Here is a 53,422-nt window from a genome sequence, read left to right as displayed (position 1 = left end):
GCTCACGGCGCGCGCAGGATCACGAGCCGCGCTGCGCCATGCGCGCGCTCGGCGAGCGGAGCAAAGCCGGGCAGCGCCACCGCCTCGCCGGCGCCGCACTCGGCCGAGACCAGCGCGCCCGGGGCGATCCAGCCGGCGGCGGCGAGCGCCGGCAGGGCGCGGGCGAGCAGCCCCTTTCCGTAGGGCGGGTCGAGGAACACCAGGGCGCAGGGCGCGGGAGCGGGGGGCGGGCGGGTGGCGTCGGCGGCGAGCACGGTGCTGCGCGCCGACTCGCCGCAGACGGCGATGTTGGCGCGCAGCGCGGCGAGGGCGGCGCGGTGGGTCTCGAGGAAGGTGGCGTGGGCGGCGCCGCGCGACAGCGCCTCCAGCCCCAGCGCGCCGGTACCGGCGAAGGCGTCGAGCACCCGCGCCCCCTCGATCGCCTCGCGCCCGCCCCAGGGGGCGTGCCAGAGCATGTCGAACAGCGCCTGGCGCACGCGGTCGGCGGTGGGGCGGGTGGCCTCGCCGGGCGGGGCGGCCAGGCGGCGGCCGCGGTGGCGGCCGGCGATGATCCTCATGGCGCCGCCCCGGCGCCCCGGCCGGGGGCCGATGCCCGGGACATGCGGCGGCGCCTCATCCCGCCGCCGGGCGGCGGCGCGGCCGCGGCGGGGCGTCGAGGCCGAGCTGCTCGCGCAGCACCTTGGCCGGCACCTCCTCGACCGCGCCGCGCGGCAGATGGCCGAGCTGGAAGGGGCCGTAGGCGACGCGGATCAGCCGCGTCACGCCGAGGCCGAGATGCGCCATCACCCTGCGGATCTCGCGGTTCTTCCCCTCCTGCAGGCTCACCGTCAGCCAGGCGTTGCTGCCCTGGCGGGAGTCGAGCCCGGCCTCGATCGGGCCGTAGCGCACCCCTTCCACCGTCGCGCCGCGGGCGAGGGCGGCGAGCGCCCGCTCGTCCACCGCGCCGTGCACGCGCACGCGGTAGCGGCGGATCCAGCCATTGGCCGGCAGCTCCAGCCGCCGCGCCAGCCCGCCATCGTTGGTGAGCAGCAGCAGCCCCTCGGAGGTGAGGTCGAGCCGCCCGACCGAGACGAGGCGCGGCAGGCCGGGCGGCAGGCGCTCGAAGACGGTGGGGCGGCCCTCCGGGTCGCGGTGAGTGGTCACGAGGCCGGCGGGCTTGTGGTAGCGGAACAGGCGCGTGCGCTCGGGCGGCGCGACCGGCGTGCCGTCCACCGTCACCAGGTCGCCGGGGCGGACGAAGCTCGCGGGCGTCTCCACCACGCGGTTGTCGAGCCGGACGCGGCCCTCGGCGATCAGCCGCTCCGCGTCGCGGCGGCTGGCCACTCCGGCGCGGGCGAGCCATTTGGCGATGCGCTCGCCGCGCTCGGCCGGCGCCTCCCCGCCCATGGTCAGGCTCCGCCGTCCCGGCCCCGGGCGGCGCGCACGAAGGCCTCGAGGATCCGCATGTCGGCGGAGTCCACCGCGTATTCTGGGTGCCACTGCACGCCGAGGGCGAAGCGATAGGCGGGGTGCTCCACGCCCTCTACCACCCCGTCGGGGGCGGTGGCGTTCACCACCGCCCCCGCGCCGGGGGCGGCGACGGCCTGGTGATGGGCGCTGTTCACCGCCATGCGCGGCTTGCCGACGATGCGGGCGAGCAGCGTGCCGGGGGCGATCGCCACCTCGTGGCCCGGCTCGGTGCGCGGGTTGGGCTGCTCGTGCGCCAGGGCGCCCGGCACCGCGTCCGGGATGTGCTGGATCAGCGTGCCGCCGAAGGCGACGGCGAGGAGCTGCTGCCCGCCGCAGATGCCGAGCACGGGCATGTCGCGCCGCAGCGCGCCGCGCGTCACCGCCAACTCGAAATCGGTGCGGCCGGGCTTCAGCCGCACCGTGGGGTGGGGGGGTTCCTCGCCCCATAGGGCGGGGTCCACGTCGAAGGCGCCGCCGGCGACGAGCAGGCCGTCCACCGCGTCGAGATAGGCCTCGGCCAGCTCCGGATGGTGCGGCAGCGCCACCGGCAGCGCCCCGGCGGCGACCAGGCTGTCGAAGTAGTTCCGGCGGAGGGCGTACCAGGGCAGCTTCGAGTAGCCGCCCGGCTCCTCCGAATCGAGGGTGACGCCGATGACGGGGCGGGTGCGCATGGGCGCTTGCTAGACCCCGGCGCGGGGCGGCGGCAAGCTCGGGCCGCATGAGCCCGATGGAGATGGCGCTGGAGGAGGCGCGCGCCGCCGCCCGGCGCGGGGAGGTGCCGGTCGGCGCCGTGGTGACGGACGCCGCCGGCCGCGTGCTGGCGCGGGACGGCAACCGGGTGGAGGAGCGGCGCGACCCCTCGGCGCATGCGGAGATGCTGGCGCTGCGCGCCGCCGCGGCGGCGCTCGGGGAGAAGTGGCTCCCCGGCTGCACCCTGACGGTGACGCTGGAGCCCTGCCCGATGTGCGCCCAGGCGGCCTCCCTGTTCCGGGTGCGCCGGGTGGTGTTCGGCGCCTACGACCCCAAGGGCGGCGGGGTGGAGCATGGCGCGCGCGTCCTCGCCGCCGCCTCCTGCCACCACGTGCCGGAGGTGGTGGGGGGCGTGCGCGAGGGCGAGTGCGCGGCGCTGCTGCGCGGCTTCTTTGCGGCGCTGCGCCAGAACGGATCCCGTTCAGATGGCCTCCCCTGAATGGGGAAAATGCTCGCATGCCAAGAAGGCATCTGCCGCAGCCGGGGCGAACGGAGATGCTCCAGGTCCTGACCCGCGGGGACGGAAGCGCCGGAACGGCTTCGCGCTTTGCGGCCGCCCCCGGCCCCGCGCGCTCCGCCGGGGAGCGGCACTCAGCCGATCTGCAGCTCCTGCAGCGCCTTCTCGAGCTCCTGGAAGCTCGGCATGCAGTCGCTCGGCGCCATCTTGCGGCCGGTCTCGACCGCCACCTGCGGCGCGTTGCCGTGCAGGTGCGCGACCAGCACGGCGCGGATCACCTCGTAGTACTGCGCTTCCTCCTCCACCACGCCCTTGAGCCGCGCCGCGCAGGGTCCGACCATGCCGTAGGCCAGCAGCACGCCGAGGAAGGTGCCGACCAGCGCGCCGCCGATCATGCCGCCGAGCACCGCCGGCGGCTGGTCGATCGAGGCCATGGTCTTGATCACGCCGAGCACCGCGGCGACGATGCCGAGCGCGGGCAGCGCGTCGGCCACCGACTGCAGGGCGTGCGAGGGGTGCAGCTCCTCCTCGCGCAGCTTCTTCAGCTCCCGCGCCATCACGTCCTCGATCTGGTGCGGGTCGTCGGCGTTCATGCCGACCATGCGGAGATAGTCGCAGATCAGCGCCACCGCATGGTGGTCCTTGCCGATCTTCGGGAATTTGGCGAAGGCGGCGCTCTCCTCCGGGCGCTCTATGTGCGGCTCCAGCGCCATCGCGCCCTTGGTCTGCGCCAGGCGCACGAGCCAGTAGAGCAGGCTCAGCATGTCCACGTAGTCGGTCTTGCCGAAGCGCGATCCCTTCAGGATCTTGCCGAAGCCGGCCAGCGTGTGCTTCACCCCGCCGATGCTGTTGGCCATCAGGAAGGTGCCGATGGCGGCGCCGCCGATGATCAGCATCTCGAAGGGCAGGGCGTAGAGGATGATGCCGAACTTGCCGCCCGCCAGCACGTAGCCGCCGAAGACGCAGGCGAAGACGACGCCGAGGCCGAGCAGCGTGGTCATCGCGCCGCCGCCTCCTCGGGCACGCGCAGCAGGGTGATGGCGACCCGGCGGTTGGCCGCGGCGAAGGGCTGGTCGGGCAGCAGGGGCGCGCGCTCCGCGTAGCCGGCGACGGTGCGGATGCGCGCCTCGGCGATGCCGGTCTCGACCAGCAGGCGGCGCACCGCGTTGGCGCGGTCGGCCGAGAGCTCCCAGTTGCTCCGCTCGCCGCCGCGGAAGGGGGTGGCGTCGGTGTGTCCGGCGATGGCGAGGTCGTTGGGCAGCGCCGCCGCGATCTGCGCCACCTTCTGCAGCAGGGCCCGCGCGCGCTCGTTCGGCACGGCGCTGCCGGTGGCGAACATCGGCTGGCGCTCGGCGTCGAGAAGCTGGATGCGCAGGCCCTCGGGCACCACCTCGACCAGGAGCTGGCGCGCCAGCTCGGCCAGGGCGGGGTCGTCGCGCACCGCGGCACGGAGCTGCTCGGCCGCCTGCTCGAGGGCCAGGCGTTCCCGCCGCTCGAGCTCGTCGCGCAGCTCCGCCTCGGGCAGCGCCTCGGGGCGCGGCAGCGCCTCGCCGCCGGGGCCGGCGGCGTCGGCCTCCGGCGCCGCCTCCCGCGCATGCGCGGCGGGCTGGCCCGGGCCCGGGATCTGGCCCTGGCCCTGCCCCGGATTCGGCGCCTCCCCCTCCGCCTCCTCCTCGATGTCGAGGGCGACGGGCATCGGCCCGCGCTCCAGCCGGACGGCGCCGGCATCGGAGGCGAGCCCGCCCTGCGAGTTCAGCGTCCGCCCCCCGAAGGGCAGGCCGGAGCCGGTGCTGCGCTGGCCGAGCATGTTCGCCGGCGCGAAGAAGTCGGCGATGCCCCGCCGCTGGTCCTCCGTGGTCGCGTTCAGGAGCCACATCAGGAGGAAGAAGGCCATCATGGCCGTCACGAAATCGGCGTAGGCGACCTTCCAGGCGCCGCCGTGATGGCCGTGCCCGCCGCCCTCCTGCCGCTTCAGGACGATCGTCGTCCCGCCCTGCCTGCTTTTGCCTGCCATCGGCTCCGGTTCCCGTCGGGCGGGAGGATGCCTCGGCACCCCTTAAGCCTCGGCTAAGCGCGGGCGCCGCCGGAGCGGTCAGGCTGCCGCCGGCTTGGGCAGCGGGAAGGGTCGCCGGCGCGGCGACCAGCCCCCGTTCCGGCGGCGCGCCGGCGTGCTAGCCTGTCCCGCAATCCGGCCGGGCCGGCGCCGCCCACGTGGCACGCCGCTTGCTTTGAAGGACCCCGTGCGTGCCGGCACGACGGGGCGCGGGTGATTCGGGAGACGTCAGCGATGAGAGTGAGGCGACTGTTCCTCGCGGCCGGGCTTGCCGCCCTGCCCCTGCTCGCCGCCGGCACCGCGCCGGCCGCGGCGCAGGGGACGATCCGCATCGGCATGACCGCGGCCGACATCCCGCTCACCCACGGCCAGCCCGACCAGGGCTTCGAGGGCAACCGCTTCACCGGCATCCCGCTCTACGACAGCCTGACCGCCTGGGACCTCTCCTCGGCCGACAGGCCCTCGACGGTGATCCCCTCCCTCGCCACCGAATGGGCGGTGGACGAGGCCGACAAGACGCGCTGGATCTTCCGCCTGCGCCGCGACGTGCGGTTCCACGACGGCAGCCCGTTCAACGCCGATGCCGTGGTGTGGAACGTGCGCAAGGTGCTCGATCGCGAGGCGCCGCACTACGACCCGCGCCAGGTCGGCCTGACCACCAGCCGCATGCCGACGCTGCGCGGCGCCGAGAAGGTGGACGAGCACACGGTGGCGCTGATCACCAGCGAGCCGGACAGCCTGCTGCCGATCAACCTGACCAACCTGTTCATGGCGAGCCCGGCGCACTGGGAGCGCCTGCGCGCCCAGCACCCGACCGCGGAGGCGGCCTGGAACGCCTTCGCCGCCAACCCCTCCGGCACCGGGCCGTTCCGCCTCACCCGCTTCGTGCCGCGCGAGCGCGTCGAGTACGCGCGCAACGAGGCGTACTGGGGGGAGAAGGCGAAGGCGGAGCGCATCGTCCTGGTGCCGATCCCGGAGGCGAACGCGCGCACCGCCGCCCTGCTCTCCGGCCAGGTGGACTGGATCGAGGCGCCGGCGCCGGACGCCGTCCCGCAGCTCCGGGCGCGGGGCTTCGCCATCACCCACAACCTGCAGCCGCATGTCTGGCCCTGGCAGCCCTGCTTCGCCGAGGGCTCGCCGCTGCGCGACGTGCGGGTGCGCCGGGCGCTGAACCTCGCCATCGACCGCGAGGGGCTGAAGCAGCTCCTCGGCGGGATGATGGTGGCGCCGGTCGGCACCTACCAGCCCGGCCACCCCTGGTGGGGCAACCCCTCCTTCCAGATCCGCACCGACAAGGCGGAGGCGCGGCGCCTGCTGGCCGAGGCCGGCTACGGCCCGAACCGGCCGCTGAACCTGAAGGTGCAGATCTCCGCCTCCGGCTCCGGCCAGATGCAGCCCCTGCCGATGAACGAGTTCCTGCAGCAGGACCTGCGCGGCGTCGGCGTCAACGTCGAGTTCGACGTGGTGGACTGGAACACCCTGTTCACCAACTGGCGCCGCGGCTGCCAGGACCCTTCCGCGCGCGGCGCGAACATGATCAACGTCTCCTTCTCGGCCATGGACCCGTTCTTCGCGCTGATCCGCTTCTGGGACAGCAGGATGGCCCCGCCGGTCTCCAACAATTGGGGCCATTTCAGCGACCCCCGCTTCGACGAGATGATCCGCGAGGCGCGCAACACCTTCGACCCGGCGGCGCGCGACGCGGCGCTGGCGCGGCTGCACGCGGCGGGCGTGGACGAGGCGCTGTTCGTCTGGATCGCGCATGACGTGGCGCCGCGCGCGATGAGCCCGCGCATCCGCGGCTACGTGCAGCCGCAGTCCTGGTTCGTGGACCTGCGCCTGCCCTACATCCAGTGATCCCGGGGGGGCGGGCCTCGCCCCGCCCCTCCCCATGCCGGAGCGTTGAATGGCCTTCTACCTGCTGCGCCGCGTCCTCTACGCCATCCCCATCGCGCTCGCGGTGGGCTTCGTCTGCTTCATGCTGGTGCAGATCGCGCCCGGCGACCCGATCAACGCCATCGTGCCGCCGGACGCGCCGGCCGACGTGGTGGAGCAGGTGCGGCGCGACTACGGGCTCGACCAGCCGCTGCCGGTGCAGTTCGGCCTGTGGCTGTGGAAGGTGGCGCAGGGCGATCTCGGCCGCTCGCTCGCCACCGGGCGGCCGGTCTGGGCCGACCTCTCCTCGGCGATCGGCAACACGCTGCTGCTCGCCGCCGTCGCCTCCGCCATCGGCTTCACTCTCGGCTGCGTGCTGGGCGGGCTGGCCGGCACCTTCCGCGGCTCGGTCCTCGACCGCATCGCGGTCGGCGCGGCGGTGGCCGGCGTCTCGGTGCCGCACTACTGGCTCGGCATGGTGCTGGTGGTGATCTTCTCGGTGCAGCTCAACTGGCTGCCGGCCATGGGCGCGGGCCCGGGCGGCTCCGCCGACTGGGCGTGGGACTGGGCGCACATGCAGTACCTGGTCCTGCCGGCGGTGACCCTTTCCGTGATCCCGATGGGCATCGTCACCCGCACCGTGCGCGGCATCGTCGCCGAGATCATGAACCAGGAATTCGTGGTGGCGCTGCGCGGCAAGGGGCTGACGCGGCGCGGCGTGTTCCTGCACGTGGTCAAGAACGCGGCGCCGAACACGCTGGCGGTGATGGGGCTGCAGCTCGGCTACCTGATGGGCGGCTCGATCCTGGTGGAGACGGTGTTCTCCTGGCCGGGGACGGGCCTGTTGCTGAACAACGCCATCTTCCAGCGCGACCTGCCGGTGCTGCAGGGCACGATCCTGGTGCTCGCCATGTTCTTCGTGGCGCTGAACCTGATCGTGGACCTGATGCAGACCGCGCTCGACCCGCGCATCAAGCGGGCCTGAGGAGGCGAGGGCATGAGCACCACCACCGATCCCGCCGCCCGCCTTCCCGCCGCGACCGCCGCCGAGGCGGAGCTCGCGGTGCAGGCGCGCCAGGCGCCGGTCCGCTCCGAGGGCTACTGGGCGGGGGTGTGGAAGCGCCTGCGGCGCGACCCCGTCACCATCGTCTGCGCCTCGATCCTGCTGCTGATGCTGCTGGCGATCGTGTTCGCCCCGCTGCTCGCCCCCCACGATCCCTACCAGGGCAGCATGCTGCGGCGGCTGCGCCCGATCGGCACCGAGGGCCATCCCCTCGGCACCGACGAGCTCGGGCGGGACATCCTGACCCGCCTGCTCTACGGCGGGCGGCTCTCCTGGTACATGGGCATCACGCCGGTGGTGCTCGCCTTCTTCATCGGCACCTTCCTCGGCGTGATCGCCGGCTATGCCGGGGGGCGGGTGAACATGGCGATCATGCGCGTCACCGACGTGTTCTACGCCTTCCCCTCGGTGCTGCTCGCGGTGGCGATCTCCGGCGCGCTCGGGGCGGGCATCGGCAACGCGATCCTGGCGCTGACCCTGGTGTTCATCCCGCCCATCATCCGCGTCGCCGAAAGCGTGACGCAGGGCGTGCGCAACCTCGACTTCGTGGACGCGGCCCGGGCCTCCGGGGCGGGCGCCATCACCGTGGTCAGGGTGCACGTGCTCGGCAACGTGCTGGGGCCGATCTTCGTCTACGCCACCAGCCTGATCTCGGTCTCGATGATCATCGCCTCCGGCCTTTCCTTCCTCGGCCTCGGCACCCGGCCGCCGGAGCCGGAATGGGGGCTGATGCTCAACACGCTGCGCACCGCGATCTACGTGCAGCCCTGGGTGGCGGTGCTGCCGGGGGTGTGCATCTTCATCACCTCCCTCTGCTTCAACCTCCTCGCCGACGGGCTGCGCCAGGCGATGGACGTGAAGGGGTGAGGCGCGGCGCCGGGCGGCTCAGGGCGCGCCCGGCGCCCGCTCCGGCACGTCGAGGAAGCGCACCACCAGGTCGCGCAGGGTGACGATGCCGATCAGCCGGCGGTGCTCCATCACCAGCGCGTGCGTCAGCCCCAGCCGGTGCAGCAGGCGGATCGCGTAGCGCACATGCATCTCGGCGTCGAGGCTCGGCGCCGGCTTCGCCATCACCTCGTAGAGGTGGGTGCGCGCCGGCACGCGGTTCTGGTTGATCACCTCCCGCGCGATGTCGGAGACGAGCACGATGCCGTACTCGTCGCGCTCGTTGCGCCGCTCCACCACCAGGGAGCTGATGTTGCGCTCCCGCATCATGGCCAGCGCGTCCTTCACCGAGGTGAGGCCGTCCACCACCACCGGCGGCGCCGTCATCGCCTCGCGCACCGGTAGGTGGTACTGCGCGCCGCTCACAGCCGGTCCTCCACCTGCTTGGAGAGGAAGCGGATCTGCGATTCCAGCCCGACCGCGTCCTCGATCGGAAGCTGGAGGGCGATGCCCGAGCCCGGCTCGGTGTCGAAGCAGCCCGCCTTGGCGACCGCCTCCAGGATGCTGCGGCTGAGGTGCTCCTCGACCACCAGCAGCACGATGTCGCGCTGGCTGGCGAGATCGAGGCCGAAGAAGGTCTTCTGCGGCACCAGCCCCTCGCCGCGGGCGCTGGTGATCGTGGTCGCCCCGGTCGCGCCGGCATGGCGCGCCGCCTTCAGCACGGCGTCCAGCCGCTCGTCCTCGACCAGCACCAGCAGCAGCTTAAACCGCATGGGGTCCTCCCGTGCCCCGGCTCCGCGGGGTCCTGGACAGCAGGGCCGCATAGGCCAGCACGCTGGCCACCGGGGAGAGCAGGGCAAACAGAATAACGCCGAACCCGTCGGTCAAGGGGTCCCGCCCCGGAATCGCCGCCGCCACCCCGACGGCGAAGGCGGCGACCATCGGCACCGTGACCACCGAGGTGGCGAAGCCGCCGCAGTCGAAGGCGAGCGGCACCGCCTGGCGCGGCGCCAGCGCCACCAGGGCGGCGATCACTCCGACCAGCCCGGCCAGGCTCCAGGCCAGCGGGAAGCCGGTGACGATGCGCAGCGTGCCGAGCAGCAGGCCGAGTGCGACCCCACCCGCCACCACCAGGCGGAGCGGCCAGGGCCGCACCGCGCCGCCGGTCATCTCCCGCACCCGCTCGGCGATCGCGATCAGCGCCGGCTCGACCAGGGTGGTGGCGAAGCCGAGCGTGGCGACGAAGGCGTAGAGCCAGCCGAAGCGGTGCCAGGCCGCCGCCCCCTCTCCCGCGCCCCCGAGCGCCGCCAGCCGGTCGGAGAGGTGGCTGCCGATCGGCAGCAGCGACCATTCGAGGCCGAGGCGGAACAGCGCCAGGCCGAGGAGCAGGTAGGCGGCCCCGGTCAGCACCTCGCGCAGATGCGCCGGCCAGCGGCGCAGCACCGCGCCCTGGAAGACGAGGATCACGAGTGCGATCGGCGCCGCGTCGAGCAGCGTCGCCCAGGCGGTGTCGAGCAGGATGCCCATGCCGCCCTCAGCCCGCCAGCAGCGCGCCGAGCAGCACGGCGAGCATGGTCATCAGGCTGGCCAGCGCCACCAGCCCGAAGCCGTCCACCAGCGGCCGCCGGCCCCGGATGACGGAGGCGAGGCCGATGCCGAGGGCGGCGATCAGCGGGATGTTGATGGCGGAGGTGGCGGCGGCGCCGGCGTCGAAGGCGACGCCGAGCAACGGCGTCTCCGCGGCCAGGGCCAGCGCCGTGACCAGGGCGTAGCCGCCGAGCAGCAGCCATACCGCCGGCCAGCCGAGCACGATGCGCAGGCAGCCGAGCACCACCGCCAGCCCCACCGCCACCGAGGCGGCATAGCGCAGCACCAGGGCGTAGCGCGCCACGCCCTCCTCCCCGCCCGCGACCAGCCCGGCCGCCGCCGCCGCCTCTCCCGCCTGCAGGGTGACGGCGTGGAGCGCCGGCTCGGCCACCGTGCTGCCGAAGCCGATGGCGAAGGCGAAGGCCAGCAGCAGCAGCAGGTTGCCGCGGCGGGCGAAGGTGTCGGCCAGCCCCTCGCCGAGCGGGAACAGGCTCATCGAGAGCCCGCGCACGAAGAAGGTGAGGCCGAGCACGACCAGCACCGCGCCGCCGAGCTTCTGGGCAAGCTCGGGCGGCGCCTCCCGCAGCACCGCGCCCTGGAAGAACGCCACCACCGCCAGCAGCGGCGCGAGGTCGCGCGCATTCTCGAGCAGCACGCGGAGGAAGGCGGGAAGACGCTCCATCACGCTTCGTCCGATCGTCCCGCCCCGTTCCCTTGCCGCCCGCGACTCTTCTCTCTCTACTAGCGGGATGACGGGCTGGTAACCCCCGGTGGAGCGATAGTGATGCGGCTCTTGTGCGCGACGGACCTCTCCTCCCGCTCCGACCGCGCGGTGCGGCGCGCGGCGGCGCTGGCGCGGCAGCGCGGCGCGGAGCTCGTGCTGCTCTCGGCGGTGGACGACGACCAGCCCGAGGCGCTGGTCGAGAGCGAGCGGCGCCAGGTCGCGGCGCTGCTCGCCGAGCAGGCGCGCGCCATGCCGGAGATGCAAGGCCTCGCGCCGCGCATCCTGGTCGAGACCGGCGCAGCCTTCGCGGCCATCCTCCGCGCGGCGGAGGCCGAGGCGGCGGATCTCGTGGTGATGGGCGAGCACCGGCGGCGGCTGCTCGCGGACATCTTCACCGGCACCACCGTCGAGCGGGTGATGCGCCTCGGCCGGTGGCCGGTGCTGATGGTCAACCGTCCCGGCGAGCTGCCCTGGCGCCGCGCCCTCGCCGCGGTGGACCTCTCCGAACCCTCGGCCCACGCGCTGCGCACGGCGCGGGCGCTCGGCCTGCTGGAGGGGGTGGAGCTCACCGTGTTCCACGCCTTCCTGCAGCCCGGCCGCAACGACATGATCCTCGCCGACATTCCGGCCGAGCAGGTGAAGAGCCACCTCGCCGCCACGGCGGCCGAGGCGCGGGCCGAGGTGGCGCGCTTCCTGCGCGGCCTCGACCCCGGCTTCGCGCACCGCCTGCCGCCGATCGCGCTGGAGGAGGGCGCGCCGACCGAGGCGCTGCGGCGCGCCGCCGACCGCCTCTCGCCCGATCTCGTGGTGCTCGGCACGCGCGGGCGCGGCGCCGTGGGGCGGCTGCTGCTCGGCAGCGTCGCCGAGGCGGCGCTGCGCGGCCTCGCCTGCGACGTGCTGGCCGTGCCGCCGCCCTGAGGCGGGCGCGCCGCCCCGTTCAGTGGGACATCAGCACCGGCAGGGTCATGTGGCGCAGGATGGTGCGGGTGACGCCGCCCAGCACCAGTTCGCGCACCCGCGAATGGCCGTAGGCACCCATCACCAGCAGGTCGGCGCCGCTTTCGGAGGCGTGGTTGAGGATCGCGTCGCCGACGCCGGTGCCCGGCGGCTCGGTCTGCACCGCCGTGGCCGGGACGCCGTGATGGACGAGATGCGCCGCGATCTCCGCCCCCGAGGGGACGTCGCGCGCCGCCCCGCCGGGGCGCGGGCCGATCGTCAGCACCGTGACCGACTGCGCCTGCTCGATCAGCGGCATGGCGTCGTGCAGGGCGCGGGCCGATTCGCGGGTGGATTTCCAGGCCACCAGCACGTTCCGGATCCCGCTCGCGAACCGGCCCGCCCAGGGGGCGAGCAGCACCGGCCGGCCGGAGGCGAAGAGCACCCGCTCCACCACCGCATCGCCCCCCTCCGCCTCGGGATCCGACGGGTCGGGCTGGCTGACCACCACGATGTCGGCCGAGCGCGCCTGCACCGCCACCGTCTCGGCAAGGTCGCCCTCGACCACGCGCCAGGCGGCGGCGACGCCCTCGCGCCTGGCGTGCTCCAGGAAGGCCTGCTCGTGGCGCGCCGCCTGCTCGCGCATCTCCTCGCGGGCGCGCCGCACCAGCAGATCGAGCGTCCCGGCGTCGGCGAAGCGCGCCTGGCCGCTGCGCAGCGCCAAGGGATAGGAGGGGTCGGTGACGCAGAGGCCCGTCAGGTGGCTGCCATGCTGCCGCGCCACGGCGGCGGCGAGGGCGAGCCGCGCCTCCGCCTGCGCGGAGCCGTCGAGATAGACCAGCAGGTCCTTGAGGGCCATCCGTTCCTCCTGTTCTTGCCGCGCCGACGGCGGGGGACGCCGCGGCCGCGCCGGGCCCAGCCTACAGCGTGATCCGCCTTGGCGGATCCCGCTTCCGATCTCCATTGGGCGGCCAGCTCACCGCTCCGGCGTGCCCGCCTTCGCGGATCAGGCGCTGAAGCGGTCTCGCCACGCAGGGGCATGGCGAAGCGCGCCGCGTCCGGCGCCGGCCGTGGCGGGAAAGGCGGCTCAGGCGCGGGCGGCCGCGGGGGGTGGATGCGCTCCGTCCTGCGGCCCGGGCGAGGGGGTGCCGGCCTCCGCCGGCGGCTCGGGCGCTTCGGGCGGGGGGTCGGCGGCGGCGGTGGCGGACCCCGCGAGGGAGACCGTCAGCATCAGGCGGCGCAGGAAATCGGACCAGAGCGTCATGGCACCCTCCTGCCGAAAGGGGCAACCGTGCCGTCGTTTCGCAGCTTGTTCATCGCTGCTCTCCCTGCCTTGTAGCAGAAGGTGCCAAACCTTTGTGTCTTAAAGAGGGCCACTATGCTGCCTTGTGTAACAAGGCCGTGTGACACCCCTGGGTTGCGGGGGTGGCTGGACCGCCGTGCCGGGATGGTTCATCCCACCTCGGGCCGGCCGGACAGGCCGGCTGCCACCCCAGGGGAGGACCCGCCCGGATGATCGCCCGCCGCTCGCTTCTCGCCGCGCCATGGCTCGCTCCTCTCGCCGCCCGGGCGCAGGGCGAGGCCTGGCCCGCCCGCCCGGTGCGGATCGTCATCGCCTACCCGCCCGGCGGCAGCACCGATGTGCTCGCGCGCACACTGGCCGAGAAACTGGCCGCCGCGATCCCCGGCGCCACCTTCGTGGTGGAGAACCGGCCAGGCGGCGCGGCGGTGGTGGGCACGCTGGCGGTGGCGCAGGCGGCGCCGGACGGGCACACTCTCGCCCTCGGCAACAACCAGACCCACGCCGCCAACGCGGCCATGGTGCGCGACCTGCCCTATCGCCCGGTCGAGGATTTCGCCCCGATCGGCCGGCTGGCCGAGGTGCACCACGCGCTGGTGGTGCCCGCCGCCTCGCCGGCGCGGAGCCTGGCCGAACTCGCCGCGCGCGGCCGGGAGGGCGGCGGGCTGAGCTACGCCTCCTCCGGCATCGGCTCGGCCAGCCATGTGATCGCGGAGAGCTTCGTGCGGCGCGAGGGGCTGACCGCCACCCACATCCCCTATCGCGGCGGCGCGGCGGCGGTGACGGACACAGTGGCGGGGCGGGTGGACTTCTTCGTCTCCACTTGGCCGCAGGTGGTGGCGCTGGTGCAGGACGGGCGGCTGCGCGCGCTCGGCATCGGCGCGCCGCAGCGGCTGCCGGAGTTCCCCGACCTGCCGACCTTCGCCGAGGCCGGCGCCCCCTACATGGCGGTGGATGCCTGGTTCGGCCTGTGGGCGCCGGCACGCACGCCCGCGCCGGTGATCGAGCGCCTCTCCGCCGCCCTGCCGCCGATCCTGACCTCGCCGGAGATGCAGGAGCGGCTGCGGCGCCTCGGCTTCAGCGCCGCGCCGCTGCCGGCGCCGGAGTTCGCGGCGTTTCAGCGCGCCGAGGTCGCCCGCTGGGAGGAGCTGGTGGCGCTGACCGGCGTGCGGATCGAGAACTGAGCGCGGAAGGGGGGCCGCGCCCGCCTCGCGCCAAATTGGAGATTTTCTTTGACCTTATACTACCATAAGGTGCATCTGATTGGCGCATTCTCGCCCGAATCGCGGCCTCGGCCGGGAATGCGCGGCAAGGAAGGGCCAGCGGCCCCCGGGCCCTGACGGGTAGGATGCCCGCCGGTCCGGGGCGAGGGGGTGCAGGACGATGCGGGATCTCGGCATTCTCGAAGCGGATGCGGCGCACGCCTCCCGCATGGCAGGCTATTTCGAGGCCCAGGGCTTCGCGGTGGCGCTGTTCCGCGAGGCGGAGCCGCTCCTCGCCGCCCTGTCCGGCGACACGCTGCAGATGGTCCTGCTCGGCGCCGCCGGCGAGCCGGCCTCCGCCCTGTCGCTGCTGCGCCGGATCCGCGAGCGCTCCCGCGTTCCGGTCATCCTGCTCGGCCCTGCCGACGACACCAGCCAAGCGGCGATCCTGGAGGCGGGGGCGGACGACGTGGCGGCGCGCACCCTGCCGCTCCGCGCCCTGCACGCCCGCATCCGGGCCATCCTGCGCCGCGCCGAATGGGGCATCCCGGCCGCGGGTGCCCCGGCGCGGGCGCTGAACGGCTGGCGCCTGCGGCCGGAGCGTCGCCAGCTCCTCCGCCCCGACGGCACCGAATGCCCCCTGACCACGGCCGAATTCGACCTGCTGCGCCTGCTCGTCGAGTTCGCCGGCCAGCCGGTCAGCCGCGACGACATCGCCGCGGCGGTGTTCCGCCGCACCTTGCGGGCGGAGGACCGCACCGTGGACAACCTGGTGCTGCGGCTGCGCCGCAAGCTCGGCCCCGGCCAGCAGGACGCGGTCAAGACGGTGCGCAGCGCCGGCTACATGTTCGCGGGCTTCAACGACGAGGCGCGGCGCGTCGCCTAGGGCCGTTTCCACGCAGATCCGCGCCCCGGCCTTCGCGCGGCGTCCGGGCCGGTTCCGCCGCGGCGCGGATCAGGCCCCGCCGGCAAGGCGCCGGATCGCCGCCAGCATCTCCGGCGTGTCCCACTCCGCCGCGCCTTCGAGGCGCGCCCGCTCCCGCCCCTCGCGGTCCACGATCACGGTGGTGGGCAGGCCGCGCACGCCGGCCTCCCGCTGCGCCGCGCCGCGCGGGTCGAGCCAGATGCCGAGATGGCGGAGGCCGAGCCGCTGGTAGAAGGGCTCCACCTGCGCCCTGCCGCCCCGGTCCGAGGAGAGCGCCAGCACCACCACCCCCTCCCCGGCCAGCGCCGCCTGGGCGCGGTCGAGCGCCGGCATCTCCGCCACGCAGGGCGGGCACCAGGTGGCCCAGAAATTGATCACCAGCCCCTTGCCCGCGAAATCCGCGAGGCGGTGCGGCTTCCCCTCCGCATCGGTGAAGGCGAGGTCGGGCAGGGCCCGCGGCGCCGTCTCCACCAGCCGGCCCGTGCCCGACCCCCGGCCTTGCCGGCCGGGAAGCGCCGCGAGTAGGGTCCCGCCCGCCGCGGCCAGCAGGGCCCGGCGCCAGATCGGCTTCTGCAAGGAAAGCGCCTCCTTCGTGTCCTCAACCACCGAGACCAAACGCGCCAACCTCTCCTGGGGCGGCCGCTTCGCGGAGGGGCCCTCCGCCATCATGCAGGCGATCAACGCCTCGATCGGCTTCGACCGCAAGCTGTGGCGGCAGGACATCCGGGGCAGCCTGGCCCATGCCGCCATGCTGCGCCATGTGGGGATCCTCTCCGCGGAGGAGGAGGGTGCGATCCGAGAGGGGCTTGCCGCCATCGCCGCGCGCATCGAGGCGGGCGACTTCCCCTGGGAGGAAGCGCTCGAGGACATCCACATGAACGTGGAGGCGCGGCTGACCGAGGCGATCGGCGAGGCCGGCAAGCGCCTGCACACCGCGCGCAGCCGCAACGACCAGGTGGCGACCGATCTGCGCCTCTGGGTGCGCGACGCCATAGACGGCCTTGCCGCGCAGGTGGAGGACTGCATGCGCGCCCTGGTGGCGCGCGCCGAGGAGCACGCGGCGACGGTGATGCCGGGCTTCACGCATCTGCAGCCGGCGCAGCCCACCACCCTCGGCCACCACCTGCTCGCCTATGTGGAGATGCTGTCGCGGGACCGCGGCCGCCTGCTCGACTGCCGGGCGCGGCTGAACGAGAGCCCGCTCGGCGCCGCGGCGATGTGCGGCACCGGCTTCCCGATCGACCGCCACATGACGGCGCGGGCGCTCGGCTTCGAGCGGCCGATGCGCAACAGCCTCGACGCCGTCGCCTCGCGGGACTTCGCCATGGAGTTCCTGGCAGCCTGCGCGATCTGCGCCACGCACCTCTCCCGCTTCGCCGAGGAGGTCGTGCTGTGGACCAACCCCTATTTCGGCTTCGTGCGCCTTTCCGACGCCTTCACCACCGGCTCCTCGATCATGCCGCAGAAGCGCAACCCGGACGCGGCGGAGCTGGTGCGCGCCAAGACCGGGCGCATCAACGGCGCCCTCCTCGGCCTGCTGACGGTGATGAAGGGCCTCGCCCTGACCTATGCGAAGGACATGCAGGAGGACAAGGAGGGGATCTTCGACGCCGCCGAGAGCCTGGCGCTCTGCCTCGCCGCCACCGCCGGCATGGTGCGGGACATGCGCCCCGACGCGGCGCGGATGCGCGCGGCCGCCGGCGCCGGCTTCTCCACCGCCACCGACCTCGCCGACTGGCTGGTGCGCGAGCTGCGCCTGCCGTTCCGCGACGCCCACCATGTCACCGGGCGGCTGGTGGCGCGGGCCGAGGCGAAGGGCTGCGACCTCGCGGGCCTCTCGCTCGAGGAGATGCGCGCGGAGGACCCCCGCATCCACGAGGGCGTGTTCTCGGTGCTGACGGTCGAGGCCTCGGTCGCCTCGCGCACCTCCTATGGCGGCACGGCGCCGGAGAATGTCCGCCGCATGGCCGCCGAGTGGCGGGAGCGCCTGGCATGAGCCGCGCCCTCCTCGCGCTGCTGGCGCTCGCGCTGCTCGCCGCCTGCGGCCGCGCCGGCCCGCCCCGCCCGCCCGGCCCGCCGGAGGCGGTGACCTACCCCCGCGCCTATCCGGCGCCCGACCCGCCGCGCGGGCTCCACAGGTAGGGTGCGGATCCCGCTTCCGCTCTTCCCTGGGCGGCCGATCCATCGCTCCGGCGCTCCCGCCCTCACGGATCGGGCGCCGGAGCAGAGCCCTTTCGGATGGTCTCGCCTGAGCGGGTGAAGAGGCTCGCACACCCAATGGGCTGGAGCATGTGCCGTGCGCCGGGGCGAACGGAAACTGCTCCACTGCCGGGGTGAGGGGAACGAACCGCGCCATGCGCGCCGGCCCCACCCATTCCAGACCGGGCAGGACGCCGACAGGATGCTGCGCCGCGCTCCCGGCCCTCCCCAGCCCTGCGCGATCCGCCCTACGCCCCCAGCGCGTGCAGCAGCACCGCCGCGGCGGCGGAAACGTTCAGGCTCTCCACCCGCCCGCTGCCAGCGAGCGTCACCCGCGCCTCGCAGGCCTCCAGCGTCCGCGGCGCCACCCCCGCCTCCTCGTTGCCGAGGACGAGCGCGATCGGGCGGTCGCGCGGCACCGCCGCCGGCGGCACGCCCCCCGTGGCCACCGCGGCGAGCGTCAGGAAGCGCGGCCGCAGGCCCTTGAGCAGCACCGGCAGGCTGCGCGCGCGCAGCACGCGCAGATGCTCGAGCCCGCCCTCGGCGGTGCGGAAGGCCGCGTCCGAGAGGTCGGCCTGGCGCGGATCGTCCGAGAGCAGCAGGGCCCGGCATCCGAAGAAGGCGGCCGAGCGGGCGATGGCGCCGAGATTGTGCGGATTGCCGATGCCGTCCAGCACCGGCAGCACCGGCGCCGCCGGCATGTCGGCGGGCAGGGCATGGCCCGGCAGGGGCTCGGCGAGGCGCGGCCGGGCGATGGCGACGATCCCGCCATGGTGCAGCGTGCCGGCGATGCGGGCGAGTTCCTCCGGCGGCACCTCGCGGAAGGGGCGGCGGGTGCGGGCGAGGTGGGCGCAGAGCGGCCCGGCCATGGCCCGCCGCTCGGGGGTGTGGAACAGCCGCAGCACCGCCTCCGGCCGGCGCAGGAACAGGGCCCGCACCGGGGCGGGGCCGCAGATCCGGTTCGGCTCCGGCGGGCGGGGAGGACGCTCCCGGCCGGGCGGCGGCGGGCGGGGCGGCGCGCCTCCGGCCCGGCGGTCCGCGGCGCCGGGCGGGTCAGCCGGCGGCAAGGGCGAGCAGCCTCGCGTGCAGCGCGTCCGGCACCGCGATGCCCTCCCGCGCCGCCGCCTCGGCCAGGGCGGCGCGGCGGCTGCCGGGCAGGCGCACCCCCTCCTCCGCCAGCATGGCGGCGACCAGCGCCTCCATCCGGTCGAGGAACGCCTCCCGCCCCGCCAGCGCGCCAGGATCCACGGCCAGGATCGCCTGACCGAGCCGCGGGCGGTTGCCCTCGTCCACGAAGAAGCTGTCCGCCTCGAAGCCGAAGGCGGCGCCGGTCAGCGCTGAGCAGAGCAGCTCCACCACCAGCGCCAGGGCCGCGCCCTTGGCGCCGCCCGCGGCCAGCATGGCGCCGGACAGCGCCGCCTCGGGGTCGGTGGTCGGCCGGCCCTCCGCGTCGATGGCCCAGCCGAGGGGGATCGGCCGCCCCTCCTTCGCCGCCACCATGATCCTGCCGCGCGCCACCTCGGACAGCGCCAGGTCCACCACCAGGGGCGGCGCCGCGCGGCGGGGGAAGGCGGCGGCGATCGGGTTGGTGCCGAGCAGCGGCCGCCGCCCGCCCGGCACCGGCATCGCGGAAGGGGAGTTGGTGAAGGCGAGCGCCACCAGCCCCCGCTCCGCCAGCGCGGCGACGGGCAGGCCCATGGCGCCGGAATGGTGGCTGTTGGTGATGCCGAGGAACGCCACCCCATGCTCCCGCGCCCGCCGCTCCGCCTCCGCCACCGCGAGGTCGAGGGCGAGGTAGGCGAGGCCGTGCCGTGCATCCACCAGCGCCGCGCCGCCGCGCCCGGCGACCACCGCGGGCATGGCGGCGCCCTCGGCGCGGCCGTTGCGCAGGAAGGCGGCGTATTGCGGCACGCGGGAGAGGCCGTGCCCCGCCTGGCCCAGCGCCTCGGCGGCGACGAGGGCGCGGGCGGTGGCGGCCGCCATGGCGGGGGCGGCGCCGGCCGCCGCCAGGGCGCGGCGGGCGAGGTCTTCGGCCTCGGCGAGGGAAAGGCGGGGCATGTGGTCTCCGGGAAGCGGGGACGGCCGGGTCAGGCCATCGCCAGCGCCATCAGCACGCGCTCGGCGATGAGGGTGGAGACACGGGTGTTGCTCTCCACCGTCAGCCCGGCGATGTGCGGCGTCAGCAGCAGGTTGGGAACCCCGGCGAGCGGCGTGCCCGCCGGCAGCGGCTCGGTCTCGAACACGTCGAGCGCGGCGCCGCCGAGGCGGCCCTCGCGCAGCGACGCGGCCAGCGCCGCCTCGTCCACCACCCCGCCGCGCGAGGTGTTCACCAGGACCGCCCCCGGCTTCATCCGCGCCAGCCGGGCAGCGGAGACGAGCCCCTCCGTCGCCGGGGTGAGGGGGACGTGCAGCGTCACCGCGTCGGCGCGGGCGAAGAGCGCCTCCAGCTCCACCCGCTCGACCGGCGTCTCGGTCCAGCCGGAATGGTCGGTCGGCAGTACCGGGTCGTGGGCGATCGGCGCCATGCCGAAGGCGCGGGCGAGCTTCGCCACGCGGCGGCCGATGTCGCCGAAGCCGACGATGCCGATGGTCTTGCCCGCCATCTCCCGCCCCTGCGCCAGGCGCTCCCGCGGCCAGGCGCCGGCGGCGACCTCGGCGGTGGCGCCGAAGGTCCCGCGCAGCAGCAGGCCGGTGGCGAGGATGACGTATTCGGCCACCGAATCGGCGTTGGCGCCGGTGGCCGGGATCACCTCCACCCGGCGGGCGCGGCAGGCGGCGAGGTCTATGTTGTCGAGCCCGACGCCGAGCCGCCCCACCACGGCAAGCTCCGGCCCGTGCGCGAGCAGCGCCCCATCCACCCGCGTGCGGTTGCGCACGATCAGCGCCCGCGCCCCGGCGAGCGCCGCCGCCAGGCGTTCCGGCGCCTCCGCCAGCGACGGGTCGTAGAGTGTGGGATGGGCGGCGCGGAGCGTCTCCACCGCCGCCTCGTCCATGAACTCGCTGATGACGATGCTGTGGGTCATTGGTCCACTTTGATGCCGGCCTCCGCCACCAGGCGGCCCCAGCGCTCCACCTCCTCTTCCAGGAACGCCCGGGAGCGGGCGGCGTCCCAGCCCAGCATGTCGAAACCGGCCTCCTCCCCGCGCCGCACCACCTCCGGGTCGCGCGCGGCGGCGAGGGTGTCGCGCTCGATCTTCGCCAGGATGGGCCGCGGGACGGCGGCGTTGGTCAGCATGCCGGTCCAGTTGGTGATGACCAGGTTCGGGGCCCCGGCCTCCCGCGCCGTCGGCACCTCGGGCAGCAGCTTGTGCCGCTGCTCGGAGGTGACGGCGAGTGCGCGCAGCCGCCCCGCGCGCACCTGGCCGATGCATTCGGGCAGGTTGGAGACCAGGATGTCTATGTTGCCGGCGACGAGGTCGGTCACGCTCGGCGCGCCGCCGCGGTAGGGCACGTGCTGCAGGGTGGGCCCGGCGCCGGCGGCGCGGCGGAACAGTTCGAGCCCGAGATGCGGCGGCGAGCCGTTGCCGGAGGAGCCGCCGTTCATCGGCCGGGTCCGCGCCATCTCCATCAGCTCGCCCAGCGTCCGCGCCGGGCTCGCCGCATTCACGCAGACCACCAGCGGCAGCGAGCCGAGGATGGAGATGGCGGCGAAGTCCCGCCTGAGGTCGTAGGGCGCGCTGGGGAAGAGGCTGACGTTGACGGCATGGGTGAGGGTGATGGCGAGCAGGGTGTGCCCGTCGGGCGGGGATTTCGCCGCGGCGTCAGCGCCGATCAGCGCGTTGCCGCCGGGGCGGTTCTCCACCAGCACCGGCCGCCCCCAGCCCTCGGAGAGCTTCTGCGCGACGAGGCGCGCCATCATGTCGGTGATGCCGGCAGGCGGGAAGGGCACGATGTAGCGCACCGGCCGTTCCGGGAAGCCGTCGGCGCCCTGGGCGGCGGCTTGCCGGAGCGGCGGCGCTCCGGCGACGGCGGCAAGGGCGAGCAGGGTGCGTCGTTTCATGCGGCGTTCCTCCATGATCCGGTTCCGGGCCGGCGGAGGGAAGCCTACAGCAGGATTCACTTTGGTGAATCATGCTTCCGCCGCTCCGCGGCGCGCGGCTACGCCGCCGGCAGCCGCACCCCTTCCGGGCGCGCGGCTACGCCGCCGGCAGCCGCACCCCTTTCCGAGCGCGCGGCTACGCCGCCGGCAGCCGCACCCCCTTCCGGGCGCGCGGCTACGCCGCCGGCAGCCGCACGACGAACCGGGCGCCGAGCACCCTCCCCTCGGCGTCGCGGCGGTTCTCGGCGGCGATGCGCCCGCGCAGGCCCTCGACGATCTGCTTGCTGATCGAAAGGCCGAGGCCGGAATGCTGGCCGAAGCGCTCGCCCCGCGGCCGCTCGGAGTAGAACCGCTCGAAGATGCTCTCGAGCTTGGCCTCGGGGATGCCTGGCCCCTCGTCCTCCACCGTCACCTCCACCATCGTCCCGGCGGGGCGGGCGCGGACCCAGACCCGGCCTTCCTTCGGGCTGAAGGAGACGGCGTTGCCGAGCAGGTTGCGGAACACCTGCACCAGCCGCCCCTCGACGCCGCGCACCACCAGCCCCCCAGCCGGCGCCTCCAGCACCACCCGCGGATCGTCCTCGGCCTGGCGCGTCGCGTTGTGCAGCTCGGTCAGGGTCGAGAGGATGGGGGCGATGTCCACCGGCACCGAGGCGGTGCGCGACAGCTCCGCATCCACGCGCGAGGAGTCGCTGATGTCGGCGATCAGCCGGTCCATGCGCACCGCGTCCTCGGCGATGATCGCCAGGAGGCGCCGCTGCTGCTCCGGGTTCTCGATGCGGCGCAGCGTCTCGATGGCGCTGCGGATGGAGGTGAGCGGGTTGCGCAGCTCGTGCGCCACGTCCGCGGCGAAGCGCTCATTGGCGTCGATGCGGGCCCAGAGCGCGGTCGCCGCCGCCTGCAGGTCGCGCGCCAGGATGCCGATCTCGTCCTCGCGCGCGAGCAGGGAGGGCGGCACGCTGCCGCTCCGCCCCTCGCCCTGGCGCATGCGCGCGGCGCTGCCGGCAAGCTGCATGATCGGGTTGGCGAGCGTCCACGCCAGGTAGAAGGAGAGCGCCACCGTCAGCACCAGCGCGATGGCGAAGATGCCGAGCACGCTGGCGCGGATCTCGAACAGCCGCCGGTCCACCTCCCGCGCCTCGCGCGTCAGCAGCACGATGCCGACCGGCTGGTTGCCGCGCCGCGCCGGTTCGGCCACCGAAACCAGCAGGCGCCCGTCGGCAGTGCGGCGGATATAGGGGTGCACGCCACCCTCCAGCGCCAGGCGCAGCTCCTCGCGCCGGTCCGGCCCCCCCTGCGGGTCGAAGGCCGGCTGCCAGTCGAAGGAGGGGGCGCCCGGGGTCACGTCCACCACCACGCCGGGCGGGCCGCTGCGGTGCAGCAGCGTCGGCAGCCGGTCGTAGAGGGAGGCGATGGCGGCGGAGAAGGTGCCGCGCGGCTCCGGCGGGGGCAGCGGCTCGGTCACCACCGCCCCGCCCGCGCCCTCGCGCACCCGGCTGTCGGCGACGACGACGCCGGCATTGTCGAACAGGCGCGCCTGGGTATTGGGCGAGGGCTCGACCAGCCGGCGCAGCAGCGGCCGAGCCGCGTCCGGCACCAGCACCGCGCGCTCGTCCTGCATCCGGGTCGCCGCCTCGGCGATGCCGCCGGCGTAGATGCGCGCCTGGGTGCGCAGCGCCTCCACCTCCGCCGCGAGCAGCCCGTTCTGGTACTGGTCGAGGTAGAGCATGGCCGCGGCCAGCAGCGCCGGGGGCAGCACGTTCAGCAGCAGGATGCGCCGCAGCAGGGGCGAGACCCAGCGCCGCCGGCGGGGGGCGGCGCGGGCGGTGTGCTGCTGCTCCGGCGCGAGGCCGATGTCGGGCATGGGGCGTCCTGTGCGGCCTCGTCCAATCTAGGCGCGCCGCGCGGCGGGGGCCATGGCGCCCCGCCGGGCCGGCCGCGCGGCCCCGCCTCAGCCCTCCTTGTAGCGGTAGCCGATGCCGTAGAGGGTCTCGATCTGCGCGAAGTCCGGATCAGCCTGGCGGAACTTCTTGCGCACCCGCTTCACGTGCGAATCGATGGTGCGGTCGTCCACGTAGATGTTCTCGCCATAGGCCGCGTCGATGAGCTGGTCGCGGTTCTTCACCATGCCCGGGCGCAGCGCCAGGGCCTTCACCAGCAGGAACTCGGTGACGGTGAGCTGGATCGGCTGGCCCTTCCAGGTGCAGGTGTGCTTGGTTTCGTCCAGCACCAGCTCGCCGCGCACCAGCACCCCGCCCGGGGGCGTGCCGCTGCCCTCGGCGCGCGAGACCTCGTTGCGGCGCAGCAGGGCGCGGATGCGCTCGAGCAGCAGGCGCTGGCTGAAGGGCTTGGTGATGTAGTCGTCGGCGCCGAGCCTGAGCCCCATCAGCTCGTCCACCTCCTCGTCCTTGGAGGTGAGGAAGATCACCGGGATGGCGCTGCGCTGGCGCAGCCGCTGCAGGAGCTCCATTCCGTCCATGCGCGGCATCTTGATGTCGAGCACGGCGAGGTCCACGGGGCGGGACAGCAGCCCCTGCAGGGCGCTCTCCCCATCGGTGTAGGTGCGGACCTGGAAACCCTCCTGCTCCAGCGTCATGGAGACGGAGGTGAGGATGTTCCTGTCATCATCAACCAGGGCTATGGTGTGCGGCATGGTCCGGTCCGGAATCTGGCGGCAGGGCCTTCCGGCGCCCTGTGGCACCGGATTGTGGCGCAAGGCGGGCCGCTTCCGATATGGTGCCGCCCGCCCCGTCCGACGAGCCCGAGGGTCGCGCCCCATGACCGCACCCGCCCCCCGCTTCGTCGCCGCCTTCACGGTTGCGGTCGGCCCGCCGCTCGGCCTCGGCGCGGTGCCGGGCGGGGAGCGGCGGGTGGTGCCGATCCTCGGCGGACGGGTGGAGGGGCCCCGCCTCGCGGGCGAGGTCCTGCCCGGCGGGGCGGATTTCCAGCTCATCCGTCCCGACGGTGTCGCCGAGATCGAGGCACGCTACGCGCTCCGCCTCACCGGTGGGGCGCTGGTGCGGGTGATCAACCGCGGATTGCGGCACGCCGCCCCGGAGGACATGGCCCGCCTGCTGCGCGGCGAGCCCGTGCCGCCCGAGCGCGTCTATTTCCGCACCGCCCCGGTCTTCGAGACCGACGACCCCGCCCATGCTTGGCTGTGCCGGAGCCTGTTCCTCGGCCTCGGCGAGCGGCAGCCGGAGCGGGTGCTGCTGCGGGTCTTCGAGGTCTAGGGCCGTTTCCGACCCTCCGCGACCCGCCCTCTAGATCGCATCGAGTGCGTGCGCCCTGAGGTCCTCCAGGCGGCATACCTGCAGCGCCGCGACATGCGTCGCCTCCAGCAGCACGCGCGGCGCCACGCCGGCGCGGCGCGCCTCCTCCCAGCGCGCGGCGCAGAGGCACCAGCGGTCGCCGGGTGCGAGGCCGGGGAAGCCGAGGGCGGGAATGGGGGTGGAGAGGTCGTTGCCCCGCGCCTTCGAGAAGGCGAGGAACGCCTCCGTCATCTCGGCGCAGACAGTGTGCAGCCCGGCATCCTCCGGCCCGGTGTTGCAGCAGCCGTCGCGGTAGAAGCCGGTGAGCGGCGCCACCGAGCAGGGCAGCAGGGGGCCGCCGAGCACGTTGCGCGCGGCCGGCCGCTCGGGCCGGCCGCGCCGCGGGTCGCGCAGGTCGTCCGGCATCAGGCCGCGGCGCGGATGGCGGCGGCCTTCACCTCCTCGTCCACGGTGCCGGCGAAGGTCTCGAAATTCTTCTCGAAGCGGCCGACCAGCTCGCGCGCCGTGCGGTCATAGGCTTCCTTGTCGGCCCAGGTGGCGCGCGGGTTCAGCACCTCCGCCGGCACGCCCGGCACCGCCTTCGGGATCATCAGGCCGAAGAAGGGGTCGCGCACGAACTCCGCCCGGGCGAGCGAGCCGTCCAGCGCCGCGCGCAGCAGGGCGCGGGTGTGCTGGATGGACATGCGCCGCCCGGTGCCGAAGGCGCCGCCGGTCCAGCCGGTGTTGACCAGCCAGCAGTCGGCGCCGTCGCGCGAGATGCGCTCGGCCAGCATCTTCCCGTACACTTCCGGGTGGCGGGGCAGGAAGGGCGCGCCGAAGCAGGTGGAGAAGGTGGCCTGCGGCTCCCGGCCGAGGCCCTTCTCGGTGCCGGCGACCCGCGCCGTGTAGCCGGAGAGGAAATGGTACATCGCCTGCGCCGGCGAGAGCCTCGCGATCGGCGGCAGCACGCCGAAGGCGTCGGCGGTCAGCATCACCACGTTGCGCGGCGTGCCCGCCTGGCCGCCCGGCACGGTGTTGGGGATGAAGTCGAGCGGGTAGCAGGCGCGGGTGTTCTCGGTCAGCGAGGCGTCCTCGAGGTCGAGATGGCCGAACTCGTCCGCCACCACGTTCTCGAGCACCGCGCCGAAGCGGTGGGAGGCGTCCCAGATCTGCGGCTCCGCCTCGCGCGAGAGGCGGATCACCTTGGCGTAGCAGCCGCCCTCGAAGTTGAAGACGCCGCCATCGGACCAGCCGTGCTCGTCATCGCCGATCAGGCTGCGCTCGGGGTCGGAGGAGAGGGTGGTCTTGCCGGTGCCCGACAGGCCGAAGAACAGCGCCACGTCGCCGGCGCGGCCGAGATTGGCGCTGCAGTGCATCGGCAGCACGCCGCGCTCCGGCAGCAGCCAGTTCATGACGGTGAAGATGCTCTTCTTGATCTCGCCGGCATAGGAGGTGCCGCAGATCAGGATGGTCCGCGCCGCGAAGGAGAGGGCGATGCAGGTGCCGGTGCGGCAGCCATCCTCGGCCGGGTCGGCCTCGTATTCCGGGGCATGGAGGATGGTGTAGTCCGGCCTGAAGCCTTCCAGCTCCTCCCGCGGCGGGCGGATGAACATGTTGCGCGCGAACAGCGCGTGCCAGGCGTTGGTGGTGACCAGGCGCACGCGGATGCGGTGCGCGGGGTCGGCGCCGGCGTAGAGGTCCTGGGTGAACAGCACCGGCCGCCGGCCGAGCCAGCCCCTGACCTTGGCGGCGAGGCCGCGGAATTTCTCCGGCGCCAGGGGGCGGTTGACCGGCCCCCACCACACCTTGTCGCGCACCTCGGGGTCGTCCACCACGAACTTGTCCTGCACCGAGCGGCCGGTGTGCACGCCGGTGACCGCCATGAAGGCCCCGTCGGCCGAAAGCCGCCCCTCGCCGCGCCGGATCGCGTGTTCGTAGAGCCCCGCGGCCGTCAGGTTGGCGTGCACGGTGCCGGCGCTGGAGACACCGGTACCGGCGAGGGCGGGGGCAGGCGAGGGCATTCGGACGTCCTCCGGAGACGGGTGGCCGCGTCGGCGCCCGGTGCCGGGGTCGGCGTGGCACGGCGACGCAACGGGGGCGTTTCGATCAGCAGGGAGGCCAAATTACGGCGGCGCCGAAGCCAGGGTCAACGCGGCCGGGCCAGAGGCCGAACAACCCTGGGTTATCGCAGCCGCGCCCGCCCCTGGCGCGCCGCCTCGACCAGCGCAGCGCGCACCTCCTCCACCCGCCCGACCGGGCGGCCGAAGGGCAGCCGCAGCACCGCCTCGCCCGCCGCCAGGTCGGCCCCGTCCACATCCACCGCGACCAGGCGCCACGCCCCCTCCCCGCCGCCGAGCAGGCCGCGCGCGATCGCCGCCACCGCCTCCGCGTGGTCCTCGTTCACATGGGCGATGATCGCCGCCTCCGCCGCGGCGATCGCGGCCACCGCCTCGGGCTCCGGGGCCAGTTCGCCGGCGCGAAGGCGCACTGCGCGGGCGAAGCCGCCGACCAGCAGCGCCCCGCCCGGCCGCACCCGCCACAGCGCGAAGTCGGCGAAGTCGGCGTAGGGGACGGCGTAGGGGTGGCGGGCCAGCCAGCGCGCCTTGAGCGCCGGCACCTCCGCCTCCGGCACCCGCTCGGCCAGGCCGGTCAGGGTGAGGCGGGGCGCGGTCTGCGGGTTCGGCCCCTCGGGCGCCCCCTGGACCAGCAGCGCGCAGCGCGGCTCGGTCTGCAGATGGCGCGTGTGCTCCGACAGGGAGGAGAGCCAGAGCAGGGGCGAGAGGTCGGGCGCCGTCGCCGGCGTGACCAGGCTGGCAAAGGGCTGGCCGTCCCGCTGGGTGGCCAGGGTGGCCACGCGCGCCGCGCGCAGCAGCCGCCGGGCCTCGACAATCGCCGCCTCCGCCATGATCGTCCTCCGCCGGGGCGCCGCCGTTGCGCAGGTGGCGCGCCCGCAAGGGAGATGGTGCCGATGACCCGCCTCGTGAACACGCCGCGCCTCGGGCGGCGCGCCCTGCTCGGTGGCCTCGCCGTCCTGCCCGGCGCGGCGCTGGCCTTCCCCGAGCGGCCCGTGCGCCTCGTGCTCGGCTTCCCGCCCGGCACCGGGCCCGACCTCGTCGCGCGGCTGCTCGCCGAGGGGATGCGGGAGGGCCTGCCGGCCGGCCTCGTGGTGGAGAACCGGCCCGGCGCCGCCGGACACATCGCCGCGCAGGAGGTGGCACGCGCCGTCCCCGACGGCCACACCCTGCTCCTCGGCGAAGTGGGCCAGCTCGCCATGGCCCCCTCCACCTATGCGCGGCTGCCCTACGACCCCGCGCGGGACTTCGCCCCCGTCGCCGAGATCGCGGCGATCGACTTCGCCTTCGTCGTGCCCGCCTCGGTGCCGGCGGAGGACCTCGCCGGCTTCGCCGCGTGGGCGCGCGGCCGGGGGCAGGTGTTCCTCGCCACCTTCGGCGCCGGCACGCCCGGCCATTTCGGCGCCAGCCTGCTCGCCGCCGGGGCCGGGGTCCAGGCGGAGCCGGTGCATTTCCGCTCGACCGGCGAGGCGATGACGGCGGTGCTCAACGGCGAGGTGCAGGGCCTGTTCGGCACCGTCGCCCTCGTCGCCCCGCATGTGCAGGCGGGCCGCGTGCGGGCGCTTGCGACGACGGGGACGGCGCGGTCCGCGCTCCTGCCGGCGGTGCCGACGGTGGCCGAGGCCGGGCGCCCCGACCTTGCCCTGGAGGCCTGGTTCGGCCTGGTCGCCCCGGCCGGCACGCCCGAGGCCGCGCTGGCGGCGCTCGAGGCGGCGGCGCTGCGCGCCCTCGGCGCGGCGGCGCTGCGCCAGCGTCTGCAGGAGGCGGGCTTCCGCGTCTCCGCCCGCGACCGCGCCGGCTTCGCCGCGCATATCCGCGCCGAGACGGCGCGCTGGGCCGAGGTGGTGCGGCGCACCGGCTTCCGCGCCCTCGAGTAGGGGCGGAGCGCGGGAGGCCGGGAGCGCGGCTCCGCTCCGCCAACAGGGGTCCAGCACCGTTTCCGCGCGCGGCCGAGGGGTCACGGCCCCGGGCCGAAGGCGCGGGGCGGCCCCTCAGAAGCTGAGCGCGACGCGCAGCCCGACGGTCAGCGCGTTGCGCGCCTCCGCCTCGGCGCCGGGATTCACCACGAACTGCGCGGTGGGCTGCACCAGCCAGCCCGGCCGTACCTGCGCAGCGTAGGTGAGTTCCACCAGCGCCTCCTGGCGCCGCAGCCCGCCAGCGAGGTCGTCGAGCAGCCGCGCCTCGCGGTCGCGGCGCCGCGCCGGGCCGGAAAGCTGCGCATAGGCGAAGCCGAGGCCGAGCACGTCGTCGGGCCGGCCTGGCAGGAGGCCGGTCCAGGTCAGGCCGCCATCGAGGTAGAAGTCGATGGGGTTGCGCCCGCTGGGCGCCGCGGCCACGCGCAGGAAGGCGCCGAGCCCGCCGCTCTCCTGCCCGCCCGGCCGCCAGAGCAGCGCGTCGGCCACCGCATAGGCGCCGAAATTGCCGCGCCGCGTCACCGCATCCTCCGCCGTGGCGCGCAGATCCTCGAAATGGCCGGTATGGTACCAGGCGCCGAGCTTGAATGTGGCGGGCAGCCCCGCGGCCCCCCGCCGCGCGGCATGTGCCAGCTCCGCGATGAGGAAGGCGTCGTCGCCCAGCGGGAAGAGCAGCCCATGGCGGTTGGCCCGCTGCGGATCGCCGGCGCGGCCGCCCGCGGGATCGCCGTTGAAGGCGGCGACCGCGAAGGATGTCCCCTGCGGCGCGCCGAGCCGGAGGCGGACACCCGGCGTGGCCAGCGGATAGGCGGGTCCGCCGCCCGGCAGGTTGACCGCGGTGATGCCCGGCCAGCCGAAGGTGGCATTGACGAAGATGCCCGCGCTCTCGCTGACCAGGAATTCCTCGTCGGCCAGGATCTGGCCGAGGCGCAGCGCGGCGAAGCCGCCGAACATCTCCTGCTCGAACCAGGCCTCGTAAAGCCGGGTGGAGGGCACGGCCTCGATGCCGCTCGTGGTCAGCAGGTTGCCGAGATAGTGTTCCGACAGGCCGCGGCCGTGGATCTGCAGCGCGCTGACATGGAGCCGCCCCCCCTGCCAGCCCGCCATGCGCTGGAGGTCGAGCGTGACGCCAAGGCCGAGGAGCCCGTGATAGGCGGTGCCCCGCCGCGCGCCGCCGCGCAGATTGCCGAGCACCTCGGCGGTGTAGTCCAGCCCGATGTCGACGCCGCGTGCCGCGAGGGCGCTGCGCCGGCCGCCCCAGTCGCCGGTCAGCGTCTCCCCGGCGAAGTCCGGCAGTCCCGAAGACGCCTCGGCGCGCGCCATGGCAGGCGGGGCGGCGCCGGCCATCAGCAGGGCCAGCGCGGACAGCCAGGGCTTGCACCTGCGCAGCGGCGGGGATGGCGCGGCGTCCGCCGCGGGGGGGATCGGGGCGCTGCCCGCCGCGAGGTCCTGCGCCGCCGGCCGATCGTCGGACGGAAGGCCGAGGGCGGGTCCGGGCGCCGGGCGGTCCTCGGCCCGCGCGGCGTGCGCGATCCTGCTGTCCATGGTCATGTCTCCTTGCTCCTCCGGCCGGCAGAACGGTCCGCCCCGCCCGCGGGGCGGCGCGATCGGGTGCTGTCCTGGAGCGTCCCGCCCGCGGGCGGGGCGCCCCTCTTCCCGCCCGCGGCCGGGGATGGCCGCGGCGGGACCCTCTCGGTCGGAAGCCGAGGCGAGGGGCGTCATTCGGCCGCGAAGCCGAAGACGTAGAAGGCGAGGCCGAAATAGATCAGCACGCCCGCCGCGTCGGCGATCGAGGTGATCAGCGGCGCGCTGGCGGTCGCCGGGTCCCGCCCGAAGCGCGAGAGCAGGAAGGGCAGCGACATGCCGATGGTGCTGCCGACGATCACGATCAGCACCATGGAGGCGGCCACGACCGCCGCCACCTCCGGCCCCGCCCGCACCACGCCGATGACCGAGACGGCGAGCGCCATGGTCAGGCCGAGCAGCCCGGCCACCACCGCCTCCCGGCCGATCAGCTTTCCGTAGTCGCGCATCCGGACGTCGCCGGTGGCGAGGGCGCGCACCATCAGCGTCGCCGCCTGGCTGCCGGCATTGCCGCCGGAATCGATCAGCAGCGGCAGGAAGAACACCAGCGCGACATTGGCCGCGATCATGTCCTCGAAGGCGGCGATGCCGGCGCCGGAGAAGATGTTGCCGAACACCAGGATCACCAGCCACAGCACGCGCGCGCGATAGAGCATCCAGAGCGGCGCCCGCAGCACGTTGACCGCGATGGGGCCGACCGAGGCCTGCTTGCGGAAGTCGAGCGTCGCCTCCTCCGCCTGGATGTCCATCGCGTCGTCGGCGGTGACGATGCCGACCATGCGTCCCTGCGCGTCGGTGACCGGCAGCGCGCCGAGATCGTACCGGGCGACGAGCCGCGCCGCCTCCTCCCGCGGCGCATCGGCCTCCACCCGCACGACGTCGGGCACCATCATGTCCACGACGCGGACCTGCGGCTCCACCAGCATCAGGTCGCGCAGCGACACCACGCCGATCAGCCGCCGTTCCGCATCCACGACATAGGCGTCGTAGATCGATTCCCTGCTCGGCGCCTCGCGCCGCATCACCTCGATCGCCTCGCGCGCCGCGATGTCGGGGGGAAGGGCGACGTAGTCCGAGGTCATCGCCGCGCCCACCGTGCCCTCCGGATAGGCGGCGAGCCGCCGCACGTCCTCGCGCTCGGCATGGGCGAGGCCGGGCAGCAGCGCCTCGCGCTCGGCCGGGGGGAGGCGCTTGAACAGGTCGGCGCGCTCGTCCGGATGCATGGCGGCGAAGATGCCGCCCATCTCCCTGCGATCGAGGGCGCGCGCCAGGGCGAGCTGGGTCGTGGGCTCCAGATAGCCGAAGACCTCCGCCTGGCGCCGTTCCGGCAGCAGGCGCAGGAGGTGCGCCGCCTCCGCTGCCGGCAGCGGGGCGAGCAGGCTCGCGATGTCGGTGGGATGCTGCGGCCGAAGCATCGTGGCGATGGCGGCCGCGTCGCCGCGGTCGAGCAGCAGGCGCAGGGTCTCGGCCTCGACTCTCCTGACCATGGGGGAACTCCGTCGGCAGGGCATGGCCGGCCGACGGCTTCCGCCCTACCTCGCGCGAGGTCGGCCGGTGCCGGGGACGGCCTTCGGTTGGCGTGCTGGGGCGCTATCCGGCCGCGGCGCACGGGGCGCCGCGGCCGGCCGACTACTTCCGTCGTCCATGCGTCGCCTCCTCGCGGCGAAAGCCGAGCGGGTCCGGCCCGGCCATGATGGCCCGCCAGGCGCAGACGGGGCGGCGCGTGCCGTGGTCGAGATGCCAGGACGCGACGAGCGCCGGTCGCGGCGGCCGCCCATCCGCTGGCGTGCCGGGGAAGTCCCGGCGCGGCAGCGGGATCCAGGTGATGTGGCTCATCCTCGCCTCCATCGGCCGCCCGGCGGCGGTGGAGGCGATGGGGTCAGCGCCCCGTCGCCTCGGGCCCGCGGCCCGGGAAGCCCTGCTGTGTGGAGGGCACCGCGGCTCCCGCCGCGGCTGCGACGAGGGCAGCGGTGCCACGACTAGGGTGGCAATCCATCGTGCTCTCTGTTCCAAGGGTCGGACACGCCGGGGCGCGCCGACACAAACCAATTCTTACGGCGAAGACAGGATGTCAAGCCCGGTTTTTCCGTCCCGGGCCATCAAGGGGCGATTCCTTCCGGCGATGCGGTTCAGACGGCCCTCGCCCCGATGTCCCGCCGGCAGAACCCCTCCGGCCACTCGATCGCGTCCACCGCCCGGTACGCCGCCTCCCGCGCCTCACGCAGCGTCGCCCCGGTCGCGGTGACGCCGAGCACCCGCCCGCCATTCGCCACCAGCGCCCCGTCCGCCCGCCGCGCGGTGCCGGCGTGGAACACCTGCACCCCCGGCACCGCCTGCGCCCGCTCCAGCCCGCGGATCACGCCGCCCTTCGCATAGGCGCCGGGGTAGCCGCGCGCGGCCAGCACCACCACCAGGCTGTGCGCCTCCGACCAGCGCAGATCGAAATCCGCCAGCTCCCCGTCGCAGGCGGCCAGCATCGCCGTCAGCAGGTCGGAGCGCAGGCGCACCATCAGCGCCTGGCATTCCGGATCGCCGAAGCGGACGTTGAACTCCAAGAGCCTCGGCCCCGCCGCCGTCAGCATCAGCCCGGCGAACAGCACGCCGCGGAAGGGCGCGCCGCGCCGCGCCATCTCCGCCAGTACGGGGCGGACGATGCGCGCCATCACCTCCTCGCGCAGCGCCTCGGTGACCATCGGCGGGGGCGAGTAGGCGCCCATGCCGCCGGTGTTGGGGCCGGTGTCGCCCTCCCCCACCCGCTTGTGGTCCTGCGCGGCGGCGAGCGGCAGCGCCACCTCCCCGTCGCAGAGGGCGAAGAAGGAGACCTCCGGCCCCTCCAGGCATTCCTCGATCACCACCGTCGCGCCGGCCGCGCCGTGGACGCGGCGCTCCATCATCTCCGCGACCGCGTCCTCGGCCTCCGCGACCGTCTGCGCCACCACCACGCCCTTGCCGGCGGCCAGCCCGTCCGCCTTCACCACGATGGGCGCGCCCGCGGCGCGGAGATGGGCGCGCGCCGCCGCCGGGTCGTCGAAGCGGGCCCAGCGCGCGGTCGGCACGCCGGCGGCCTCCGCCACCTCCTTCATGAAGGCCTTGCTGCCCTCGAGCCGCGCCGCCGCCGCGGTCGGGCCGAAGCAGCGGATGCCGGCCGCGGCGCAGGCATCGGCCAGGCCCAGGGTCAGCGGCGCCTCCGGCCCCGCCACCACCAGGCCCACGCCCTCCCGCGTCGCGAAGTCCACCAGCGCGGGCACCTCCTCGGCGCCGATCGGCACGCACTCCGCCACCGCGGCGATGCCGGCGTTGCCCGGGGCGCAGAACAGCCGCGTCAGCACCGGAGAGGCGGAGAGCGCCCAGCACAGCGCGTGCTCCCGCCCGCCGCCGCCGACCACCAGCACCTTCATGGGACCACTCCCGCTGAGAAACGTATGGGGAACGGGTTCCCCGGCGCCGGCCGCTTAGCATAGGATGGGGCGATGGACACGCAGCCGCCGCCCCGCGATTCCGTCAGCAACATCCCCGAATACACGGTGGGCGACCTCTCCGGCGCCGTGAAGCGCACGCTGGAAGGCGCCTTCGGCCGCCTGCGCGTGCGCGGCGAGGTGGTGGAGTGCAAGGCCTACGGCCCGACGCGCTTCTACTTCTCGCTGAAGGACCCCGACCCGGAGAGCAAGGCGAAGCTCAACTGCGTCGTCTGGTCCTGGAGCCCCGGCCGCTCCGGCGTGCGGCCGGAGAACGGCGCCGAGGTCGTCGCCACCGGCCGCCTCACCACCTATGGCGACCGCTCCAGCTACCAGCTCACGGTGGAGCGGCTGGATTACGCCGGGGAGGGCGCCCTCCTCGCCCGCATCGAGCGGCTGCGGCGGAAGCTGCTGGCCGAGGGGCTGTTCGAGGAGGGGCGCAAGCGCCCGCTGCCGCGGCTGCCGCTGGTGGTGGGCGTCGTCACCTCCGAGCGCGGGGCGGTGATCCAGGACATCCGCACCACCATCGCCCGCCGCCTGCCGCGGCGCATCCTGCTCTGGCCGGTGGCGGTGCAGGGGCCGGGGGCGGCGGAGCAGATCGCGGCCGCGATCAGCGGCTTCGGCGCCCTGCCGCCCGATGGGCCCGTGCCGCGGCCCGACGTGCTGATCGTGGCGCGCGGCGGCGGCAGCCTCGAGGACCTGATGGCCTTCAACGAGGAGGTGGTGGTGCGCGCCGCCGCCGCCTGCCCCATCCCGCTGATCTCGGCGGTGGGGCACGAGACCGACACCACCCTGATCGACTTCGCCGCCGACCGCCGCGCCCCCACCCCGACCGCGGCGGCGGAGATGGCCGTGCCGGCGCGGGCCGAGCTGCTGGACGACCTGCGGCAGAAGGCGCTGCGCCTCGGCCAGTGCCTGCGCGCCAGGCTGCGCGAATCCCGCCTTTCCCTGGCGCGGGCCGAGCGGGGCCTGCCCGACCTGCCGGCGCTGCTCGGCCGCATGCGCCAGCGCCTCGACGACTGGTCGGAGCGGCTGGAGCGCGCGCCGGCGGACTGCCTGCGCCGCCGCCGCGCCCAGCTCGACCACGCCACGGCGCGGCTGCGCCACCCGCGGGAGGTGATCGCGGCGCGGCGCGGCGCGCTGCATCTGCGCATGACCCAGGCGACCGCCGCCTATCGCCGCGTGCTGGCGCGCCGCCAGGCGGCGCTGGCCGGGGCCTGCCTCACCCCCGGCCCGCTCGCGGCGCTGCTCCGCCAGGACCGGCTGCGCCTGGAGTCGCTCGCGGCGCGGCTCGAGGGCGTCTCCTACCAGTCGGTGCTGGCGCGCGGCTTCGTCCTGGTGACGCGGGAGGACGGCACGGTGCTGGCCCGCGCCGCCGAGGTCGCGCCCGGCGCGCGCCTCAGCCTCGGCTTCGCCGACGGCGTGGTGGGCGCCACCGCCGATGGCCCGCGCCCGCTGCGGCGCCGCCCGGCCGGGGAGGAGGAGGCGCCGGCGCAGGGGGCGCTGCTGTGAGGGCGAAGCGACGCGCCCTGCTGGCGCTGCCCGCCCTCGCCCTGCTGCCGCGCCGGGCGGGGGCGCAGCTCGCGCTCGGGCCGAAGGGGCTGGCGCAGGGGGGCTTCGTCACCGGCGGCGCCGCGCCGGGCACGCGCCTTGCGCTCGACGGCCGCGCGGTGCGGGTGGGCCCGGGCGGGGAGTTCGCCTTCGGCTTCGGCCGCGACCACGGGCCGGAGGCGGTGCTCACCGTCACCCCGCCGGGCGGGCGGGCACAGGCGCAGCGCCTCGCCATCGCGAAGCGGGAGTGGGACGTGCAGCACATCACCGGCCTGCCGCCCGCGCAGGTGACGCCGGACGAGGCGGCGCTGCGCCGCATCCGCGCCGAGCGCGAGCGCCTGGCGGCAGTGCGGGCGGTGGACAGCGCGCGGGTGGATTTCGCGCAGGGCTTCGTCTGGCCGGCGCGCGGGCGCATCAGCGGCGTCTTCGGCAGCCAGCGGGTGCTGAACGGCCAGCCGCGCCAGCCGCATTACGGGCTGGACATCGCCGGCCCCACCGGCACGCCGGTGATGGCCTCGGCCACGGGTCAGGTGACGCTGGCGGCGGAGTTCTTCTTCTTCGGCCGGCTGGTGGTGCTGGACCACGGGCACGGGGTGCACACCCTCTACGCCCACCTCTCCGAGATCGCGGTGGCGGAGGGCGAGGTGGTGGAGGCGGGGCGCCGCATCGGCGCCATCGGCGCCACCGGCCGCGTTACCGGCCCGCACCTGCATTTCAGCCTGGCCTGGTACGCCACCTGGCTCGATCCGCAGCCGGTGCTGCCGCCCGTCCAGGGGTGAGCGCCGGAAGGCGCCCCCTCAGCGGGCGGCGCCGGATTCGACCAGGGCCGGGCCGGGCGCGGCCAGGCGCTGGGTGGGCAGGCCCTCCTCCTGCGCCCAGAGCGTGACGCCGGCGCTGGCGGCGGTGCAGAGGAAGGCAAGGAGCAGCAACAGGCGCAGGCTCACGGCGAGGGCTCCAGAAGCCGCTCGAGGGCGGTGCGGATGGCGCGCCGCTCCGCCTCCTCGAGCGCGTACATGCCGAACAGGGAGGCCATGAACAGCCCGTCGCAGGCGGCCATCACCGCCTGCGCCACGCCGGTGGGAAGGCCGTCCTCGCGCTGCCGGGCGCGGATGCGGCCGATGACTTCCCGGACCGGGTCGAGCAGGGCCGGATCGTGGTGGAAGGCGGCGAGGAAGACGGCCGCGGCGCGCTCGTGCTGCTGGCAGACCGCCTCCGGATGGTCGAAGGTCCAGGCGAGGATGGCACGGGTCGTGCGCCCCCGCCCCTCCGGCTGGGCCTCCAGCACCTGCCGGAACGCCTCCTCGACATGGCCGGCCATGCGGTTCAGCAGGCCGGCGAGCAGCGCTTCCTTGGAGGCGAAGTGGTAGAGCAGCCCGCCCTTGGAGACGCCGGCCTCCCGCGCCGCCGCCTCCAGCGTCAGCCCGGCGACGCCGCGGGCGCGGATGATCGCCTCGGCCGCGTCGAGGATGCGGGTGCGGGCATCCGGCAGGGGGGCGGCGGGCGAATCGCTCATGCCGCCTTAGCTATACCGGCCGGACGGTTTGTCAAACGGCCCGCGCCGAAATTTCCAGGACCCTCAGGCCGCCACCGGCACCCCCGCGGCCAGCGGGTCGAGCAGCGCCTCGATCGCCGCCGGTTCCTCCCATTCCAGCCGCACCGTCACCACCGTCACCCGGGCGCGGAAGGCGGGGGGGATGCGCACGAAGTCCTTGCGCGTGGTCACCGGCACGGCGCGCAGCCGGTCGGCCTCGGCCAGCAGCGCGCGCAGGTCGCCCTCGTCGAAGGGGTAGTGGTCGGCATAGGCCTCGCGCCCGGCCAGCACCATGCCGGCCTGCTGCAGCGTGGCGAAGAATTTGCGCGGGTTGGCGATGCCGCAGAAGGCGAAGACCGGCTGGCCGGCGAGCAGCGCCGCCTCCGGACCCGGCGCGAGGTTGGCACGCAGCACCGGCAGCCGCGGCGGCAGCTTCGCCACCGCGCCGGTCTCGTCCTCGCCGACCAGCACCGCGGCGCGGCAGCGCGCGGCGGCAGCCTCCACCGGCTCGCGCAGCGGCCCGGCGGGGATGATCCGGCCGTTGCCGAAGCCGAAATTGCCGTCGATCACCAGCAGCGACAGGTCCTTCTCCAGCGTCGGGTTCTGCAGCCCGTCATCCATGACGATGGCCTGCGCCCCGGCGGCGATGGCGGCGCGCGCGCCGGCGGCGCGGTCGGCGGAGATCCAGGTCGGCCGCTCGGCGGCGAGCAGCAGCGCCTCGTCGCCGACATCGGTGCTGTCATGCGTGGCGGGGTCCACGCGCAGCGGCCCTTTCAGCCGCCCGCCATAGCCGCGCAGCAGGAAGTGCACCGCGATGCCCCGCCTCGCCAGGCGCTGGCCGAGGTCGAGGGCGAGGGTGGTCTTGCCCGCCCCGCCGGCGGTGGCGTTGCCGCAGCAGATCACCGGCACCGGCGCCTTCCAGCCGGGCCGGGCGACGCGCCGCGCCGTCGCCGCGGCGTAGAGGGCGGAGAAGGGGGAGAGCAGCAGGGGTGCCAGGCTTGCGCTTTCCCCGCTCCAGAAGCCGGGGGCGCGCATCAGGCGTGAACCTTGGCGTGCATCGGATGTCTCGTTCCCTGGCCGGCCCCGGATCCCGGCGCCGGCCTTGATGGCGGAGCAAACCGCGCAAGGTCGGCTCCGCGCAAGTGGTTGCATTCCCTCGGGGGCGTGCCCGGCCCGGGGCAGGCGCCGCCCTCGGGCACCGTTTCCGCTCTCCCCAGGCCCGCTACGCCGGCGCCACCCCCGGGGAAGGATCGCGACCTCCGGCCGGGCCGCCTCCGATCCGCCCACCAATCTGCGGAGCGGATTCACGCTCCCGGCCAGGGCCATCCGCGATCCGCCCACCAATCTACGGAGCGGAGTCACGCTCCCGGCCAGGGCCGTCCGCGATCCGCTCCGGGGCCGATGGCAGGGCACGCGCCCTCCCATCCGGGATCGTGCCCCCGGCCGCGTCCGGCCCCAGCAGGGCGAGCAGCGCCTCCGCCACCCGGGCCGGCAGCCCGGCCTCGGTCGCGGCGGCGGCAGCGGCGGCGGCGGCCATCGCCCGCGCCCGCGCCGGGTCGGATAGCACGGTGAAGGCCGCCTCGGCCAGCGCCCCGGCCGGATCCTCCCCCTCGATGCGCAGCGCCCCGCCCGCGCCCAGCAGCCGCGCGACCGGCTCGGCGAAGTTCCAGCAATGCGGGCCGACCAGCACCGGGCAGCCGAGGCGCGCCGGCTCCAGCGGGTTCTGCCCGCCATGCGGCACCAGCGAGCCGCCGACGAAGGCGACGCCGGCCAGGCGGTAGAACAGGCCAAGCTCGCCCAGCGTGTCGGCGACATAGACCGCCACCTCCGGCCCCGGCATCGCCCCGGCGGCGCGGCGCGCCACCGCCAGCCCCGCCGCCGCCGCCGCCACCTCCGCCCCACGCTCCGGGTGGCGCGGCACCAGCACGGTCAGCAGCCCCGGCAGGCGCGGGGCGAGCAGGCGGTGTGCCGCGATCGCCAGCGCCTCCTCCCCGGGATGGGTGCTGGCGGCGAGCAGCACCGGCCGCGCCCCCACCGCCGCGCGCAGTGCCGCCATCGCCTCCGGCGCGGCCGGCAGCGGCGGCGCCGCGTCCTTCAGGTTGCCGAGGCAGCGCGGCGCCGGGGCGCCGAGGGCGGCGAGCCGCGCCGCATCCGCCTCGGACTGCGCCAGCACCAGGGCGAAGCTGCCCAGCACCGTCCGCGCCAGCCCCGGCGCGCGGGCCCAGCGGCGGGCCGAACGGGCGGAGAGGCGGGCATTCACCAGCGCCAGCGGAATCCCCCGCGCCCGCGCCGCCAGCACCAGGTTCGGCCACAGCTCCGATTCCACGAAGGCCGCCGCGTCCGGCCGCCACCCGGCGAGGAAGCGCCCGACCCAGGCCGGCACGTCGAGCGGCGCGAAGCGGTGGAGCACCCGCCCCCGCAGCGCCGGGGGAAGGCGCTGCTCCAGCAGCCGCGCCGCGGTGACGGTGCCGGTGGTGAGCAGCACGGACAGCTGCGGGGCGCGCGCCGCCAGCGCCTCCAGCACCGGCAGCACCGAGGCGGTCTCCCCCACGCTCGCCGCGTGCAGCCAGAGCAGCCGGCCAGGCGGGCGGGCCGCGCCCTCCCCGAAGCGTTCGGAAAGGCGCGCCGCCACCTCCTTGCCCCGCGCAGCGCGGCGGCGGAGCAGCAGCGGCAGCACCGGCGCCGCCGCGGCGGCGCCGAGGCGCCAGAGCAGGACGGGCAGGCTCATCGCCCCGGCCCCCAGGAATCGGCGCGGTCGCAGGCGGCGGTGAGGGCGGCCTCGATCGCGGGCAGCGCCGCCTCCGGCGCCTCGCGTGGCACGGCGAGCGGGGGCTCGGCCACGATCACGCCGCGGCCGAAGGGCAGCGGCAGCAGCATCCGGTCCCAGCTCCCGAGCCGGCGGTGGCGCGTGGTGGCGGCGGCGCAGGCCAGCACCGGCCGGCCGGAGAGGGCGGCGAGCTGCGCCACCCCGGGCGCCGCGCGACGCGCCGGGCCGCGCGGTCCATCGGGCGTGATCACCACGCACTCCCCGGCGGCGAGCAGGCGCAGCATGGCGCGCAGCCCCGCCGCCCCGCCGCGGGAGGAGGAGGCGTGCACCATGCAGAGGGCGAAGCGCCCGCCCACCGCGCCGATCAGCCGCCCGTCGCGGTGGCGGGAGACCAGCACATGCGCCCGCCGCCCGCGCAGCGGGGGCTCGGTCTCCCGCGCCACCTGCCAGGCCGGCGCCATCAGCGCCAGCCGCTCGTGCCAGAAGGCGAGGATGGCGCCCTGGCCGGGGGGCGAGAGGGCGGCGCGCAGATGCTCCTGGCCGAGCAGCGTCCAGCGCGTGGTGCGCAGCACCGTCGCCAGGTAGAGGCCGAGCAGCCGGGCCAGGGCGGCCTGCGCCCGCGGATGGCGGATCAGGCGCCGGAGCATGGGTGTCTGCGCATGGCGGGAGGGCGGCGCGTAGCACGCCCGCGCCGCAGCCGGAATAGCCCACCGGCGGCCGGGCACGCGCAGACAGAGGGAGAGGGCGCCCCCGCCGCGGGCGAGCGCCCTATACCGGCACCAGCGTCACCAGCTCCCGGAAGGCGGCGGCGCAGGCGGGCCAGGCGAAGCCCTCGGCATGGGCGCGGCAGCGCGCCCTGTCGCAGCCGAGCGCGGCGAGCGCGGCGCGGCCAAGGTCCTCGTCCAGCACGCCCGTCCCCGGCGCCACCACGTCGCGCGGCCCGGGCACCGGGAAGGCGGCGACCGGGGTGCCGCAGGCCATCGCCTCCAGCATCACCATGCCGAAGGTGTCGGTGCGGGAAGGGAAGACCAGCACGTCCGCCCCCGCATAGGCCCGCGCGAGGTCCGCCCCGCGCTTCCAGCCCGTGAAATGCGCCGCCGGGAAGCGGCGCTGCAGCGCCGCGCGCTGCGGCCCGTCCCCCACCACCACCTTCGAGCCGGGCAGGTCGAGGGCGAGGAAGGCCTCGATGGACTTCTCCACCGCCAGCCGCCCGGCATAGAGGAAGACCGGCCGGGGCAGGCCCGGCCAGGCCTCGCCCGGCATCGGGCGGAACAGGTCGAGATCCACCCCGCGCGACCACAGCCGCACCCGCGCGAAGCCGCGCGCGGCGAGTTCCTCGCACAGCGAGGGCGTGGCGGCGAAGGTGCCCTCCCCCGCCGCGTGGAAGCGGCGCAGCAGTGCCCAGGAGAGGCGCGGCGGCAGACCGGTGCGGGCGTGCAGGTAGTCGGGGAAGCGGGTGTGCAGGGTGGTGGTGAAGCGCCAGCCGCGCCGGCGGCACAGCGCGCGCATCGCCCAGCCGAGCGGCCCCTCGGTCGCGATGTGCACCGCCTGCGGGGCGAAGGCGTCCACCAGCCGCGCCAGCCGCGCCGCCGGGAACGGGGCCAAGCGGATCTCCGGATATCCGGGCAGCGGGATGGTGCGGAAGCGGTCGGGGCCGATCACCTCCACCACATCCCCGGCGGCGCGGAGATGCGCGGCCACGGTTTCGAGCGTGCGCACCACCCCGTTCACCTGCGGGTGCCAGGCGTCGGAGACGATCAGCAGGCGCAGCGGCGCGCCGGTGGCGGGCCGCGCGCCGCGTGCCGCGCGGGCTTCGGCGTCGAGGGGCATCAGCCCCATGTGCGGGCGCGGTCAGGCCGTGGCAATGGCCCCCGGCGCGGGCGGGAAGGAGAGCCGGTTCTCCCGCGCCCAGTCCACCAGCTCGAAGCGGCCGTCGGCATGCTCGACGAGGGCGGTGCAGCTCTCCACCCAGTCGCCGTCGTTCATGTAGAGCACGCCCTGCACCACGCGCATCTCGGCATGGTGGATGTGGCCGCAGATCACGCCGTCCAGGCCGCGGCGCCGCGCCTCGGTGGCGAGCGCGGCCTCGAAGCGGTCGATCGCCTTCACCGCGCCCTTCACCTGCCGCTTCATCCACTGGCTGAGCGACCAGTAGGGGTAGCCGAGGCGCCGCCGCGCCTCGTTGAACCAGCGGTTGGCGACCAGCGCCTGGTCATAGGCCCAGTCGCCGAGCAGGGCGAGGAACCTGGCGTAGCGGATCACGCCGTCGAACTCGTCGCCGTGGATCACCAGCAGCCGCCGGCCGTCGGCGGTGACGTGCACCGCCTCCCGCACCAGGCGGATGCCGGCGACCTCGAGGCCGAGCCAGGCGCGGAACATCTCGTCGTGGTTGCCGGGGATGTAGGTGACCTGGACGCCGGAGCGGGCGAGGCGCAGCACATGGCGCACCACCTCGTCGAATTCCTCGGTCCAGTACCAGGATTTGCGCAGCCGCCAGCCATCCACCACGTCGCCCACCAGGAACAGCCGCTCGCATTCGGTGCGGCGCAGGAAGTCGAGGAGAAAGTCGGCGCGGCAGCCGCGGGTGCCGAGATGGATGTCGGAGAGGAACACCGTGCGGTAGCGGCGCGTCACCTCGGTCGTCTGCATCACCCCTCGCCTCGCTCGCCGGACGGCCCTCCGCGTCCTGGCGGCGCCGGCTCAGGTCTCCCGTGCCGAGGAGGCGACGACGCCTCGCGGCCCGGCCGCCCCCACGGGCGCGCGGGTCCTCCTGCGGGGGCGGCGTGCCCCGGCAGTGGTCGCGCCGCGCCGCTGTAACGCGCCGCTCGCGCTTGGGGCGTGAAGCTTGGGTGATTCCTTTTCCAGACGTGATCGCTCCCCTGCGGGGGTCAGCCGTGGCGGCGCAGCGCGATCACGGCCGCGGCGAGGCCGCTCGCCAGCGAGAGGGTGCCGAGGGCGGGCGCGGCCAGCAGGGCCGTCGCCGCGCTTCCGGTCAGCGGGCCGAGGGCGAGCCCAACGGCGGCGAGCCCGCCGAGCGCCGCGGCAACGGCCAGGAAGCACAGGAAGAGCATCGGGGCGGCCTCCGAGTCGTGGCGGGATCGTGGCACGGCCCGCCCGATCCCGCCATCAGAATGCCACAATCCGGCCCCGGTTCGCCACAATTGCGCCACCGCCGCCCTCACCTCCCGGTGAGGGCGGCGGCCCCGCCACAGGCCGGCGCGCCGCGCCGCCGGAGCGCCTCAGCCCGTCGCCTGGATGGCGGAGAGCAGCCAGTTGCCGCCCGGGGCGCGGACGAAGGTCCAGATCTCGGTGGCCTCGGTGCGCCGCGCCGGGTCGCCCTCCACCACCGCGCCGTCCTCGGCGCGGCGCGTCACCTCGACGAAGGAGTAGCGCATGGCGACGGTGGCGTATTCGCGCCCGTCCTCGCGCCAAGCCTCGGCCAGGTCGCCCTGCTCCAGCACCGTGTCGCGGGTCTCGTTGCGCAGGCCGCGGCTGGCGAGGTCGGCGAGGTCCTCGGAGAAGTACTGCACCATCTCCGGCGTCGCGAGGCGCTGCAGCGCCGGCAGATCCTGGCGCGACCAGGCCTCGTTCACCTCCTTCAGGATGCGCTCGAAGGTCTCGAAATCCGCCGGCTGCAGCGCGAGGGGGGCAAGGCCCGTGGCGGGCACCGTGCCCCGGCCGGCGGCCGGACGCGCGCCGGCCGGAGCGGAGCCGGCCGGGCCGTGCAGGTCGCGCGCCATCGCCCCCGCCGGCGCGCCGGCCAGGGCCGGCTGCTGCTGGCGGCCGCGGATCAGGCGCAGCACCAGCCACACCAGCCCGGCGATCAGCGCGATCTGCAGCAGCAGGCCGAGGACGCCGGCGAAGCCGGAGAGGCCGCCGAAGAAGCCGTGGCCGAACAGCAGCCCACCGAGGCCGACGCCGATCAGCCCGCCCATCAGCCCGGCCATGAAGGGGCTGCGGCCGAACATGCCCCCCGCCGCCGGCGCCGCCGCGCCGGCCGGGGTGCGCGCCGCCGGCGCCCCCGGCTGGGCGGCACGGCCAGGCTCGGTCATGCTGCGCTCCATCGGCCGCGCCTGGTTCTGGGCCGGGGCGGTGCGGGTCGGGGGCGGGGCGGAGTAGGTCTGGCTGCCGCGGCTGCCCATGGAGCGGGCGCCGCCGCGCTGCGCCTCGGCCAGGGCGGGGGCGAGGGCCAGGGCGACGACCGCGATGGCGGCCAGGAAGGTGGCGGGACGGCGCATGGGCGGGGCTCTCTCCGGGAACGCGGTTCCGATTACAACAAATATAGGAAAGCCGCGGCGCGATGCGAACGCAACCGCGGCGCCTTCCTTCCAACCGCCCCCGCCCGGCCGCGTTCCCCACCCCATGACCGGGACGCCACCGTGGAACCCGCCCGAGGGCGGGGCCGTTGGCCGCCGCGCCCTGCTGCCGGCGCTCGCCCTCGCCGCCTGCGCGGGCGCCGGGCGGGAGCCGGTTCCGGCCCCGCCGCCGGGCGTGCCCGCGGCCTGGCTGGTGCAGATCTCCTGGCACACCGAGGTAGCGCTGCCGCTGCGCCGGGAGGAGGCGCTGGCGCGGCTGCTCGCCCCCTTCCTGCCGGAGGCGCCGCTGGTCGCCTTCGGCTTCGGCGCCCGCGGGTTCTTCACCGCGCGCGAGCCGGGGCTGGCGGAGCTTTCCGGCGCGCTCCTGCCCGGGCCGGGGGCGCTGCTCGCCGTGCCGATGGCGGCCCCGCCCACGCCCGACACGGTGGAGGACGCGGTGCCGCTGCCGCTGGCCGGGGCGGCGCATGAGGCCGTCGCGGCCTTCCTGCTCGGCGAGTTCGAGCGCGACGCGGCGGGCCGGCCGCGCCCGATCCGCCCCGGCTTCCGCCCCGGCGCCTGGTTCTTCGAGGCGCGCCGCCGCTACGCCCTGCCCTACACCTCCAACACCTGGGCAGTGGAGGCGCTGGCGGCGGGCGGGCTGCCGCTCGACCCCTCCGGCGTGATGACCGCCGGCGCCGCGATGCGCGAGGCGCGCCGGGCGGCGCGGCGGCTGATGGCGTGAGGGGAGCGCGCGGTCACGCCCCGGCCAGCGTCATCCCCTCCACCCTGACGGTCGGCGCGTCGGTACCGCGGCGGAATTGCAGGTCGTCGGCCGGGGTGAGGTGGGCGAGCATCTCGCGCAGGTTGCCGGCGATGGTGATCTCGCTCACCGGCTCGGCCAGGGCACCGTCGCGGATCATGAAGCCGGCGGCGCCGCGGCTGTAGTCGCCGGTCACGGCGTTCACGCCCATGCCGATCAGCTCGGTGACGTAGAGCCCCTCGCGGATGTCGGCCATCAGCGCCGCCGGCGTCACCTTCCCGGCCGCCAGCCAGAGGTTGGTCGGTGCCGGCCCGGGTGGGCCGCCGGTGCTGCGGCTGGCATGGCCGGTGCTGGCGAGGCCGAGCTGGCGGGCGCTGCGCCAGTCGAGGATCCAGGTGGTCAGCACCCCGTCCTCGACGATGGCGCGCCGCTCCCCCTTCATCCCCTCCCCGTCGAAGGGGCGGGAGCGGAGCCCCCGCCGCCGCGTCGGGTCGTCGAGCACCGTCACGCCCTCGGGCATGATGCGCTGGCCCATGCGGTCCTTGAGGAAGGAGGTGCCGCGCGCCACCGCCGCGCCATTGATCGCCCCCGCCAGGTGGCCGAGCAGCGAGGCGGCGACGCGCGGGTCATAGACCACCGGCAGCTTCGCCGTCCGCGGTCGGCGCGGGTTGAGGCGTGCCACCGCCCGCTCCCCGGCGCGGCGGCCGATGGTGGCGGCGTCCTCGAGATCCGCCAGGTGGACGGCGGTGGCGTAGTCGTAATCCCGCTCCATCGCCGTGCCCTGGCCGGCGAGCGCGGTGGCGGAGACGGAGTGGCTGGTGCGGAGATAGGCGCCGGCGAAGCCGTTGCTGGCGGCAAGCGCGATCTCGGCGCGCGACCAGCCGGCCTCCGCGCCCTCGGAGTTGGTGACGCCCGCGACCGCCAGTGCCGCCTCCTCCGCCTCGGCGGCGCGGGCGATGAGCTGCTCGGCCGTGGGCTCGGCCGTGTCGGCGAGGTCGAGATCGGCGGCGACCAGCCCGTCCGGGGCCTCCGGCAGGCCCGCATGGGGGTCCTCCGGCACCACCCTCGCCATCGCCACCGCGCGCTCGGCGAGCGCGGCGAAGCCGGCGGGGGAGGCGTCGGTGGAGGAGACGATCGCCTGCCGGCGGCCGACGAAGACCCGCAGCCCGAGGCCGAACTCCTCCGAGCGCTCGAGCTGCTCGATCTTGCCGAGGCGGCGCTGCACGGAGAGCGAGGCGGCGGCGACCAGCATCGCGTCCGCGGCGTCGGCCCCCGCCCTGCGGGCGGCCTCGACCAGGGCGGCGAGGGTGTCGAGCCGGCCGCTCATGCCGCAAGCCTCGCGGCGATCTCGGGCAGGGCGGGCACTCTGGTGGCGGGGCCGAGCACGGCGAGCGTCGGCTTGGCGCGGAAGGCGCGGGCGGCCGCCTCCTGCACCTGCCCGACGGTGACGGCGGCGATCCTCGCCTTGGTCTCCTCCACCGGGATGACGCGGCCATGCACCTGGAGCTGGCGGGCGAGCTGCTCGACACGGCTGCCGGTGCTCTCGAGCGACATCAGCAGCGAGGCGCGGAGCTGCGCCTTGGCGCGGTCCAGCTCCTCCTGCGTCACGTCGCGCTGCACCTTGCGCAGCTCCTCAAGCGTGACCGGGACCAGCTCCTCCGCCTCCTTCTCCCCGGTGCCGGCGTAGATGCCGAAGATGCCGCCATCCACGAAGGGGTGGGCGTAGGAGTAGATGGAATAGACGAGGCCGCGCCTCTCCCGGATCTCCTGGAACAGGCGGGAGGACATGCCGCCGCCGAGCAGGGTCGAGAGCAGCAGCATCGGGTAGTGCAGCGGATCCCGGTAGGCGACGCCGGGGAAGCCGAGGACGATGTGCACTTGGTCGAGGTCGCGCATCTCCCGGAACTCCCCGCCCACATAGCGGGCGGGCTCGGGCGGCGGCGGGCTCACCTGGGGCAGGTCGGCGAAGTGGCGGCGCACCAGCTCGAGCAGCGCCTCGTGCTCCACGGCGCCGGCGGCGGCGACCACCATGCGCTCCGGCCCGTAGTGGCGGCGCATGTAGCCGGTGAGCGCGCCGCGCTCCATCCGCCGGATCACCTCCTCGGTGCCCAGCGTCGGGCGGCCCATCGGCTGGTTGAGGAAGGCGGTGGCCTGGAAATGGTCGAAGATGACGTCGTCAGGCGTGTCGTTGGCCTGGCCGATCTCCTGCAGGATCACCCCCCGCTCGCGCTCCAGCTCCTCGGGCACGAAGGTGGAATGCGTCAGGATGTCGCCGATGATGTCGGCGGCCAGCGGCAGGTCCTCCTTCAGCACCTTGCAGTAGTAGGCGGTGTTCTCGCGCGCCGTGTAGGCGTTGAGGTGCCCGCCCACGTTCTCGATCTCGCGGGCGATGGCGGCAGCGTCGCGCCGCTCCGTGCCCTTGAAGGCCATGTGCTCGAGGAAGTGGGACACGCCGTTCTCGGCCGCGTCCTCGTGGCGCGTGCCGGCGGCGACGTAGGCGCCGAAGGAGACGGTCTCCACGCGCGGCATGGTCTCGGAGACCACGGTCAGGCCGTTGGGCAGGCGCGTGAGGCGGACGGCGTCGGACATGCGGTGCTCGGATTCCCGGGTTTCAGGCCGCGCGGTTGCGGCGGGCATGGGAACGGACGGCGGTTTCGATCCGGCCGAGATCCGGCGGCAGGACCTCGAACCGCTCCTCGCGCTCATATAGGTCGGCGAGGCGCGGCGGCAGAGGGGGGCGGCGGCCCGTGGCCCGCTCCACCGCCTCGGGGAACTTGGCCGGGTGGGCGGTGGCGGCGGCCACCACGGGGATGGCGGGGTCCTCGGGCGCCAGGGCGCGGGCGGCGGCGGTGCCGATGGCGGTGTGCGGGTCGGCGAGGTAGCCGGCGCGCTCCCACAGGCGGCGGATCTCGGCGAGCGTCCCCTCGTCGTCCAGGGTGAAGCCGCGGAACAGGGCGGTGGCCTCGCGCCAGGCGGCGTCCGGCACCGGCATCCGTCCCTCCGCGCGGAAGCGGCGCATCGCCGCGGCGGTGGCGGCGCCGTCGCGGCCGAGCAGCTCGAACAGCAGGCGCTCGAAATTCGAGCTGACCTGGATGTCCATGCTCGGCGAGAGGGAAGGCTCGACCGGCCGCGCGCTCATGTCGTTGGCGGCGAGAAAGCGGGCCAGGATGTCGTTGCGGTTGGACCCGACGATCAGCCGCGCGACGGGCAGCCCCATCCGCCGCACCGCCCAGGCGGCCAGCACGTTGCCGAAATTTCCCGTCGGCACGCTGAAGGCGACCGGCCGGTCCGGCGCGCCGAGCGCCAGCGCCGCGGCGGCGTAGTAGGGGATCTGCGCCGCGATCCGCGCCCAGTTGATGGAGTTGACGGCGGCGAGGCGCATCTCGGCGCGGAAGGGCGCGTCGTTGAACATCGCCTTCACCAGGTCCTGGCAGGTGTCGAAGTCGCCCTCGATGGCGATGTTGCGCACGTTGGGCGAGAGCACCGTGGTCATCTGCCGCCGCTGCACCTCCGAGGTGCGCCCGAGCGGGTGGAGGATGACGATGTCCACCGCCGCCCGGTCGCGGCAGGCCTCGATGGCGGCCGAGCCGGTATCGCCCGAGGTGGCGCCGACGATGGTGATGCGCTCGCCGCGCCTTTCCAGCACCTGGTCGAACAGGCGGCCGAGAAGCTGCAGCGCCATGTCCTTGAAGGCGAGGGTGGGGCCGTGGAACAGCTCCAGGACGAAGCGGCGATGGTCGAGCTGGACCAGCGGCGCCACGGCGGGGTGGCCGAAGCCCCCGTAGGCGCCCTCCGCCATGGCGCGCAGCGCCTCGAGGGAGAGCGTGTTCCCCGTGAAACGATGGATGAGCCGCGCCGCCAGCTCCGCATAGGGCAGGCCGCGCAGCGCCCGCCACTCCCCGGCGGAGAGTTCGGGCCAGGCCTCCGGCACGAACAGGCCGCCATCCTCGGCGAGGCCGGCGAGCAGGACGCCTTCGAAGTCGCGGGGCGGGGCCTGGCCCCGGGTGGAGAGGTAGCGCATGGCGCCGCACGCTAGCCGCTGGCGGCCCCGGGGGCGAGGGGCGGGGCGTGCCCCGGCGGTCAGGCCTCCTGCTCGCGCTTCGCCATCATGCCGCGGAAGGCGAGCCGGGCGTGGCAGGCAGCCAGCCACCGCCGCACGTTCGGCACCGCCTCGAACAGCTCCGGCGCCGGCAGGGCGAAGCGGAGCACCTCCGCAACGTTGATGTCGGCCACGGTGAAGCGTCCGCCGACAAGGTGGTCCTTTCCCGCCAGCGCCCGGTCCAGCACCGCGAAGGGCGCGCGCAGCGCCGCGACCGCCGCCGCCGCCGCCGCCGGGTCCCGCTCCGCAGGCGGCCTCGCGGCGCGGTGGGTGAGCACTTCCAGCGCGTGCGGCTCGGCCTCCGTCGCCGCCCAGAACGACCACATGGTCATCAGCCCGTCCTCCGCGACATCGGCCGGCCCGAGCGCGCCGCCATAGCGCTTCGCCAGGTAGAGGTTGATGGCCAGGGATTCGTGCAGCACCAGCTCGCCATCCACCATGGCCGGCACGTGGCCGTTGGGGTTGATCCGCAGGAACTCGGCGGAGCGGGTGTGCAGCGGGGCGTCCGGCGCGTCCGGATCGGGCAGGCGATAGGCTTGGATCACCGGCACCAGGCGGTAGGGCAGGCCGATCTCCTCGGCCAGCCAGATGTTGCGCGAGGCGCGGGAGCGGTAGACGCCGTAGATCGTCAGCATGCGGTGGTCCTGGGGGCCCGGGTCGCGCACCCTGCCCGCGATGGCGGCTGCGGGGAAGCCTCGGCGCCAGGCCTCAGTAGGTCCGCCCCGCCGCCATCCGCTCCACCGCCCCCCGCCGCGCCTCCTCGACCGCTGCGCGCAAATCGGCGAGGTAGTCCGCCTCCACCCCCCGGTGCACCGGGTTGAGATGCAGATGCATCCCGTCCGGCTCCTGCTGCCGCCCCGGCAGCCAGCCGCGCCGGTCCAGCGCCGCCGCCACCCGCGCGATGTCGAGCGCCGGGTCGGTCGCGCGGTAGACGAAGAGGGAGAGTTCGGAGGGCCGCAGCACCTCGAGCCCCGGGATCGCCTCGATCCCCGCCACCAGCGCCGCCTTCGCCTCCATGATGCGGCGGGCGCAGTCGAGGTAGCCCGCCTCGCCGAGGTAGTGCATCACCGCCCAGGCGGCCGCGACCGCGCCCCCCGGCCGCGTGCCCTGGGTGGTGTAGGCGGCGTAGGGCCCGCGCTGCCAGGCGCGGCTCTCGAAGCGGTGGAAGCGCCGCAGCCCCTCCTCCCGCACCAGCAGCAGCGAGGCGCCCTTCGGCGCCATGCCGTGCTTGTGGATGTCGGCCGAGATCGCCGTCACCCCCGGCACGCGGAAGTCCCACTCCGGGATCTCGTGGCCGAGCTTGGCCGCGAAGGGAGAGAGGAAGCCGCCGACGCAGGCGTCCACGTGCAGCCACAGCCCGCGCGCCCGCGCGATGCGGCCGAGATCGGCGATGGGGTCGAAGACGCCGAAGGGGTAGCAGGGGGCGGAGCCGACGAGGGCGATGGTGCGCCCGTCCATCGCCGCCTCCATCGCCGCCGGGTCGGCGCGGAACGCCGCCCCGACCGGGACGCGCCGCGGCTCCAGGCCGAGATACCAGCAGGCCCGGTCGAAGGTGAGGTGGGCGCTGTTCGGCATCACCACGTTGCCGCCGGCGATGCCGCGCTCCTCCCGCGCCCGCTCCCTGGCCGCGAGCAGGCTGAGGAAGATGCTCTCCGAGCCGCCGGAGGTGAAGGTGCCCCCCGCCCCCTCCGGCGCGGCCATCAGCGAGAGGCCCATGCCGACCACCTCCTCCTCCAGCCGCTTCAGGCTGGGGAAGGCGCGCTGGCCGAGGTTGTTCTCGGTCCAGTAGGCGGCGTAGGCCTCCTGCTGCACCCGGCTCAGCGCCTCGTCCAGGTAGTAGACGTAGACGGCGAGGCGGCCGCGGCGCCAGGCGTAGTCGCCGGCCTTGGCGGCCTCCAATTCCTGCTTCAGCGCCTCCCAGGGCCTGCCCTGCGCGGGGATGCGGTGCATCCGGCTCTCCTCCCGTGTCCTGCGGCCCCATGCTGGCATGGCGGGGCGGGGCGGGGCAGCCGCTTCGGCGCCCCTCTGTCGGGCGGGCCCGCGGCTCCCCATCTCCGGCGCCCCGGCCACGGCGCCTCCCCGGGCCGGGGCGGCAGCGGGGACGCGCCATGGTCGAGGACGTGATCGTGTTCGCCGCCGTCGGCTTCGCGGCGCAGATGATCGACGGCGCCATCGGCATGGCCTACGGCCTCTCGGCGGCCAGCGTGCTGCTCACCCTCGGGGTCGCGCCCGCGGCGGCGAGCGCCAGCATCCACGCGGCGGAGGTGTTCACCACCGGCGCCTCCGGCCTCGCCCACTGGTGCGTCGGCAATGTCCGGCGCGACCTGGTGCTGCGCTTGGCGCTGCCGGGGATGCTGGGCGGGGTGCTCGGCGCCTTCCTGCTGGTGGGGGCGCCGATCGGTCCGGTGCGGGTCTTCGTCAGCCTCTACCTGCTGGTGCTCGGCGGGGTGATCCTGGCCAAGGCGCTGCGGCCGCGGGCGCCGGCGGTGCCGCGCCCCTGGCGGGTGGCGCTGCTCGGCTTCTGCGGTGGGGCGCTGGACGCGGCCGGGGGCGGCGGCTGGGGGGCGATCGTCACCTCCACCCTGATCGGCCAGGGCAGCGTGCCGCGGGAGGCGATCGGCTCGGCCAACCTCGCCGAGTTCTTCGTCACGGTGGCGATCTCGGCCGCCTTCGTCGCCACCATCGGTCTCTCCCTCTGGCCGATCATCGCCGGGCTGGTGCTGGGGGGCGTGCTGGCCGCACCCTTCGCGGCGCTGGTGGCGAAGCGCGTGCCCGACCGGCCGCTGATGGTGATCGTGGCGGTGGTGGTCTCGCTGCTGGCGCTGCGCAACCTGCTGCTGGCGCTGCGCGCCCTGGCGGGCGGGGGGTGAGCCTGCCCCCCTCCCGACGATCGCGCGAGAAGCCCCGCCGGCCGCGCAACCGCAGCTCTTGTGGTGGCGTTTCGCAGCTGCGTAGTCTAAGGATGGTGGGTGCCCGGCACCGATTCACCCAAGACTTCGGCGCCGGGTTCCCTTCGGCCCCGAACGGGAAGAGGAGGTGCCGCGATGTCCGGCTATCTGGCCACCGACCGCGAGCGTTCGACGAACCCCCTCGACGTCCTCGAACAGATCGTCACCGCCAACGAGTGGGCCTTCGAGCGCCGCTCGGAGAGCGAGATGGCGGCCGAGGCGCCGGGCAAGTGGTGCGACTACGGCCTCTTCTTCTCCTGGTCGCCGGAGGTCAGCGCCATGCACTTCTCCTGCGCCTTCGACCTGAAGGTGCCGGCGGAGCGGCGCGAGCGGCTGTACGAGCTGCTGGCGCTCGCCAACGAGAAGCTCTGGATCGGCCATTTCGGCCTGGAAAGCGAGGATGGGGTGCCGGTGTTCCGCCACTCCGTCCTGCTGCGGGGCGCGCCCGGCGCCTCCGCGGAATCGCTCGAGGACATGGTGGACATCGCGATCGCCGAGTGCGAGCGCTTCTTCCCCGCCTTCCAATTCGTCCTCTGGGGCGGCAAGACCCCCGCGGACGCCCTGGCCGCGGCCATGCTCGACTGCCTCGGCGAGGCCTGAGGGGCGGGCGCCGCGTCCGGGCACGGGAGGAGGAGCGCGATGGCCGAGGGGTCCTTGCCCCCGCTGCTGCTGGTCGGCTGCGGGAAGATGGGGGGTGCGATGCTCACCGGCTGGCTGGAGCAGGGCCTGCGCCGCGCCGTGGTGGTGGAGCCGAACCCGGAAGCCGCCGCGCGCTTCGCCGGCCGCGCCACCGTGGTGGCGGAGGCCGCGCAGGTCCCGGCCGACCTTCGCCCCGCGGCGGTGATTCTCGCCATCAAGCCACAGGAGGCGGGCGCCGCCCTTCCGGCCTATGCCCGCCTCGCCGGGCCGGAGACGGTGTTCCTCTCGATCATGGCCGGCCGCACCATCGCCGGGATGCGCGCCCTGCTCGGCGCCGGGGCGGCGGTGGTGCGGGCGATGCCGAACACCCCGGCGGCGGTGCGCCAGGGCTTCACCGTCGCCTTCGCCGGCCCCGGCGTGACGGCGGCGCAGCGCGACCTCGCCGACCGGCTGCTCGCCGCTGTGGGAGAGGTCGCCTGGGTGGAGCAGGAGGGGATGCTCGATCCGGTCACCGCCGTCTCCGGCGGTGGCCCGGCCTATGTCTTCCTGCTCGCCGAGGTGCTGGAGCAGGCGGCGGTCGAGCAGGGCCTGCCGCCCGACCTCGCCCGCCGCATGGCGCGCGCCACCGTCGCCGGCTCGGGCGCGCTGCTCGCGGCGAGCGCGGAGGACGCGGCGAGCCTCCGCCGCGCCGTCACCAGCCCCAAGGGCACGACCGAGCGGGCGCTCGCCGTGCTCATGGCGCCGGAGGCCTGGCCGGCGCTGATGTCGCGCGCCATCGCCGCGGCGACGGAGCGCTCGCGCGAACTGGCGGGGTAGGGCCGGCCGGAAGCGCGCCTTCCCCCTTGGCGGACAAGGCGCCGGGGCCGCTGCCATGCGCAGAGGCGGGGCGGAAGCCGCTCCAGCCCATCCCCCTGGGGCCAGGGTCGCGCGCCCCGCCGCTTCCGGCCCTCCGCGCGCCGCCCCGCAGCAGGGGCCTGAACGGGATCCGCCCTGGAGCAGATCGCGGGCGGCCGGAAACGGCCGGGAGCGTGACTCTGCTCCAAAAACAATGGACTAGAGCCGCTTCCGCATTTGCAGCCGAGTGGAAACGGCTCTAAGCCGCGTGGACAAACC

57 protein-coding genes (1 of these 57 cut by a window edge) are annotated in these 53,422 nt (G+C 75.1%); 17 read left to right on the top strand and 40 right to left on the bottom strand.

Annotation, left to right across the window (positions count from 1 at the left end):
• The 4 genes in view from ET526_RS13890 to ET526_RS13875 are tightly spaced (at most 55 nt apart) and all read right to left on the bottom strand, a layout consistent with a single transcriptional unit that may run on beyond the window.
• Positions 1-6, bottom strand: partial view of a glycosyltransferase gene (locus ET526_RS13890; protein WP_158295586.1) — the 5' portion only. The gene continues 1,146 nt to the left of window position 1, outside the view; the window shows 6 of its 1,152 coding nt (coding positions 1-6); it begins with the start codon at positions 4-6; the stop codon falls past the left edge of the window.
• Positions 3-557: a 16S rRNA (guanine(966)-N(2))-methyltransferase RsmD gene (gene rsmD, locus ET526_RS13885; protein WP_135468305.1), complete on the bottom strand. Its 555-nt coding sequence runs from the start codon at positions 555-557 to the stop codon at positions 3-5. Before rsmD ends, ET526_RS13890 begins: the two co-directional genes overlap by 4 nt.
• A 55-nt stretch (positions 558-612) precedes the next feature.
• Positions 613-1,386, bottom strand: a complete 774-nt coding sequence (locus tag ET526_RS13880) for a pseudouridine synthase (RefSeq protein ID WP_135468304.1) — start codon at positions 1,384-1,386, stop codon at positions 613-615.
• 2 nt (positions 1,387-1,388) lie between these two features.
• On the bottom strand, positions 1,389-2,120 hold the full coding sequence (locus tag ET526_RS13875; protein WP_135468303.1) for a gamma-glutamyl-gamma-aminobutyrate hydrolase family protein: 732 nt from the start codon (positions 2,118-2,120) through the stop codon (positions 1,389-1,391).
• Positions 2,121-2,176: 56 nt separating this feature from the next.
• On the opposite strand from ET526_RS13875, the gene ET526_RS13870 reads away from it, so the two are divergent.
• Entirely contained in the window at positions 2,177-2,638 is a 462-nt protein-coding gene (locus ET526_RS13870; protein WP_456305115.1) for a nucleoside deaminase, read from the top strand.
• A gap of 152 nt (positions 2,639-2,790) precedes the next feature.
• Here ET526_RS13870 and motA read toward each other — a convergent pair whose 3' ends face one another.
• A complete protein-coding gene (gene motA / locus ET526_RS13865) occupies positions 2,791-3,657 on the bottom strand; it encodes a flagellar motor stator protein MotA (protein WP_135468301.1) in 867 nt (288 codons plus the stop codon).
• Positions 3,654-4,670 carry a flagellar motor protein MotB gene (locus tag ET526_RS13860; RefSeq protein ID WP_135468300.1) on the bottom strand — a complete coding sequence of 339 codons (1,017 nt, stop codon included), beginning with the start codon at positions 4,668-4,670 and terminating at the stop codon, positions 3,654-3,656. Before ET526_RS13860 ends, motA begins: the two co-directional genes overlap by 4 nt.
• A gap of 273 nt (positions 4,671-4,943) precedes the next feature.
• Between ET526_RS13860 and ET526_RS13855 the strand changes: the two genes are divergently transcribed.
• The 3 genes from ET526_RS13855 to ET526_RS13845 are packed head-to-tail and all read left to right on the top strand — an operon-like array spanning position 4,944 to position 8,514.
• Positions 4,944-6,566, top strand: coding sequence for an ABC transporter substrate-binding protein (locus ET526_RS13855; RefSeq protein ID WP_135468299.1), 1,623 nt, complete (start codon positions 4,944-4,946; stop codon positions 6,564-6,566).
• Between the two features lie 49 nt (positions 6,567-6,615).
• Positions 6,616-7,569 (top strand): ABC transporter permease, encoded by a 954-nt coding sequence (locus ET526_RS13850; RefSeq protein WP_135468298.1) that lies wholly within the window; start codon positions 6,616-6,618, stop codon positions 7,567-7,569.
• A gap of 12 nt (positions 7,570-7,581) precedes the next feature.
• On the top strand, positions 7,582-8,514 hold the full coding sequence (locus ET526_RS13845; protein WP_135468297.1) for an ABC transporter permease: 933 nt from the start codon (positions 7,582-7,584) through the stop codon (positions 8,512-8,514).
• An 18-nt stretch (positions 8,515-8,532) separates the two neighbouring features.
• Here ET526_RS13845 and ET526_RS13840 read toward each other — a convergent pair whose 3' ends face one another.
• Genes ET526_RS13840 through ET526_RS13825 form a run of 4 tightly spaced genes read right to left on the bottom strand, consistent with a single transcriptional unit; the run spans position 8,533 to position 10,801 of the window.
• Positions 8,533-8,958 carry a CBS domain-containing protein gene (locus tag ET526_RS13840; RefSeq protein ID WP_135468296.1) on the bottom strand — a complete coding sequence of 142 codons (426 nt, stop codon included), beginning with the start codon at positions 8,956-8,958 and terminating at the stop codon, positions 8,533-8,535.
• Positions 8,955-9,305, bottom strand: coding sequence for a P-II family nitrogen regulator (locus ET526_RS13835; RefSeq protein WP_135468295.1), 351 nt, complete (start codon positions 9,303-9,305; stop codon positions 8,955-8,957). Before ET526_RS13835 ends, ET526_RS13840 begins: the two co-directional genes overlap by 4 nt.
• Complete coding sequence (locus ET526_RS13830) at positions 9,295-10,059, bottom strand: DUF1538 family protein (RefSeq protein ID WP_135468294.1); 765 nt, start codon at positions 10,057-10,059, stop codon at positions 9,295-9,297. Before ET526_RS13830 ends, ET526_RS13835 begins: the two co-directional genes overlap by 11 nt.
• 7 nt (positions 10,060-10,066) lie before the next feature.
• A complete protein-coding gene (locus ET526_RS13825) occupies positions 10,067-10,801 on the bottom strand; it encodes a DUF1538 domain-containing protein (protein WP_135468293.1) in 735 nt (244 codons plus the stop codon).
• 102 nt (positions 10,802-10,903) lie between these two features.
• On the opposite strand from ET526_RS13825, the gene ET526_RS13820 reads away from it, so the two are divergent.
• On the top strand, positions 10,904-11,761 hold the full coding sequence (locus tag ET526_RS13820; protein ID WP_135468292.1) for a universal stress protein: 858 nt from the start codon (positions 10,904-10,906) through the stop codon (positions 11,759-11,761).
• A gap of 19 nt (positions 11,762-11,780) precedes the next feature.
• Here the strand turns inward: ET526_RS13820 and ET526_RS13815 are convergent, their stop codons facing one another.
• Together ET526_RS13815 and ET526_RS21275 are read right to left on the bottom strand one after the other, a co-directional pair.
• The gene (locus ET526_RS13815; RefSeq protein WP_135468291.1) at positions 11,781-12,638 is read right to left on the bottom strand and encodes a universal stress protein; all 858 of its coding nucleotides are present in this window, start codon (positions 12,636-12,638) and stop codon (positions 11,781-11,783) included.
• 228 nt (positions 12,639-12,866) lie between these two features.
• Positions 12,867-13,043 carry a hypothetical protein gene (locus ET526_RS21275; RefSeq protein ID WP_158295585.1) on the bottom strand — a complete coding sequence of 59 codons (177 nt, stop codon included), beginning with the start codon at positions 13,041-13,043 and terminating at the stop codon, positions 12,867-12,869.
• A gap of 248 nt (positions 13,044-13,291) precedes the next feature.
• Here ET526_RS21275 and ET526_RS13810 point away from each other — a divergent pair, with 248 nt between their 5' ends.
• Entirely contained in the window at positions 13,292-14,263 is a 972-nt protein-coding gene (locus ET526_RS13810; RefSeq protein ID WP_135468290.1) for a Bug family tripartite tricarboxylate transporter substrate binding protein, read from the top strand.
• 199 nt (positions 14,264-14,462) lie between these two features.
• Positions 14,463-15,167: a response regulator transcription factor gene (locus ET526_RS13805; protein WP_135468289.1), complete on the top strand. Its 705-nt coding sequence runs from the start codon at positions 14,463-14,465 to the stop codon at positions 15,165-15,167.
• A 69-nt stretch (positions 15,168-15,236) separates the two neighbouring features.
• Here the strand turns inward: ET526_RS13805 and ET526_RS13800 are convergent, their stop codons facing one another.
• Positions 15,237-15,782, bottom strand: a complete 546-nt coding sequence (locus ET526_RS13800; RefSeq protein WP_240048399.1) for a TlpA family protein disulfide reductase — start codon at positions 15,780-15,782, stop codon at positions 15,237-15,239.
• A 16-nt stretch (positions 15,783-15,798) separates the two neighbouring features.
• On the opposite strand from ET526_RS13800, the gene argH reads away from it, so the two are divergent.
• Together argH and ET526_RS21535 are read left to right on the top strand one after the other, a co-directional pair.
• Positions 15,799-17,202 carry an argininosuccinate lyase gene (gene argH, locus ET526_RS13795; RefSeq protein ID WP_275668641.1) on the top strand — a complete coding sequence of 468 codons (1,404 nt, stop codon included), beginning with the start codon at positions 15,799-15,801 and terminating at the stop codon, positions 17,200-17,202.
• Entirely contained in the window at positions 17,199-17,348 is a 150-nt protein-coding gene (locus ET526_RS21535; RefSeq protein WP_192898696.1) for a hypothetical protein, read from the top strand. The genes argH and ET526_RS21535 overlap by 4 nt, the downstream gene beginning before the upstream one ends.
• Before the next feature lie 305 nt (positions 17,349-17,653).
• On the opposite strand, the gene ET526_RS13790 is transcribed toward ET526_RS21535, so the two are convergent.
• The 6 genes from ET526_RS13790 to ET526_RS13765 form a co-directional block, all read right to left on the bottom strand.
• Positions 17,654-18,472 carry a TrmH family RNA methyltransferase gene (locus ET526_RS13790; protein ID WP_135468287.1) on the bottom strand — a complete coding sequence of 273 codons (819 nt, stop codon included), beginning with the start codon at positions 18,470-18,472 and terminating at the stop codon, positions 17,654-17,656.
• Positions 18,459-19,463 (bottom strand): Ldh family oxidoreductase, encoded by a 1,005-nt coding sequence (locus ET526_RS13785; protein WP_135468286.1) that lies wholly within the window; start codon positions 19,461-19,463, stop codon positions 18,459-18,461. Before ET526_RS13785 ends, ET526_RS13790 begins: the two co-directional genes overlap by 14 nt.
• Before the next feature lie 29 nt (positions 19,464-19,492).
• The gene (locus ET526_RS13780; protein ID WP_135468285.1) at positions 19,493-20,428 is read right to left on the bottom strand and encodes a hydroxyacid dehydrogenase; all 936 of its coding nucleotides are present in this window, start codon (positions 20,426-20,428) and stop codon (positions 19,493-19,495) included.
• Positions 20,425-21,405 carry a tripartite tricarboxylate transporter substrate binding protein gene (locus tag ET526_RS13775; protein WP_158295584.1) on the bottom strand — a complete coding sequence of 327 codons (981 nt, stop codon included), beginning with the start codon at positions 21,403-21,405 and terminating at the stop codon, positions 20,425-20,427. Before ET526_RS13775 ends, ET526_RS13780 begins: the two co-directional genes overlap by 4 nt.
• Before the next feature lie 214 nt (positions 21,406-21,619).
• Entirely contained in the window at positions 21,620-23,308 is a 1,689-nt protein-coding gene (locus ET526_RS13770) for a stimulus-sensing domain-containing protein (protein WP_135468283.1), read from the bottom strand.
• Between the two features lie 87 nt (positions 23,309-23,395).
• Positions 23,396-24,097, bottom strand: a complete 702-nt coding sequence (locus ET526_RS13765; RefSeq protein WP_135468282.1) for a response regulator transcription factor — start codon at positions 24,095-24,097, stop codon at positions 23,396-23,398.
• Positions 24,098-24,221: 124 nt separating this feature from the next.
• On the opposite strand from ET526_RS13765, the gene ET526_RS13760 reads away from it, so the two are divergent.
• Positions 24,222-24,677, top strand: coding sequence for a DUF3237 domain-containing protein (locus ET526_RS13760; RefSeq protein WP_135468281.1), 456 nt, complete (start codon positions 24,222-24,224; stop codon positions 24,675-24,677).
• A gap of 30 nt (positions 24,678-24,707) precedes the next feature.
• On the opposite strand, the gene ET526_RS13755 is transcribed toward ET526_RS13760, so the two are convergent.
• From ET526_RS13755 to ET526_RS13745, 3 genes are all read right to left on the bottom strand, one after another.
• Entirely contained in the window at positions 24,708-25,121 is a 414-nt protein-coding gene (locus ET526_RS13755; RefSeq protein ID WP_135468280.1) for a DUF2237 family protein, read from the bottom strand.
• Positions 25,121-26,716 carry a phosphoenolpyruvate carboxykinase gene (locus tag ET526_RS13750; RefSeq protein WP_135468279.1) on the bottom strand — a complete coding sequence of 532 codons (1,596 nt, stop codon included), beginning with the start codon at positions 26,714-26,716 and terminating at the stop codon, positions 25,121-25,123. Before ET526_RS13750 ends, ET526_RS13755 begins: the two co-directional genes overlap by 1 nt.
• Positions 26,717-26,877: 161 nt before the next feature.
• Positions 26,878-27,600, bottom strand: a complete 723-nt coding sequence (locus ET526_RS13745; protein ID WP_135468278.1) for a HugZ family pyridoxamine 5'-phosphate oxidase — start codon at positions 27,598-27,600, stop codon at positions 26,878-26,880.
• A gap of 63 nt (positions 27,601-27,663) precedes the next feature.
• Between ET526_RS13745 and ET526_RS13740 the strand changes: the two genes are divergently transcribed.
• The gene (locus tag ET526_RS13740) at positions 27,664-28,644 is read left to right on the top strand and encodes a Bug family tripartite tricarboxylate transporter substrate binding protein (protein ID WP_135468277.1); all 981 of its coding nucleotides are present in this window, start codon (positions 27,664-27,666) and stop codon (positions 28,642-28,644) included.
• A gap of 114 nt (positions 28,645-28,758) precedes the next feature.
• Here the strand turns inward: ET526_RS13740 and ET526_RS13735 are convergent, their stop codons facing one another.
• The 4 genes from ET526_RS13735 to purD all read right to left on the bottom strand — a co-directional run bounded on the left by ET526_RS13735 (position 28,759) and on the right by purD (position 33,662).
• Entirely contained in the window at positions 28,759-30,225 is a 1,467-nt protein-coding gene (locus ET526_RS13735) for a carbohydrate porin (RefSeq protein ID WP_158295583.1), read from the bottom strand.
• Positions 30,226-30,398: 173 nt separating this feature from the next.
• Complete coding sequence (gene mgtE / locus ET526_RS13730; RefSeq protein WP_135468275.1) at positions 30,399-31,751, bottom strand: magnesium transporter; 1,353 nt, start codon at positions 31,749-31,751, stop codon at positions 30,399-30,401.
• Between the two features lie 142 nt (positions 31,752-31,893).
• Positions 31,894-32,100 carry a hypothetical protein gene (locus ET526_RS13725; RefSeq protein ID WP_135468274.1) on the bottom strand — a complete coding sequence of 69 codons (207 nt, stop codon included), beginning with the start codon at positions 32,098-32,100 and terminating at the stop codon, positions 31,894-31,896.
• A 293-nt stretch (positions 32,101-32,393) separates the two neighbouring features.
• Entirely contained in the window at positions 32,394-33,662 is a 1,269-nt protein-coding gene (purD, locus tag ET526_RS13720) for a phosphoribosylamine--glycine ligase (RefSeq protein WP_135468273.1), read from the bottom strand.
• A 72-nt stretch (positions 33,663-33,734) separates the two neighbouring features.
• Between purD and xseA the strand changes: the two genes are divergently transcribed.
• Together xseA and ET526_RS13710 are read left to right on the top strand one after the other, a co-directional pair.
• Positions 33,735-35,231 (top strand): exodeoxyribonuclease VII large subunit, encoded by a 1,497-nt coding sequence (xseA, locus tag ET526_RS13715; protein WP_135468272.1) that lies wholly within the window; start codon positions 33,735-33,737, stop codon positions 35,229-35,231.
• The gene (locus ET526_RS13710) at positions 35,228-36,049 is read left to right on the top strand and encodes a M23 family metallopeptidase (RefSeq protein ID WP_135468271.1); all 822 of its coding nucleotides are present in this window, start codon (positions 35,228-35,230) and stop codon (positions 36,047-36,049) included. Before xseA ends, ET526_RS13710 begins: the two co-directional genes overlap by 4 nt.
• 18 nt (positions 36,050-36,067) lie before the next feature.
• Here the strand turns inward: ET526_RS13710 and ET526_RS21270 are convergent, their stop codons facing one another.
• The 9 genes from ET526_RS21270 to ET526_RS13670 all read right to left on the bottom strand — a co-directional run bounded on the left by ET526_RS21270 (position 36,068) and on the right by ET526_RS13670 (position 43,806).
• On the bottom strand, positions 36,068-36,214 hold the full coding sequence (locus tag ET526_RS21270) for a hypothetical protein (RefSeq protein ID WP_158295582.1): 147 nt from the start codon (positions 36,212-36,214) through the stop codon (positions 36,068-36,070).
• Positions 36,211-36,783 carry a TetR/AcrR family transcriptional regulator gene (locus ET526_RS13705; protein WP_135468270.1) on the bottom strand — a complete coding sequence of 191 codons (573 nt, stop codon included), beginning with the start codon at positions 36,781-36,783 and terminating at the stop codon, positions 36,211-36,213. Before ET526_RS13705 ends, ET526_RS21270 begins: the two co-directional genes overlap by 4 nt.
• Before the next feature lie 63 nt (positions 36,784-36,846).
• Positions 36,847-37,836 (bottom strand): tetraacyldisaccharide 4'-kinase, encoded by a 990-nt coding sequence (gene lpxK / locus ET526_RS13700; protein ID WP_135468269.1) that lies wholly within the window; start codon positions 37,834-37,836, stop codon positions 36,847-36,849.
• Between the two features lie 310 nt (positions 37,837-38,146).
• Complete coding sequence (locus tag ET526_RS13695; RefSeq protein WP_135468268.1) at positions 38,147-39,529, bottom strand: 3-deoxy-D-manno-octulosonic acid transferase; 1,383 nt, start codon at positions 39,527-39,529, stop codon at positions 38,147-38,149.
• Entirely contained in the window at positions 39,526-40,215 is a 690-nt protein-coding gene (locus tag ET526_RS13690; protein WP_135468267.1) for a lysophospholipid acyltransferase family protein, read from the bottom strand. The genes ET526_RS13695 and ET526_RS13690 overlap by 4 nt, the downstream gene beginning before the upstream one ends.
• Positions 40,216-40,336: 121 nt before the next feature.
• Positions 40,337-41,398 carry a glycosyltransferase family 4 protein gene (locus tag ET526_RS13685; RefSeq protein ID WP_135468309.1) on the bottom strand — a complete coding sequence of 354 codons (1,062 nt, stop codon included), beginning with the start codon at positions 41,396-41,398 and terminating at the stop codon, positions 40,337-40,339.
• A gap of 21 nt (positions 41,399-41,419) precedes the next feature.
• Positions 41,420-42,217 (bottom strand): UDP-2,3-diacylglucosamine diphosphatase, encoded by a 798-nt coding sequence (locus tag ET526_RS13680; RefSeq protein WP_135468266.1) that lies wholly within the window; start codon positions 42,215-42,217, stop codon positions 41,420-41,422.
• Between the two features lie 239 nt (positions 42,218-42,456).
• A complete protein-coding gene (locus tag ET526_RS13675) occupies positions 42,457-42,639 on the bottom strand; it encodes a hypothetical protein (protein WP_135468265.1) in 183 nt (60 codons plus the stop codon).
• Positions 42,640-42,807: 168 nt separating this feature from the next.
• Positions 42,808-43,806 carry a Tim44 domain-containing protein gene (locus ET526_RS13670; RefSeq protein ID WP_135468264.1) on the bottom strand — a complete coding sequence of 333 codons (999 nt, stop codon included), beginning with the start codon at positions 43,804-43,806 and terminating at the stop codon, positions 42,808-42,810.
• Positions 43,807-43,930: 124 nt separating this feature from the next.
• Between ET526_RS13670 and ET526_RS13665 the strand changes: the two genes are divergently transcribed.
• Positions 43,931-44,605: a DUF2459 domain-containing protein gene (locus ET526_RS13665; protein WP_158295581.1), complete on the top strand. Its 675-nt coding sequence runs from the start codon at positions 43,931-43,933 to the stop codon at positions 44,603-44,605.
• A 13-nt stretch (positions 44,606-44,618) separates the two neighbouring features.
• Here the strand turns inward: ET526_RS13665 and ET526_RS13660 are convergent, their stop codons facing one another.
• From ET526_RS13660 to ET526_RS13640, 5 genes are all read right to left on the bottom strand, one after another.
• Positions 44,619-45,950: a TldD/PmbA family protein gene (locus tag ET526_RS13660; RefSeq protein ID WP_135468262.1), complete on the bottom strand. Its 1,332-nt coding sequence runs from the start codon at positions 45,948-45,950 to the stop codon at positions 44,619-44,621.
• Positions 45,947-47,212 carry a M16 family metallopeptidase gene (locus tag ET526_RS13655; protein WP_135468261.1) on the bottom strand — a complete coding sequence of 422 codons (1,266 nt, stop codon included), beginning with the start codon at positions 47,210-47,212 and terminating at the stop codon, positions 45,947-45,949. The genes ET526_RS13660 and ET526_RS13655 overlap by 4 nt, the downstream gene beginning before the upstream one ends.
• Positions 47,213-47,234: 22 nt before the next feature.
• Positions 47,235-48,644, bottom strand: coding sequence for a threonine synthase (thrC, locus tag ET526_RS13650; protein WP_135468260.1), 1,410 nt, complete (start codon positions 48,642-48,644; stop codon positions 47,235-47,237).
• A 59-nt stretch (positions 48,645-48,703) separates the two neighbouring features.
• Entirely contained in the window at positions 48,704-49,357 is a 654-nt protein-coding gene (locus ET526_RS13645) for a glutathione S-transferase family protein (RefSeq protein ID WP_135468259.1), read from the bottom strand.
• 73 nt (positions 49,358-49,430) lie between these two features.
• Positions 49,431-50,672: a pyridoxal phosphate-dependent decarboxylase family protein gene (locus tag ET526_RS13640; RefSeq protein ID WP_135468258.1), complete on the bottom strand. Its 1,242-nt coding sequence runs from the start codon at positions 50,670-50,672 to the stop codon at positions 49,431-49,433.
• 158 nt (positions 50,673-50,830) lie between these two features.
• Here ET526_RS13640 and ET526_RS13635 point away from each other — a divergent pair, with 158 nt between their 5' ends.
• The 3 genes from ET526_RS13635 to proC all read left to right on the top strand — a co-directional run bounded on the left by ET526_RS13635 (position 50,831) and on the right by proC (position 53,125).
• The gene (locus ET526_RS13635) at positions 50,831-51,592 is read left to right on the top strand and encodes a sulfite exporter TauE/SafE family protein (RefSeq protein WP_135468257.1); all 762 of its coding nucleotides are present in this window, start codon (positions 50,831-50,833) and stop codon (positions 51,590-51,592) included.
• Between the two features lie 174 nt (positions 51,593-51,766).
• The gene (locus ET526_RS13630; protein ID WP_135468256.1) at positions 51,767-52,270 is read left to right on the top strand and encodes a type III secretion system chaperone family protein; all 504 of its coding nucleotides are present in this window, start codon (positions 51,767-51,769) and stop codon (positions 52,268-52,270) included.
• A gap of 39 nt (positions 52,271-52,309) precedes the next feature.
• Positions 52,310-53,125, top strand: a complete 816-nt coding sequence (gene proC / locus ET526_RS13625) for a pyrroline-5-carboxylate reductase (RefSeq protein WP_135468255.1) — start codon at positions 52,310-52,312, stop codon at positions 53,123-53,125.
• Positions 53,126-53,422: the final 297 nt, after the last annotated feature.

Origin of the sequence: Crenalkalicoccus roseus (assembly GCF_004761865.1) — a bacterium.
GTDB classification, from domain to species: Bacteria; Pseudomonadota; Alphaproteobacteria; order Acetobacterales; family Acetobacteraceae; genus Crenalkalicoccus; species Crenalkalicoccus roseus.
This window is presented reverse-complemented; position numbering and strand designations above follow the sequence as displayed.

Bases quoted from the DNA above. Each gene is read 5' to 3' on its own strand.
- ET526_RS13735 (WP_158295583.1), bottom strand. From the start codon at position 30,225: ATGGACAGCAGGATCGCGCACGCCGCGCGGGCCGAGGACCGCCCGGCG.
- lpxK (WP_135468269.1), bottom strand. From the start codon at position 37,836: ATGCGCGCCCCCGGCTTCTGGAGCGGGGAAAGCGCAAGCCTGGCACCC.
- ET526_RS13820 (WP_135468292.1), top strand. From the start codon at position 10,904: ATGCGGCTCTTGTGCGCGACGGACCTCTCCTCCCGCTCCGACCGCGCG.
- ET526_RS13655 (WP_135468261.1), bottom strand. From the start codon at position 47,212: ATGTCCGACGCCGTCCGCCTCACGCGCCTGCCCAACGGCCTGACCGTG.
- ET526_RS13640 (WP_135468258.1), bottom strand. From the start codon at position 50,672: ATGCACCGCATCCCCGCGCAGGGCAGGCCCTGGGAGGCGCTGAAGCAG.
- ET526_RS13850 (WP_135468298.1), top strand. From the start codon at position 6,616: ATGGCCTTCTACCTGCTGCGCCGCGTCCTCTACGCCATCCCCATCGCG.
- ET526_RS13845 (WP_135468297.1), top strand. From the start codon at position 7,582: ATGAGCACCACCACCGATCCCGCCGCCCGCCTTCCCGCCGCGACCGCC.
- ET526_RS13775 (WP_158295584.1), bottom strand. From the start codon at position 21,405: ATGAAACGACGCACCCTGCTCGCCCTTGCCGCCGTCGCCGGAGCGCCG.
- ET526_RS13825 (WP_135468293.1), bottom strand. From the start codon at position 10,801: ATGGAGCGTCTTCCCGCCTTCCTCCGCGTGCTGCTCGAGAATGCGCGC.
- ET526_RS13645 (WP_135468259.1), bottom strand. From the start codon at position 49,357: ATGCTGACGATCTACGGCGTCTACCGCTCCCGCGCCTCGCGCAACATC.
- ET526_RS13805 (WP_135468289.1), top strand. From the start codon at position 14,463: ATGCGGGATCTCGGCATTCTCGAAGCGGATGCGGCGCACGCCTCCCGC.
- rsmD (WP_135468305.1), bottom strand. From the start codon at position 557: ATGAGGATCATCGCCGGCCGCCACCGCGGCCGCCGCCTGGCCGCCCCG.
- ET526_RS13860 (WP_135468300.1), bottom strand. From the start codon at position 4,670: ATGGCAGGCAAAAGCAGGCAGGGCGGGACGACGATCGTCCTGAAGCGG.
- proC (WP_135468255.1), top strand. From the start codon at position 52,310: ATGGCCGAGGGGTCCTTGCCCCCGCTGCTGCTGGTCGGCTGCGGGAAG.
- ET526_RS13740 (WP_135468277.1), top strand. From the start codon at position 27,664: ATGACCCGCCTCGTGAACACGCCGCGCCTCGGGCGGCGCGCCCTGCTC.
- ET526_RS13855 (WP_135468299.1), top strand. From the start codon at position 4,944: ATGAGAGTGAGGCGACTGTTCCTCGCGGCCGGGCTTGCCGCCCTGCCC.
- ET526_RS13755 (WP_135468280.1), bottom strand. From the start codon at position 25,121: ATGCCGGACGACCTGCGCGACCCGCGGCGCGGCCGGCCCGAGCGGCCG.
- ET526_RS13875 (WP_135468303.1), bottom strand. From the start codon at position 2,120: ATGCGCACCCGCCCCGTCATCGGCGTCACCCTCGATTCGGAGGAGCCG.
- ET526_RS13675 (WP_135468265.1), bottom strand. From the start codon at position 42,639: ATGCTCTTCCTGTGCTTCCTGGCCGTTGCCGCGGCGCTCGGCGGGCTC.
- motA (WP_135468301.1), bottom strand. From the start codon at position 3,657: ATGACCACGCTGCTCGGCCTCGGCGTCGTCTTCGCCTGCGTCTTCGGC.
- thrC (WP_135468260.1), bottom strand. From the start codon at position 48,644: ATGCGCTACCTCTCCACCCGGGGCCAGGCCCCGCCCCGCGACTTCGAA.
- ET526_RS21535 (WP_192898696.1), top strand. From the start codon at position 17,199: ATGAGCCGCGCCCTCCTCGCGCTGCTGGCGCTCGCGCTGCTCGCCGCC.
- ET526_RS13630 (WP_135468256.1), top strand. From the start codon at position 51,767: ATGTCCGGCTATCTGGCCACCGACCGCGAGCGTTCGACGAACCCCCTC.
- ET526_RS13690 (WP_135468267.1), bottom strand. From the start codon at position 40,215: ATGCTCCGGCGCCTGATCCGCCATCCGCGGGCGCAGGCCGCCCTGGCC.
- ET526_RS13770 (WP_135468283.1), bottom strand. From the start codon at position 23,308: ATGCCCGACATCGGCCTCGCGCCGGAGCAGCAGCACACCGCCCGCGCC.
- ET526_RS13810 (WP_135468290.1), top strand. From the start codon at position 13,292: ATGATCGCCCGCCGCTCGCTTCTCGCCGCGCCATGGCTCGCTCCTCTC.
- ET526_RS13835 (WP_135468295.1), bottom strand. From the start codon at position 9,305: ATGCGGTTTAAGCTGCTGCTGGTGCTGGTCGAGGACGAGCGGCTGGAC.
- ET526_RS13680 (WP_135468266.1), bottom strand. From the start codon at position 42,217: ATGCAGACGACCGAGGTGACGCGCCGCTACCGCACGGTGTTCCTCTCC.
- ET526_RS13745 (WP_135468278.1), bottom strand. From the start codon at position 27,600: ATGGCGGAGGCGGCGATTGTCGAGGCCCGGCGGCTGCTGCGCGCGGCG.
- ET526_RS13785 (WP_135468286.1), bottom strand. From the start codon at position 19,463: ATGCCCCGCCTTTCCCTCGCCGAGGCCGAAGACCTCGCCCGCCGCGCC.
- ET526_RS13685 (WP_135468309.1), bottom strand. From the start codon at position 41,398: ATGCCCCTCGACGCCGAAGCCCGCGCGGCACGCGGCGCGCGGCCCGCC.
- ET526_RS21275 (WP_158295585.1), bottom strand. From the start codon at position 13,043: ATGACGCTCTGGTCCGATTTCCTGCGCCGCCTGATGCTGACGGTCTCC.
- mgtE (WP_135468275.1), bottom strand. From the start codon at position 31,751: ATGGTCAGGAGAGTCGAGGCCGAGACCCTGCGCCTGCTGCTCGACCGC.
- ET526_RS13670 (WP_135468264.1), bottom strand. From the start codon at position 43,806: ATGCGCCGTCCCGCCACCTTCCTGGCCGCCATCGCGGTCGTCGCCCTG.
- ET526_RS13780 (WP_135468285.1), bottom strand. From the start codon at position 20,428: ATGACCCACAGCATCGTCATCAGCGAGTTCATGGACGAGGCGGCGGTG.
- purD (WP_135468273.1), bottom strand. From the start codon at position 33,662: ATGAAGGTGCTGGTGGTCGGCGGCGGCGGGCGGGAGCACGCGCTGTGC.
- ET526_RS13830 (WP_135468294.1), bottom strand. From the start codon at position 10,059: ATGGGCATCCTGCTCGACACCGCCTGGGCGACGCTGCTCGACGCGGCG.
- ET526_RS13765 (WP_135468282.1), bottom strand. From the start codon at position 24,097: ATGCCGCACACCATAGCCCTGGTTGATGATGACAGGAACATCCTCACC.
- ET526_RS13760 (WP_135468281.1), top strand. From the start codon at position 24,222: ATGACCGCACCCGCCCCCCGCTTCGTCGCCGCCTTCACGGTTGCGGTC.
- ET526_RS13880 (WP_135468304.1), bottom strand. From the start codon at position 1,386: ATGGGCGGGGAGGCGCCGGCCGAGCGCGGCGAGCGCATCGCCAAATGG.
- ET526_RS13870 (WP_456305115.1), top strand. From the start codon at position 2,177: ATGGAGATGGCGCTGGAGGAGGCGCGCGCCGCCGCCCGGCGCGGGGAG.
- ET526_RS13815 (WP_135468291.1), bottom strand. From the start codon at position 12,638: ATGGCCCTCAAGGACCTGCTGGTCTATCTCGACGGCTCCGCGCAGGCG.
- ET526_RS13725 (WP_135468274.1), bottom strand. From the start codon at position 32,100: ATGAGCCACATCACCTGGATCCCGCTGCCGCGCCGGGACTTCCCCGGC.
- ET526_RS13660 (WP_135468262.1), bottom strand. From the start codon at position 45,950: ATGAGCGGCCGGCTCGACACCCTCGCCGCCCTGGTCGAGGCCGCCCGC.
- ET526_RS13705 (WP_135468270.1), bottom strand. From the start codon at position 36,783: ATGAGCGATTCGCCCGCCGCCCCCCTGCCGGATGCCCGCACCCGCATC.
- ET526_RS13635 (WP_135468257.1), top strand. From the start codon at position 50,831: ATGGTCGAGGACGTGATCGTGTTCGCCGCCGTCGGCTTCGCGGCGCAG.
- ET526_RS13665 (WP_158295581.1), top strand. From the start codon at position 43,931: ATGACCGGGACGCCACCGTGGAACCCGCCCGAGGGCGGGGCCGTTGGC.
- ET526_RS13695 (WP_135468268.1), bottom strand. From the start codon at position 39,529: ATGAGCCTGCCCGTCCTGCTCTGGCGCCTCGGCGCCGCCGCGGCGGCG.
- ET526_RS13750 (WP_135468279.1), bottom strand. From the start codon at position 26,716: ATGCCCTCGCCTGCCCCCGCCCTCGCCGGTACCGGTGTCTCCAGCGCC.
- xseA (WP_135468272.1), top strand. From the start codon at position 33,735: ATGGACACGCAGCCGCCGCCCCGCGATTCCGTCAGCAACATCCCCGAA.